Origin of the sequence: Methylobacterium sp. Leaf91 (assembly GCF_001422815.1) — a bacterium.
Classification (GTDB): Bacteria; Pseudomonadota; Alphaproteobacteria; order Rhizobiales; family Beijerinckiaceae; genus Methylobacterium.
In genome coordinates this window covers 54392-109748 of sequence record NZ_LMMP01000006.1, presented here as the reverse complement: position 1 = coordinate 109748, position 55357 = coordinate 54392, and the positions used below count along the sequence as shown (strand labels likewise).

Below are 55357 nucleotides of genomic sequence, written 5' to 3'. Positions count from 1 at the left end.
CCTTGGTCTGCAGCTGATCCGCCGTCTGCTGGTTGATGAGCCCATAGGACACGGCAGCCGCGAGAGCCACGGCGATGACAGCCCCGATGATCGTCTTCGTGAGCTTGCTCTGCATGGACATGCCTCCTGCGGTCGCCCTCACCTGAGGCGTCCTCGACGGAACAACAGTAATGGCTCGCAGGCTGGTTCCACTCCGGTCTTTCGCCCCCTCGAACGGGCGGGCCAGCCACGCCGGAGCGCTCTCAGCCGAAGTGGATGCCGATCGGGAGACCGATACTGACGTTGAGCCGGACGCGGATGGAGAGACGTCGATGGAGGCCCTCTTGGCGGCCCGTGTCGGATCGTCATGGGCGAGGAGCGGTGATCGGGATCTGGAGGAGCCCCTGAGCTTTGGCCCATCATCATGATCCCGAGCGGTCGTATCCTTGACGGGACCTCCGGTCGGGCGCGTCCTCAGCCCTCCGGCCGATCAGGCTGAACTCGGAGATGCTCTCGATGATGCGCCTTCACACCGTGTCGCCGTTTCTCGTTGCCGCCGTCATGCTCGGCATGTCGATCCAGGCTCACGCAGAGGCCCCCGACAAGACGCTGTCCCGGGCGACCGCCAGCGAGGGGGCAACGACGAAGCGGGTGATCTTCTCGTGCCCGAAGGACGTCTTGCTCACGGTCGAGTTCGTCACCTCCGACCCGGCACAGCCTGCGATCGTCCGGCCTCCCGAAGGGCCGGAGATCACTCTGCCGGCGCAGCCTTCGGGCTCAGGGTTTCGCTACGGCGACGACACCCACGAACTGCGCGGCAAGGGCCAGGAAGTCACGTGGACCGACCAGTCCAAGCACCCCATCGTCTGCACGGAGCAGAAGCCACCCGCGGGTGGGACAGAGCCGAACTGAGCTCCGCTCCGGCGGCCGTTCGGCGGCGGGCCAGAGGCCGGACGAGTGCTACCGCCTTTGGCCCGCCCAACGCCTCGATACGGGCAGGGGCAGAGAACGGCGAGCGAACGCCTTCGGATCGAAAGACCGAGCCCGGGCAATACTGTCGCTGATCTCGAGGGACTGTGGGGAATGGCCGGGAGCGAATCTGAAGTCCGCTTCCTCGAACCACTCGGCCATCCTTCCAAGCCGTTGGGAAGGCGCGATGGCGTGCCTTCGCCGACGCCTGGGCTGTCGTCCGTCGCTGAACGGGCTCGATCCCGTCATCCGGCGGCCTTGTCCCCGGCCGCATGCGGGGCAGCGTCGCCCGTGGCGGCGGCGGCAGCGAGACCGAACCGCCCTTATCTGTCGGATCGTGACGGTCCGCGCGGTCGTCCCGCGAGAATCTCCATCCGGCCGGGGCCGGGACGCGGCGCGAACGAAAACGGCCGGGGTTTCCCCCGGCCGCTTAGTGTCGTGATGGCTGATCCGCTTAGCGGAGAAGCTGCAGGATGCCCTGCTGCGCCGTGTTGGCGAGCGAGAGGGCCGAGATGCCGATCGACTGGCGGGTCGACAGGGCCTGGGAGTTGGCGGCTTCCTCGTTGAGGTCCGCGTTCGTCAGGTTGGCCGAGCCGGTGTCGAGGATGTTGATCAGGTTCTTCGAGAAGTCCTGACGGTTCTGCACCACCGAGAGGTTGGAGCCGAAGGTCGAGGACTGGGCGCGAAGCTGGCTGGTGGCAGCGGTCAGGGCCGTCAGAGCCGTATTGATCTCATCGTCGGACTGGAAGCCGCCGGTGGCCGAGGCAAGGCCCAGACCATCGGAATCGAGCTTGGCGCCTTCGATGTTCAGGTTCGAAGAACCCGTCTCGTTGAAGGTGACCTTCAGCGAGTTCTCGGCCTTGTCGGTGCCCGAGCGGTACAGCAGGTTGATGCCGTTGTAGCTCGAGTCCTTCGCCTGCTGGGTGATCTGATCGAGCAGGGTGTTGAACTGCTTGGCGAGCGAGGTGCGGGTCGCGTTGGTGCCGCTGGCAGAGCCCGAGCCTGAGCCGACGACCGGCGTGCCCGTTGCACCGGCGGTGCCGAAGCCGATGTTGGTGCCGGCCGCGTTGCTGAGGGTGATCTTCTCCGAGGTACCGGTTCCCGTCGACGTGAAGGTAAGCCGGTTGTCCACGAAGCTGGCGGTGACTTTTCCGGCGAAACCGGTGTCGGCATTGAGCTGAGCGTTGATCGAGGTCGCGATTTCAGCCTGCGTGGTGGCGTTTGCCGTCGCACCGTCGGCGACGGTGATGGACTTCTTGGCACCCGAGCCGAGCTGGATTTCGAAGCTCGGCGCAACGGCAGTGCCGGATAGATCGATCGTCGTCGCAAGCACTTCGCCGGAAACGACGGCGGCTTTCGCGCTGTTCTTGGCATCAGCGCCTGTTGCCGTCTGGGCCGTCGTTCCGACGCCGAAACCGATGTCGACGGCGCCGGACGTATTGGTGAGGGTCACCGCGGAATCGGCACCCGTGTCGGTCGTGGTGAACACGATACGGCCGTCGGTCGTTTTCGATGCGGTGACGCCCGACGGCACGGCATCGTTGGCGAGCTGGTTGTTGATCGCCGTCACGATGGTGTCGGCGGTCACCTTCGTCAGGTCGCTGGTCAGGCCGCCGAGGGTGGAGGCATTGAGAGTAATCGTCGATGGCGTCGCGACGCTCGCAGCGCTTCCGCCAGAGACCGTGAACACCAGGCTATTGCTACCCGAGAAATTCTGGGTGCCATCGACTGCGGCGGTGGTGCTGCCCTGGTAACCAACACTGGCGGTGAGCGCGGCAGCGGTCGCCGGGGTTCCATTCGAAACGGAGCTCTTGTCGGCCAGCGCCTGGTTGGCGGTGGACTTGGCCGAGTCGACCAGCTTCTGGATCGAGGTGATGCCCTGGTTGGCGGCCTGGATCGTCTGGACGCCGTTCGAGATGCCGTTGAGGAGCGAGCCGAGATCGCCCGAGCGGCCGGACAGGGACTGCGAGGTGAAGAAGCTCGTCGGATCGTCGAGGGCCGAGTTGACCTTCTTGCCGGTCGACAGACGGTTCTGGGTCTGGGTCAGCAGATCGGCGGTGCCCTGCAGCGAGAGCAGGTTCTGGCGGGTCGCAGAGGTGAGGGTGATGCCTGAAGACATGAGGTCTGATCCATTCTGATCTGGAAGCACCCCTTTTTTGGATGCAGCGTCACCAAACCACGAGGACGTTGCGAAGGTCTTAAGGCGGACAGTCAACGAAACATGTGGGAGATCCGCTGCATTCTCCTCATCTTCGCGACCTCCGGGCGATGCCGGATTCCGCGAAGCAACCCCGGCCAAAGCGGTGACGTATTGTTAACCGTCCGGACCGATGATCCCGCCCGAGCCCGAAGGACCGGTCATGCCCCTGAAGATCGAACTCAAGCCGTTCGAGCGGTTGCTGATCGGCGGGGCCGCGATCCGCAACGGGTCCCGGCGGTCGAGTTTCGTCATCGAGACGATGACGAAGTTCCTGCGCGAATCCGACATCATCACGGAGAGCGAGGCCGATACGGCCTGCAAGCGCCTCTACCTGACTCTCACGGTGCTCTATCTCTCCGACGACGTGTCGGAGATCGAGAACCTGTTCGTGGCCCAGGCGAGCGAATTGCTCGAGGCGGTACCGACCACGGCTCCCTATGTCCGGGACATCAACGCCCACGTGGCGGCGCGGGACTTCTACCGGGCGATGAAGCGGGGCAAGGACCTCATCCAGTACGAGGCCTCCCTGGCGGACCGTCTCGCCAAGGCACCCGATTCGGGAAGCGCCGACTGACCTTCCGGATCGGCCGCCGAGCGGGCAGGGGGCCGGCATCGGCCGCCCGGATCCGCGGGCTCTCGTGGAAACGAGCTCCGGGCACGGTCGATCCCCCCGTCTCACGCGGGCTACCGGATTCACACATCTGCCCTCGTTGGCAGACCGCGTCCCTCTCCCCCTTGTGGGGAGAGGTTAGGAGTGGGGGTGGCTCCGCCAGCCTCCGCAGCTTGAGGGTCGCCCGACCACCCCCACCTCCAACTCCTCCCCACAAGCTCGACGGATCTCGGGCAGGCCCGAGATCCGCTGGGGAGGAGGGCTCGTCAGCGCATCCCGCGACAGGCGTGACGATCGTAGCTCACGCGGGCGCGAGGCGGGTGAGGCGGTCGAGGAGGGCGCGGTCGTGGAGGAGGGCCATGCGCTCCTTGGGGCTGAGCCACTCGGCGGCCTCGGCGACGGTCTCGGCCTCCACCACCTTGGCCTGGGCGAGGGCGCGGTCGGTGTCGATCACGCCGCGGGGGCGTTGGGGCATCTCGGGCAGCATCAGGGCATGGGCCTCGGCGAAGCCCGCATCGGCGTGGAGGGCGCGGATCGCATCCGAGTCGTCGAGGCCGGCCTCGGCGTTGCGGGCGGCGAGCGTCCCGGCGGTGACGGCGATGGCGGGCGGGTCGCGCTCCTCCGGGGTCATCAGCAGGCCAAGGCGCTTGAGGGCGAGGCCCCAGGAGAGCTGGCCGCTCGCCCAGGAGATCGGGATCGCCAGGACAAGGCCGAGGATGGTGGGCGACATCCAGAGGAACAGCGAGGTGGCGATGGCGAAGGCGGCGATGCCAGTCACCAGTCCCAGCACCATGTGCCAGCGGTGGCGGCGGACGATGTCGCGCAAGGGTATCGAGCCGTCGTCGCGCCGCTGCGGGTTCCAGCCGGTATCGCGCCCGACCAGGATCTCGAACACCGAGCCGGATTGGATCAGCATGGCGATGGGGGCGATGAGGGCGGAGAGGATCGTCTCGATCAGGCTCGACAGGACGAGGCGGATGGCGCCGCCCGAGGCCCGGCGCACCGGCCCGTCGATGAGGGCGAGGATCAGCCCCAGGAGCTTCGGCGCCAGCAGGATGCCCATGGTGAGCCCGAACAGCTGGAGCGCGCGCACGGGGTCGAAGCGCGGCCAGACCGGGTAGAGCCCGAATTCGGAGGTAAAGTATTCCGGCCGCACATAGGCGGTCTGGAGCACCAGGGCGATACCGACCACGAGCTGGCCGAGCCAGAGCGGTGAGGCGACGTAGCCGGCGATGCCGGTGGCGAAATGCTGGCGCGAAGCCAGCGTCAGGCCCGCCGCCCCGATGACGCGGCTGTGCTGGAGGTTGCCTTGCGCCCAGCGCCGGTCGCGCACCGCGACGTCGATGAGGGAGGGCGGGCTCTCCTCGTAGGAGCCGGGCAGGGCGGGCAGCATGGTCACGCTCCAGCCGGCCCGCCGGATCAGCGCCGCCTCGACGAAATCGTGGCTGAGGATGTGGCCGCCGAAGGGGGGTTTGCCCTTGAGGTCGGGCAGGCCGCAGGCCTCCGCGAAGGCGCGGGTGCGGATGATGGCGTTGTGGCCCCAGTAATTGCCGTCGCGGCCCGACCAGACGGAGAGGCCCGTGGCGATGACCGGGCCGTAGATGCGGGCGGCGAATTGCTGGACGCGGGCGAACAGGGTGTTGCGGTTGATGATGAGCGGCAGCGACTGGATGATGCCGGAATCCGGGTCCGCCTCCATGGCGGCGGCGAGATGGACCACGCAAGGACCGGTCATCAGGCTGTCGGCGTCGAGCACCAGCATGTGGTCGTAGGCCCCGCCCCAGCGCGAGACGAAGTCGCCGATATTGCCGGCCTTGCGGTGGTGGTTCTTCGCCCGGTGCCGGTAATAGAGCCGCGCATCCTCGCCCCAGCGCTCGCGCAGATCGAGGAAGGCGCGCTCCTCGGCGATCCAGGCATCGCCCACCGTCGAGTCCGACAGGACGAAATAGTCGAAGGCCTCGCCGAGGCCGGTGGCGTCGATCTCCGCCCGCATGGCTTCCACGGCCGCGAAGGTGCGGGCGGTGGCCTCGTTGTAGACCGGCATGACGATGGCGGTCTTCGTGGCGAGCCGGGTCGGCGGAAGCGGCGCCTTCGGCCGGCGCAGGAGCGTGGCGAAGCCCAGGATCGCGCTCATGAAGGAGAGGGCGATCCAAGAGAAGTTCAGGGTGAAGAGCACGAGCAGCACATATTGCAGCGCCGTCGTCCCGCCCGAGACGGCCACGACCTCGTACATCTCCAGGGCGCCATAGGCGGTGAGCAGCGCCGCCCCGCCGAAGACGAAGGCGCGGGCGGCCCAGGGCCGCCGTGCGGGCTTGGCCGGACGGTGCCCAGATGCGGGGTCCCAGCGGTCGAGCGCCTGCACCGGCATGGGCAGCGGGGCTTCGGGCGGCATCGCGGGCCGGAAGGAAGCCGGGGCGGTGGGGGGAAGCGCGTGCGTGTTCAGGGTGTCCACCGGTAGAGCCAGGTTTCGGTGACGGAGGCCTCCCCGCGCTTGAGCACGAGGCGCAGTTCGCAGGACTTCCCGCCGCCCGTGTCGAGCTCGAAGGAGACCCGCACCGTCTTACGGTCGGGATAGCGATAGAGGGTCGGGGCCGCCACCGTGCCGGGCGAGGTCAGGAGCGTCGGCTGCAGGTCGGGATCGGCGAACAGGATGTCACCGGTGAAATCCACCAGGAAGAGGCGGCGGTTGCTCCCCGGCGCCTTGCCGCTGCGGGTGCCGGAGACGAGCGCCACGGGCGGCGCCTCCGGCGGCTGCCAGCACCAGTGCTGGCGATAGCTGAACGCATGCTCGGTGCCCGCCGCCAGCGTCGCCTTCGGCCGCCAATAGGCCAGGATGTTCTCGTTGAACTCGGAATCGCTCGGGATCTCGAGGAGCGTCACCGCCCCCGGCCCCCAATTGCCGAACGGCTCGAGCCAAAGCGACGGGCGCCACTCCCAATGCTGCACGTCGTCCTCGAAATCGGCGTAGCTGCGCGCCCGCTGCATCAGGCCGAACCCTTTGGGGTTCTCGTCGACGAAGGACGAGACCTGCAGCGTCTCCGGGTTGCGCGCGGGACGCCAGATCGCCTCATTGGCACCGGTGCGGATCTGCAGGCCGGTGGAGGCATAGGCGCCGGCGCGGGCATCGTCGGCACCGCGCCGGTCGTAGGGGCCGAAGAGGTAGCTCGTAGTCATGCCGCCGAGACCGAGATGGTCGATAGCCGCGCGCGCGAACACCGTGCCCTCGACATCGCAGAGCGAATCGCCGCCGGGCCGCAGGCTCATCCTCAGGGAAGCGGTGGCCGAGGGGGAATCGACGAGGCAATGCAGCACCAGCGGGCCGCCGGGGCCCGGCCGCTCGACCCAGATGGCACGGAGTTCGGGGAACTCCTCGCCGCGTGAATCGGCGGGGCGCAGGGTGAGGGCGCGCGCGGTGACGCCGAAGCCCTGGCCGGTGGCGACGAGGCGGAAGAACGACGCCCCCTGGAAGGTGGCGAAATCGGTGAGTTCGCCGCCATCGAACCGGGCGCGGATGCGCAGGCCCGAATAGCCGGGATCGTCCTTGAACTCGGGCAGGGCGATGCCCTCCGCCTCGAACCGGGCGCGGTCGTAGGCCAGCGGCCGCACCGTGCCGTCCTCCACCAGGGCCAGGGCCACGCGGCCGGTGAAGACCGAGCCGCGATGCAGGGGCTCGAGGGTGAAGCCGAAGGCCTCGTTCGCCCAAATCGCGCTGCCCGGCACGGTCCGGATGGCGTTGTACTGCTCGCGGTTGAGCCCGGTCAGGGCGCCGGGCAGGTCGTCGGTGCGGGGGGCGGCATAGGGGCGTTTGGCAAGCTCGCGGGCGAGGTCGGGCACCGTATGGCCGAGGAACGGCGCGCCCTCGGCGGGGAGGGCGGGGGCATCGTCCGCCCAGGCGGTCGAGGCGGTGCCGGGGAGGGAGAGAGCCAGCGCGGCGGCGCTCGCCTGCAAGAAAAGCTCCCGGCGGCTCCGGTCCTGCGGTCCCGTCACCACGGGATCATCGGAGGAGGGTTCTGTCACGGCGCGGCGAAGTCCCGGAATCGTCGGCGTCATTGGACCTGTAATGTCGGCGCGGGAAGGCGCGGGGTGCGATGCAGTATGTCCCGGCTTTACCACGGCACGGCCCGAACCCAACCTTAAGCCGGAAGGAACCGAAACCGTTCAACGGAACGCGGATTTTCCCGGCAGGCAAGCAGTTCGGCCGGGAACGGCGGCGAGGGGCGGCGAGGGGCGATAAGGGTGCCGGACTGGCCGAATAGCCGCGCTTGTGACAGATTCCAGGGGTCGTTCACCTCTTACGAGGCACCTCATGGCGCTCATCCCATGCCCTGCCTGCTCGCGACAGGTCTCCGCGCAAGCCGTGGCCTGTCCGGGATGCGGCCACCCCGGTGACGCCGCCTCCCCGGCGGGAGGCGGTGTCACGCGCATGCTGGGAACCGTCGCCGGCACCTATATCTCCACCACCACCCTGGCGAGCCTGGTCCTTGGGGTCGTCATGTTCGTATGCGTGGCCGCCGTGCTGATCACCCTGATCCTCAAGAGCTGATGCAAGAGCTGATGACCCAGACGGTTCGGACCGGATCTGCGTCCGCGCCTCCGGCTCACCGGCCACGCAGGCTTGCTACCCGACAAGCCACACAGTAGCGCAGCCGGATAGGACGCGAGCCGGCCCCCGGCTCGACAGCGGCGGAGCGACGATGACGGCGCAGACCCCCCATTCGACCGAGCCCGCCAGGACGGGCGGACGCAGCCTCACGGCCATCGTGCTCGCCGCCGGCAAGGGCACGCGGATGCGGTCCGACCTGCCCAAGGTGCTGCACGCGGTGGCCGGGCGGACCATGCTCGGCCATGTTCTCGCCGCCGCTCGCGAAGCCGGGGCGACCCGCATCGCCGTGGTGGTTGAGCCGGGGCAGGAGGCGGTGGCCGCCGAGATCGCGCGGGCCGCACCCGGAGCCTCGGTCCATCCGCAGGTGGAGCGCCTCGGCACCGCCCATGCGGTTCTGGCCGCCCGCGAGGCCCTGGAGGCGGGCTCCGACGACGTGGTGATCGCGTTCGGCGACACTCCCCTCGTCACGGGGGCCACCCTCACCCGCCTGCGCGCGCCCCTGGCCGATGGGGCGGCGGTGGCGGTGCTGGCTTTCACGGCGGAGAATCCCATCGGCTACGGACGGGTGCTGACGGAGGGCGGGCGCGTACTCGCCATCCGCGAGGAGAAGGATGCGAGCGCGGAGGAACGCGCCGTCACCCTGTGCAATGCCGGACTTATGGCACTGTCCGGCCCCCATGCCCTCGCCCTGCTCACGCGGATCGGCAACGCCAACGCGGCGGGCGAGTACTACCTGCCGGACGCGGTCGCCCTCGCCGTGGACGACGGGCTCGCCGTGGCGGTGGTGCCCGTGGACGAGGCCGAGGCGCAGGGCGTCAACGACCGGGTCCAGCTCAGCGTCGCCGAGGCGACGATCCAGGCGCGGCTGCGCCGCGCGGCCCAGATCAGCGGGGCCACCCTGGTGGCGCCGGAAACGGTTTTCTTCAGCGTCGACACGGTGTTGGGCCGGGACGTTCTCGTGGAACCTCATGTGGTGTTCGGCCCCCACGTGACGGTCGGCGACCGTTGCGTGATTCATGCCTTCTCGCATCTCGAAGGCGCGACCCTGGCAGAGGGCGTCAGCATCGGCCCCTATGCGAGGCTTCGCCCCGGCGCGGTGCTGGAGACCGGCTCGCGTATCGGCAATTTCGTCGAGATGAAGAACGCCCGCCTCGGCGAGGGCGCCAAGGCCAACCACCTGACCTATCTCGGCGATGCCGAGATCGGGCCGGGCGCGAATGTCGGGGCCGGCACCATCACCTGCAATTACGACGGGGTGAACAAGCACCGGACCGAGATCGGGGCCGGCGCCTTCATCGGCTCGAACACCGCCCTGGTGGCGCCCGTGAGCGTCGGGGCCGGCGCCATCGTCGGCGCGGGCTCGGTCATTACGCATTCGGTGCCGGCCGATGCCCTCGCCATCGCCCGTAGCCGCCAACGCATCATCGAGGGTATGGCCAGCGGGATGCGGGCGGCATTGCAGGCGATGAAGGCCGCCAAGCGATCCTCGGGACTCTGAGGACGACTCCGCTCCGTCGCCGGTGCCTGCACGAGGCGCTGAACTGAAGCTGGCTTCATCGCATAATCTGGCTTTTCCATAACCTGGAGGTTATAGTTCCAGATGTCCTGGACCGTGGTGCTGCACGATGCATTCGATCCTGAATACGAAGCGTTGCCTGGGCCGGTCCAAGACACGATTGCAGCCTTATCGCTGCTTCTCATGGAGTACGGACCTGCGCTCGGGCGCCCGCATGTCGACAAGCTTTCGGGGTCCCGGCATGCCAATATGAAGGAATTGCGGTTCCGGGCCGAGGATAGGGAGTATGGCGGGTCGCCTTCGCCTTCGATCCGGAGCGGCAAGCCATCCTCCTGATCGCGGGTGACAAGGCCGGGGTGGCGCAAAAGCGTTTCTACAAGGGACTCATCGCCAGGGCGGACGATCGGTTCGAGGACCACCTGGCAGCGCGGGAGCGATAGAATGGCACGGACGATGGAACAGGTGATCGCCGCAATGCCGCCCGACCGTCATGCGCGAATTCAGGCTCGCGCCGACGAGATGAAGGCCGAGATCGACGGGCTCAAGGCGCTGCGTCTGCTCGCTGACCGCAGTCAGGAAGACATCGCACGGGAGCTGGGCATCACGCAGCCCGCCGTTCTCAAGATGGAGCGTCAGACCGACCTCTACCTCTCGACGCTGCGTCGGTTCGTGGAAGCGGCGGGAGGCAAGCTGGAACTGCGTGTGGAGTTGCCCGGCAAAGGCGTGATTCACCTCACGAGCATGGGCGAGCTCGCGCCCTGACCGTCCATGACGCTGACCGGCATCGCTTTGCAACAAGACATCCGGCGCATGCTGCACCTGCAGAACGCCTCACCAGAGTCATAAACCTCTTTTTTATCATGATTTTGTCTTACATTCTTGATGGTGAGAATGAGGATAGGCCATGCCGCCCAAGCGGCACAGTGACGGGATGGCTGGCGGCGAGGCGTCCCGATCCGATACAAGGCGGTTCTGGAAGGTGTGGGCCACGCCTTGCGTGGCCGCCGCCACGATCCCGGTCCGGGACTACCGGAGGCACGAGCCTTCCGCTCCCCGGCCAAGCCCACTCGTATGAGAAGTAGCGACCATGTGTGGAATCGTTGGCATCGTCGGGCATGAGGCGGTGGCGGGACAGGTGGTCGAAGCCCTGCGCCGCCTCGAATATCGCGGCTACGATTCGGCCGGCGTCGCCACCCTGGCCAATGGCCAGCTGGATCGCCGCCGCGCCGAGGGCAAGCTCTCCAACCTCGAACTCAGGCTGCGCGACGAGCCGCTGCCCGGCGCCATCGGCATCGGCCATACCCGCTGGGCCACCCATGGCCGGCCGAACGAGACCAATGCCCACCCCCATGCCACGGCGCGGCTGGCCGTCGTCCATAACGGCATCATCGAGAATTTCCGCGAGCTGAAGGCCGAGTTGCAGGCCAGCGGCGTGCGCTTCGAGAGCGAGACCGACACGGAGGTCGTGGCCCAGCTCGTCAGCGCCGAGATGGACAAGGGCCTGGGCCCGGTGGAGGCCGTGGCCGCCGCCCTGCCGCGCCTGCGCGGTGCCTTCGCCCTGGCCTTCATCTTCACCGGCCACGACGATCTCCTCATCGGCGCCCGCCACGGTGCGCCCCTGGCCATCGGCTTCGGCGATGGCGAGACCTATCTGGGCTCGGACGCCCTCGCCCTCGCCCCCTTCACCGAGGAGATCACCTATCTGGAGGAGGGCGACTGGGCGGTGCTGACCCGCGAGGGCGCCGCGATCCGCGACATCGACGGCAATCCGGTCTCGCGCCAGCGCCAGCGCATCGTCGCCCAGGCCTACCGGGTCGAGAAAGGCAATCACCGCCACTTCATGGCCAAGGAAATCCACGAGCAGCCCGAGGTGGTGGGCCGCACGCTGGCCCATTACGTCGACCTCGCCAATGGCCGGGTCGCCCTGCCCGAGGCGCTGCCGTTCGATTTCAAGGATCTCTCGCGGCTCTCGATCACCGCCTGCGGCACCGCCTATTATGCCGGGCTGGTGGCGAAATACTGGTTCGAATCCCTGGCGCGGCTACCCGTGGAGATCGACGTCGCCTCCGAGGCGCGCTACCGCGAGCCGCCCCTCGATAAGGCCGGCCTGACCCTCGTCATCTCGCAATCGGGCGAGACCGCCGACACCCTGGCCTCCCTGCGCTACGCCAAGAGCCAAGGCCAGCACACCCTGGCGGTGGTCAACGTGCCGACCTCCACCATTGCCCGCGAGGCTTCGGCCGTGGTGCCGACGCTCGCCGGCCCCGAGATCGGCGTGGCCTCCACCAAGGCCTTCTCCTGCCAGCTCACGGTGCTCCTGTGCCTCGCCATCGCGGCGGGCCGGGCGCGGGGCACCCTAAGCGCCGAGCGCGAGCGCGAACTCGTCGACGCGCTCATCACCGTGCCGGGCCTGATGGCGGACGCGACCAAGCTGGAAGGCGAGATCGAGCTTCTCGCCCGTGAGGTCTCGAAGGCCCGCGACGTGCTCTATCTCGGCCGCGGCACGAGCTACCCGATGGCGATGGAAGGCGCGCTGAAGCTCAAGGAGATCAGCTACATCCACGCCGAGGGCTACGCCGCCGGCGAGCTCAAGCACGGCCCCATCGCCCTCATCGACGAGAGCGTGCCGGTCATCGTCATCGCGCCGCACGACGCGATCTTCGAGAAGACGGTGTCGAACATGCAGGAGGTCGCCGCGCGCGGCGGCCGCATCATCCTCATCGGCGACGCCAAGGGCGCGGCGGCGGCCGGCCTCGACACCATGGCGACGGTGACCATGCCCGACCTCGACCCGGTCGTGTCTCCCATCGTCTACGCGGTGCCGATCCAGCTCATCGCCTACCACACGGCCGTTTTCATGGGCAAAGACGTGGACCAGCCGCGCAACCTCGCCAAATCCGTGACGGTGGAATAGGCCGGAACCGCCACCGGAATCCGTCGATTGTCAGGCGCCCCTCGAAACCGGGTCGCGTGGCGGTCGAAACGGGGGTCGCATGGCGGTCATACGGGGCCGCTTGGCGGTCGCGCGAGACGACGCGGCATGGCCCATTGAATGGCCCGGTTGGGCGGCTCCCTGACGGGCGCACGGCGGCGGAGACCAGGTTTGACGTATCTCACGCTCGCCCTGCAGGGCATCGCCGGTCTGCTGGTGGCCGCGACGGTGCTGCCCCTGATCGAGACCAATCTCGGCTTCGTCCGCAGCCTGGACTTCCCCCGGCTGCAGATCGCGGTGGCGCTGGCGGCCTGCCTCGCCGGCCTCCTTCCGGTCTCCAGGGACACGACCTCCCTCATCCTCGCCCTCGCCATGGCGGCGGCTTTGGTCATGCAGGTCCGCTACATCCTGCCCTTCACGCCGCTCGCCGCCACCCAGGCGAAGGCGGCCACGGCCTGCGAGCCGGGAGCCCGGCTCAGCCTCGTGGTGCTCAACGTATTGCAAACGAACAGGAATTACGGCGCGGCCCTCGATCTCGTCACGCGTCGCTCGCCCGATCTCGTCCTGCTGCTGGAGACCGATTCCGCCTGGCAGGAGGCCATGTCTCCATTGCGCGCGCTCTACCCGAACCGGGTCGAGCAGCCGCAGGACAACACCTACGGCCTGTTGTTCTATTCGCGCCTGCCCCTGCGCGGCCCCGAAATCCGCTTCCTGCTCCAGGACGACGTGCCGTCGCTGCGCACCCAGGTTGTGCTGCCGGACGGCGAGACGGTGAGGCTCCATGGCCTGCATCCGCGCCCCCCGCATCCCGGCCACAGCAGCGCGCCGCGCGACGCCGAACTGGTGATCGTCGCCCGCGAAGTGGCGGAGGCGCCGGGTCCCACCATCGTCGCCGGCGATCTCAACGACGTGGCCTGGTCCCGCACGACCCAATTGTTCCAGAGTATCAGCGGCTTGCTCGATCCGCGCCGGGGCCGCGGCCTGTTCGCGACCTTCCACGCGCAATGGCCTGTGATGCGCTGGCCCCTCGACCATGTCTTCTTCAGCGAGCACTTCCTGCTCGGCCACATGGAACGGCTGCCCGGCGTCGGCTCGGACCATTTCCCGATCACGGTCAGCCTCTGCGCCGCGCCACAGGCCCCCGCCCGGCAGGAGAAGCCCGAGGCCACCGCGGAGGATCACCGCGATGCCCAGGAGGCCATCGAAGCCGTGCGCTGACGAACTGCGAAGTGGTGTCGACACGGTGCCTCTCCGGTATCAGACTGGCCCTCGCACAATGCCCGGCGCGCCCCGTGCTTGCTCGCCTCCGGGCCGGACAACCGACTTGAAAGCCGTTCCGGGCACAGGACGAGACGCCATGGCGCACGATCACGACCATCACCATGACCATCCGGACCACGCGGATGGCAGCAGCCTCACCCCCATCGAGGCGCGGGTGAGGGCGCTGGAATCGCTGCTTCTGGAGAAGGGCTACGTCCAGGCCGACGCCCTCGACGCGCTGGTCGAAATGTACGAGACCCGCATCGGCCCCCATAACGGCGCCCGCGTCGTCGCCCGCGCCTGGACCGATCCGGCCTATCGCGACCGGCTCCTCGCCGACGGGACCCCGGCCATCGCGGAACTCGGCATCGGGGGGCGCGGGGGCGAGCATATGGTGGTGGTCGAGAACACGGCCGACAGCCACAACCTCGTCGTCTGCACCCTGTGTTCCTGCTATCCCTGGCCGGTGCTCGGGCTGCCGCCGGTCTGGTACAAGGCGCCGCCCTACCGCGCCCGCGCCGTCCTCGACCCGCGCGGGGTCCTCGCCGAGTTCGGCCTCACCCTTCCCGAGGCGACCCGCATCACCGTGTGGGATTCCACCGCCGAGACCCGGTTCATGGTCCTGCCCCTGCGGCCCGCCGGCACCGAATCCCTGACCGAGGCCGAGCTCGCCGCCCTGGTCACGCGCGATTGCATGATCGGCACCGGGCTGCCGCTCGCCCCGGAGACGGCCCAATGAACGGAGCGCAGGATCTCGGCGGCGCCCACGGATTCGGCACCGTCATGCCGGAGGCGAACGAGCCGGTTTTTCATGCGGAATGGGAACGGCGCGTCTTCGCCTTGGCTCTGGCGGTGGGCTATACCGGTACCTGGACCCTGGACGGCAGCCGCGCCGCGCGGGAATCGCTGCCCCCGGCGGAGTACCTGTCGTCGAGCTATTACGAGATCTGGCTCGCCGCCCTCGAAGCGCAGGTCGTCGCCCATGGCCTTGCCACGCAAGAGGAAATCGCCGCGGGCGCCAGCGCCGGGCCGGCGAGCCCGGTGAAACGGGTGCTGCGCGCCGAGGAGATCCCGCCCCGCTTCTCCGCGGGATTTCCCAGCGACCGGCCGCCGGATGCGCCGGCTCTATATGCGGTACGCGACCCCGTCTTGACCCGCAACGACCACCCCATTGGCCACACCCGCCTGCCGCGTTACGTCCGGGGCCGGCGTGGCGTCATCGAGCGGGTCCACGGCGCCTTCGTCCTGCCCGATGCCAGCGCGCAGGGCCGGGAGGCCCCGCCGCAATGGCTCTACACGGTGGGGTTCGAGGCCACCGAACTATGGGGGGCGAGCGCCGACCCGGGCGGGCGCGTCACCGTGGCCGCCTTCGAGGGGTATCTCCTGCCGGGAGCGGCGTCATGAGCCCGATTTGCCGGCCCGACGATCCGGGACCGTTCGCAGAACCGTGGGAGGCGCAGGTCTTCGCCCTGGTGGTCGCCCTGCAGGAGCGGGGCCTGTTCACGCAGGAGGAGTGGGCGCACGCCCTCGGACGCAGCATCCGCCCGGAAGGCGGGCCGGAGGCGGCCGCCGATTACGGACGCTGGCTCGCGACTCTGGAAGCCCTGCTCGCCGAACGCGGTGTCACCGATTCCGCGAGCGTCCAGGCCCGCAGCGACGCCTTCCTGCGTGCCGCCGCCGCGACCCCGCACGGCGAACCGATCCGGCTGGCCAACGACCCGCATCCGTCGCCCTGAGGACACCCCACCCCCAAACGGGGCAGGGCGACCGCCATGACATGCCGCCGCCGGCAGGGCAAAGTTCTGAACTTCCTGCGTTTCTGGATCCCGGGCTCCGCTACGCGGCCACGGGGTGCAGGCACAGGATTTCCGCGCCTTCGCGTCACGTCATGGATCTGGCACAACCGGCGCCGGCGAGGCATCCTGCCACTTCCCTCCCCGACGAGAACGGACACGACCATGGCAACGCCGCGCGACCTCAAGGTCCAGATGGCCGGCGAGACCCGCGCCCGCGAACGGGCGCAGGCCCTGGCCTCGGCCAGCGCCACGCGGGCACAGCGCGCCGAACTCGCCCTCAAGGAGGCCCTCGCGGAACGGGATGCTTGGAAGGAGAGGGCGCTGGCGGCAGAGGCGGCGCTCGGCGAAACCAAGCCGTGATCCACGCCTGCGCTCGTCAGGCCAGGGGCGTGGCTTCCCCGCGCTTGAGGTGGCACGCCCGACCCGCTAACCCTTGTCATGCAGGCTGAAGACCAGCCTCCCACGAGACAGGCCGCCCGTGCGCGAAACGCTCACCCCGTTGCCGGAACCAGACCCCGCCGTCGCACGGCCGCCGCCTCGGGTGAGCAAGAAGAGCCGCCTGCGGACCTACTTCCTCACCGGCATCATCGTCGCCGGGCCGTTGGCGATCACCATCTACATCACGTGGTGGTTCATCAGCCTCATCGACGGCTGGGTGAAGCCCCTGGTGCCGGCGAGCTATCTGCCGGACCATTACCTGCCCTTCTCGCTTCCGGGCATCGGCCTCGTCATCGCCTTCGTCGCGGTGACGCTGCTCGGCTTCCTCACCGCCAACCTCGTCGGCCGCAGCGTGGTCGAGTTCGGGGAGGTGCTGCTCGCACGCACCCCGGTGATCTCGGGCCTCTACAAGGGCCTGCGGCAGATCTTCGAGACACTGTTCTCGGCCAACGGCACGTCGTTCCGCACCGTCGGCCTGGTCGAATTCCCGGTGAAGGGAACGTGGTCGGTGGTGTTCGTCTCGGCGCCGGCCGGACCGGACGTCCAGACGGCTTTGGGGGAGGAAAACGACCATGTGGGCGTGTTCCTGCCCTGCGCGCCCAACCCCACCACGGGCTTCTTCTTCTACCTGCCACGGGCCGATATCATCGAAGTGCCCATGAGCATCGACGACGCAGCCAAGCTGGTGATGTCGGCGGGGGTGATCCAGCCGGAAGATCCGCAGGTCAGGCTGCAGGCCATGGCGGCATCGATCCGCGCGGCTCAGAACGGGCAGGCGGCCGGGCCGGAGGCGGTGCTCGAAGCCTCGTCCCGTCGCCAGGAGAAGCTCATCAGCACGGAGTGAAAAGCTCGCCCTCGCAGGGCTGCCGGTCCAAGTCTCCGGGCCGGTACATGACCCGACGCACACCTCCCGAAAAGCGAACCCGCCTTTCGGGAGCCTCGCTGGAACGCGCCTAGTTGTGAACCGTCATCGAGGCCTTCTCGATGGGCAGCATCGGCGGCGAGGCATCGGCGACATGGCTGTTGGCGTGCGGGGCAACGGTGGAACCACCCCAGCCCATGGCGATCTGGGCGGTGACGGCCACCAAAAGCAGGACCATCAGCGCATTCGCGGCGATCTGGAAGGGGCGGGCGGATTGACGAACCGCGAGGAGGACATCGTCCGTCGTCTTCAGCGCGGGCTCCTTGCCATCCGAGATCGGAAGCAGCCACGGTTCGCTCGGAAGGGCGTGGACGCTCCCCATTTCGTGGGCACCCGGTAGGTTTTGGAACAGTCCGGCAGACATATCCATCCTCCTGAATTCGTTGTGGCAGCCCAGTCTGGCGGGCTGTTCGTTCATGTTCAGTTAAGGGGAGAATACGTTCATTTCAAGTTCAGGAAGTCCGTGCGGCACCGCACAACGGCTCGGGAAACGAGATCCGGAAATCAGCTTAGTCTTTGAAAAACAAGCTTTTTCAGGCGCCATGTGGCTGCGGTGCCATGGTTCTCGAAGCTGAACTGCGCAGACGTCATCGGTGGTCGATTCGTCGCTTTTGTGGCGATGCGTTCAGGTTTGGCGTGGGTTCCTGACGGCCGGCGAATCGGCTCAACCGGCTCCGAGCAACCGAATCGCCGCGTCCCTTTCGAACAGGTACAGTAGCACCCGGAGCGCCCTGCCACGCTCGGATCTGAGGCCGGGATCGCGCTCGACGATGAGCCGCGCATCATCGCGGGCGACCTCCAGCAGGCTGGCGTCGCTCTCGAGGCTCGCGAGGCGGAAGGCGGCCGCGCCCGATTGGCGCGTGCCCAGCACCTCGCCCTCGCCGCGCAGGCGCAGATCCTCCTCGGCGATGCGGAAACCGTCCTCGGTCTCGCGCATCATTTCGAGGCGGGCGCGGGAGACCTGTCCCAGCGGCCCGCGATAGAGCAGCAGGCAGGTGGAGGCCTTGGCCCCGCGCCCGACCCGTCCGCGCAGCTGGTGCAGCTGCGCGAGGCCGAACCGCTCGGCATGCTCGATCACCATGATCGTCGCCTCGGGCACGTCGACGCCCACCTCCACCACCGTTGTAGAGACCAGGATCTTCGTCTCGCCGGCGGCGAACCGCTCCATGGCGGCATCCTTGTCCGGCCCCGGCATCTTGCCGTGGATCAGCCCGACGGCGTCGCCGAATTCCTGCCGCAGGTCGGCGAAGCGATCCTCGGCGGCGGCGAGGTCGACATATTCGGATTCCGCCACCAGCGGGCAGATCCAGTAGACCCTGTCCCCGGAGGCAAGCGCCCGGCCGAGCCCCATTACCACCTCGTCGAGCCGGTCGATGGAGACGAGGCGGGTGGCGATGGCCTGGCGGCCGGCGGGCTTCTCGTCGAGGACCGAGACGTCCATGTCGCCGAAACAGGTCAGCGCCAGGGTGCGGGGGATCGGCGTCGCGGTCATCACCAGGATGTCCACCGCCGCCCCCTTGGCGCCGAGCGCGAGGCGCTGATGGACGCCGAACCGATGCTGCTCGTCCACCACGGCGACGCCGAGATCCTTGAAGATCACACTGTCCTGGAACAGGGCGTGGGTGCCGACCACGATATCGATATGGCCGTCGGCGAGGTCGGCCAGGGTGGCGCGGCGCTCCGAGACCTTGTCGCGCCCGGTGAGGAGGCGCAGGCGCAGCGAACCGACGAGCTCCGTCAGGCGCTCGAAATGCTGGCGCGCCAGGATCTCGGTGGGCGCCATCAGAGCCGCCTGCCGGCCGACCTCCACCGCCGAGGCCATGGCCAGCAGCGCCACCGCCGTCTTGCCCGAGCCGACATCGCCCTGGAGCAGGCGCAGCATGCGCCGGTCGGAGGCGAGATCGGCGCGGATATCCTCGACGGCCCGGGCCTGGGCGCCGGTGAGCGCGAAGGGCAGGGCGGCCTCGATCCGGTCCTTGAGATGACCGTCGCCGGCATTGGCGCGGCCGGGCGCCCTGCGGTTGCGGGCCCGCATCAGGGCCAGCGCCAGCTGCGAGGCGAGGAGTTCGTCATAGGCGAGGCGACGGCGCGCCGGGGTGCGGGGCGTGACGCCATCGCTCGCCGGTGCCGGCGGCGCGTTCTCGGGCCGGTGCTCGGCCCTGAGCGCATCGGCGAAACCCGGCAGCCCTTCCCGCGCGAGCCAGGCCGGGTCCTGCCATTCGGGCAGGGTCGGCAGCCGGTCGAGGGCGGAATGCGCCAGTTTCGAGATCGCCCGCGAGGTCAGCCCCTCGGTCGCGCCGTAGACGAGCTCGACGGCGGGGAGGGCAGCGAGCCCCGCCTCGTCCACGATCCGCGACGGATGCACCATCTGCCGGTGCCCGTCCCACAGGTCGATGCGGCCGGAAATGTAGCGATGGGCGCCCAGCGGCAGCATCTTCTCCACGCGGGCCTGCGGCATGCCGAAGAACACCAGGGTGATGTCGCCGGTGCCGTCCTCCACCAGAACCCGGAAGGGACGCCGCCCCGCCCCGGGCTGCGGCGGGCGATAGCCGGTCACGGTGACACCCAACGTCACGGGCTCGCCCGGCGGCGCCTCGGCGATGGAGCCCATCATCGTGCGCGCCACCCCGCCCTGGGGCAGGTGGAACAGAAGATCGACGATCCGCGCTGGCTGTTCGGGCGTGCCGAGGAGCCGCTCGATCAGCGGCGCCAACTTCGGCCCGACGCCGGGGAGGGTCCGGGCCTGGGCGAAGAGCGGATCGAGGATGCTGGGGCGCAGGTTCGTCGGGCGGGGTTCGTCTGTCATGCAAAGCCGGTTGAGCCGCGCGAACGGAGATGGTGATGCCGCCGCGCGGGTCTATATAGACGACAGCAGGGCCCTACGCCGCTAACGCGGCACCGGGCCGCGCACAGTTTCCCCTGTCCCGGGATCACCGGATCCCAGGATCGCAGCATGACAGGCTGACCCCATGTCCGGAACCACCCGCACCAGCGCGGATCTCGATCCCCGCCGCCGCCGCACCCTCTTCCGCGCCTGGCATCGCGGCATGCGCGAGATGGACCTGATCATGGGCCGTTTCGCCGATGCGGAGATTGGCACGCTGAGCGATGAGGAATTGACGACCTTCGAGGCCCTGATCGAGCTGCCCGACCGCGACCTGTTCCGCTGGCTCACCGGCGAGGACGAGACGCCGCAGAATTACGACACGCCGGTATACCGCCGCCTCCAGGCGTTCCATAAGCACGACGCACCGATTCATTAGCGGTCTAGGCGATGCGAGGCTCTCCTCCCCCCTGTGGGGAGGAGTTGGAGGTGGGGGTAGCGCCGCTCGCCTCCGCAGTGGGAGGGTCGCCCAACCACCCCCACCCTCGGTCCCTCCCCACAGGGGGGAGGGAGGCGCGTCGCGTCTCACTTTCCCATGAGTTCGAAAACCCCGACCCGATGGCCAAACCCCAGCCCAAAGCTCCCGCTCTCGCCCCGAAGCCCCAGACGGCGCGGTTCGCCCTGCCGAAATCCGGTGCGCTCGCCCGTGCGCTGGAGGCGCTGAAGCGCGGCGATAGCCCGACGCTCGCCAACGTGCCCGAAGGGTTCGATGCGGTGGTGGTGGCCGATCTCGCCCGCGCCCTGTCGCGGAGTTTCGAGGGACCGGCGGTTCTGGTGCATGTGGCCCGCGATTCCGGGCGCTCGAACGCGTTCCAGACCGGGCTGAAATTCGTCGCCCCCGAGATCGAGGTGATGAGCATCCCGGCCTGGGACTGCCAGCCCTACGACCGGGTCTCTCCGAACGCCGCCATCGCCGCCCAGCGGATGACCGCCCTGTCGCGGCTCTCGCGCTCGCGTTCGTCAGAGGAACAGCCGCGCATCCTCTGCACCACCGTCAACGCTTTGATCCAGAGAGTGCCTCCCCGAGAGAAGATCGCGGTGGAGACCTTCTCGGCGGCGATCGGCAACGTGGTGCCGATGGATACCGTCACCGCCTGGGTCGAGGCCAACGGCTTCCTGCGCACGGGGACGGTGCGCGAGACGGGGGAATACGCCGTGCGCGGCGGCATCCTCGACCTGTCGCCGCCGGGCCTGCCGAACCCGATCCGCCTCGACTTCTTCGGCGATACCCTGGAATCCATCCGCGCCTTCGACCCGGAGACCCAGCGCACGGTGGGCTCGCTCCGCTCCCTCGACCTCGTTCCGATGAGCGAGGTGCAATTGACCACGGAGACGATCCGGCGCTTCCGCCAGGGCTATATCTCCACCTTCGGCGCGGCGACCCGCGACGATCGGCTCTACGAGACCATCAGCGAGGGACGGCGCTATGCCGGCCTCGAGCACTGGATGCCGCTGTTCTACGACCATCTCGACACCCTGTTCGACTACGTGCCGGGCGTGCCGCTGGTCTTCGACGCACAGGCGGAGGAGGCGGTCGCCGAGCGCCTCACCCTGATCCGCGATTATTACGACGCCCGCGCCGAGGCGATGAAGACGCCGTCCACCGGCGTCGCGCCCTACAAGCCGCTCAGGCCGTCCTCCCTCTACCTGACGCAGAACGACTGGAAGGAGCGGGTCGCCGCCGCCTCCGTCGCGCGGCTCTCGCCCTTCGCAATGCCCGAGAGCCCGGACCGCCTCACCATCGATTGCGAGGGCAAGGCGGGCCGCAGCTTCGCGGCCGAGCGGGCGGACGAGACGGCCAGCGTGTTCGACGCCGCCGTCGCCCATGTGAAGGAACTCCAGGGATCGGGTCATCATGTGATCCTCGCATCCTGGTCCGACGGCTCGCGCGACCGGCTGTGCGGGGTGCTCACCGATCACGGCCTAAAGAAGCCGGTCTCCATCAACACCCTCACGGCGGTGAACGCCCTGAAGCGCGGCACCGACATGGCGGTGGCGGTGTGGGGGCTCGATTCCGGGTTCGTTGTCGACAAGCTCGCAGTCATCTCGGAAGGCGACATCCTCGGCGACCGGCTGGTGCGCCAGAAGCGCAAGTCTAAACGGCCACAGGACATCATCCTGGAGGTGCAGGCGCTGCAGCCCGGCGATCTCGTGGTCCATGCCGATCACGGCATCGGCCGGTTCGTCGGCCTCAAGACGGTGACGGCGGCGGGCGCGCCGCACGATTGCCTGGAGATCCAGTATGCCGGCGGACTGCTGCTGCTGCCGGTGGAGAATATCGAGCTTCTGACCCGCTACGGCTCGGAAGATGCGGAGGTTGCCCTCGATCGTCTCGGCGGCGGTGCCTGGCAGGCCCGCAAGGCCAAGATGAAGAAGCGCATCCTGGAGATGGCCGGCCAGCTCATCAAGATCGCGGCCGAGCGCTTCGTGCGCCAGGCGCCCCGCCTCCAGGCTCCGGACGGCCTCTACGGCGAGTTCGCCGCCCGCTTCGCATTCGAGGAGACCGAGGACCAGGCCACCGCCATCGACGCCGTCCTGTCCGATCTCAATGCCGGTCGTCCCATGGACCGCCTCGTCTGCGGCGATGTCGGCTTCGGCAAGACCGAGGTGGCGTTGCGCGCCGCCTTCGCGGGGGCCATGGGCGGCAAGCAGGTGGCGGTGGTGGTGCCCACCACCCTGCTGGCGCGCCAGCATTACCGGACCTTCGCCGAGCGCTTCAAAGGGCTGCCGGTGCAGGTGGCGCAGCTCTCGCGCTTCGTCTCCGCCGCCGAGATGAAGCAGAACCGCGCGGGCCTCGCCGCCGGGACCGTCGACATCGTGGTCGGCACCCATGCGCTGCTCGCCAAGAACGTGGCCTTCAAGGATCTCGGCCTCATCATCGTCGACGAGGAGCAGCATTTCGGCGTGGCCCACAAGGAGCGCCTCAAGGCGCTCCAGGCCGATGTCCACGTGTTGACCCTCTCGGCGACCCCGATCCCGCGCACGCTCCAGCTCGCCATGACCGGGGTCCGCGAACTCTCGATCATCGCGACGCCACCGGTGGACCGCCTCGCGGTGCGCACCTTCGTGATCCCGTTCGATGCGCTGATGATCCGAGAGGCCCTGCTGCGCGAGCGCTATCGCGGCGGCCAGTCCTTCTATGTGGTGCCGCGGATCGAGGATCTGGCGGAGGTGAAGCGCTTCCTCGATACCGAGATGCCCGAGACCAAGGTGGCGGTGGCCCATGGCCAGATGGCGGCGGGCCAGCTCGAGGACGTGATGACCGCGTTCTACGAGGGCAAGTTCGACGTGCTGCTCTCCACCACCATCGTCGAATCCGGCCTCGACATCCCCACCGCCAACACCCTCATCGTGCACCGGGCCGACATGTTCGGCCTCGCCCAGCTCTACCAGCTGCGCGGCCGTGTCGGGCGCGCCAAGGCCCGCGCCTACGCCCTGTTCACGACCCCGGCCAACAAGCAGCTCACCGTGCAGGCGGAGAAGCGTCTCCAAGTGCTCCAGACCCTCGACACCCTGGGCGCGGGCTTCCAGCTCGCCTCCCACGATCTCGACATCCGCGGCGCCGGCAACCTGCTCGGTGACGCCCAGTCAGGCCATATCAAGGAGGTCGGCTACGAACTCTACCAGCAGATGCTGGAGGATGCCGTCACCGCCCTCAAGGCCGGCATCGAGGAGCCGGTGGAGGAGGCGTGGTCACCCACCATCGCGCTGGGAGCACCGGTCACGATCCCGGAGGATTACGTCGAGGATCTCACCGTCCGCCTCGGCCTCTATCGCCGGCTCTCCACCCTGGAGAACGACGCCGAGATGGAGAGCTTCGGGGCCGAGCTGATCGACCGGTTCGGGCCGCTGCCGCCGGAGGTGGAGCAGCTCCTCAAGATCGTCACGATCAAGATCCTGTGCCGCGACACCAACGTGGAGAAGGTCGAGGCCGGGCCGAAGGGCGTCGTCGTCCATTTCCGCGACAAGTCCTTCGCCAATCCGCAGGGGCTGGTGGCCTTCGTCGGCGGTCAGGCCTCCTTCGCCAAGGTGCGCCCGGACATGAGCATCGTGTTCATCCGCGAGCTCGATTCCATCCCCGAGCGCCTGAAGATCACGACCTCGATCCTGCGCGAATTGTCCAAGATCGCCCGCGTCAAGAAGGCGGCGTGAGGGACATCACGCCGGGTCGATCACCCCGGCGCATTCGGCGAAGAACTCATGAAAAAGGCGGGCTCACCGGCCCGCCTCCATCGAAAAACCTTTTCTCAAACAAGCACCTGCGGTGCTGTCCTCATAGGCAGGATTAGAGGTCCGGTTCGTTCAGGACGTAAGGACCGATCCGGCTCTGCAGATCGACCGAGGCGCCGCTGCCACGTCCCGTACGGCCATCGATGACGATGACGGGGATGCCCGCATGCTGCATCTGCTCACGCAGGCGCTCGGAAAGCATGGCATAGGCCGGGTCGAGCCGGCTCGAGGTCTGAAGCAGGATGGCCGCGGGGCGGGCGATGACGGCGAGAACGTCGTCGGCGGCCTCGAGGGATGCGGTAACGCTCGCATAACCCAGCTCGGCAAGCTCGGCGGCGAGGGAGTGATCGATGGCGCGGTGACCATCATCGACGACCAACACTTGTTGCAGCGCACTCATGACTGTCAGGGTTAGCTCATCCATCGCCCCTTGGGAAGGGACCCGTGCGATAACACACGTGAACCCAGTTGGTTCGCCGGCTGCAGGGTGAAAATCCTCTTGCTATCCGGCGAAGAGCCCGCTCGCGACCCGTAGCGCCCTAGCCTCACGCTGCATCGCGCAAGACATCCGGAACTCACTCCAGACGGCTGTTCCGAAATAGGAAATTCGTTTCATAAAACAGCTGAATCACCGTCTTTGGCACGGCCGCCGTGCCACGCGTCGAAAGCGGTGAATTTCGGGCACGACGATGCCGCCGGATGGTCAGCAGCGAAGGATCTCGGTTGCTCGTCCGGCAAATATTTTTGCCGCGAATGGGACGGCCCTCCACAGATCGGCGGCTTTTTCCGGCGGGATGCCGCGTTGCAGGGGGCTGGCTTTGGAGGCACGGCCCCGGAAAGCGAATCGCCCGTCCTCGTCACGGGCGATATCCAGAAGAGCCGGGAACGGTGCCAACGGATGAGCATCTGCGAGGAAGTGGGCGACGTCCCCATCGGCCCGCGAGGCGGTGAGGAGGGCCGCCTCGTCGAAGGCGAGGACATCGATCACCCGTCGCGGACCATGCACGGCGCCCGGTGCCAGCAGCCGTGTGGTCAGGCGGGTCGGCAACCGGTGAGCAAGGGTGACGGATTCGAGGCTGGGAGGGCAACGGCTCGCCGCGAGATTGCGCTCCAGGGCAGCGGGCACGACAAGATGCGTCGGTCCGGGTCGAGCCAGCGCCTCGGCGAGGTGGGCGGCGTCGAACGGCCCACATGTTTCGAGCGCGGCCCCGGCCACGAGGGCGGCGCCGAGGCCGGTGACGAGGCCCCTCAGGTCGGCTGGCGCGAGAAGGGTCAGGATTCGGTCGCGTGGAGCAATCCGGATCGTGGCGAGATGGACCGCGATCGAGGCGATCAGCGCGTCCGCCGGGCGATAGACCGGCTGCGTGGGATCGGCAGCGGCGAAAGTCACGAGCCCGGCGCTCGACGGCGCGAACGGGCTGCCATGTCCATCGAGGACCATGCCGTCGAGACTGATGACCCCGTCGGGCACCTCCGGCCCGAAGGCCGCGAGGTAGCGCAGGCCGAAATAGCGCAGGGCGACACGGCGCAGGCCTTCGGCCGGCAGCATTCCGGCGATACGGGATTGGGTGAGCACGGCCTGAATACCGGCGGCCTGGATGCCGGCCACGAGGGCGTCTTCGTCCCATGTCAGGGGTAGGAGGCAGGGAATGTGGCCCGCGGCCTCGATGGCCAGGTAGGAGAGCACGGTCTCCGACCCCGCGGCGGCGATCAGGCCCACACGGCTCGCCGGGGCCAGCCGCCATTGCCTCATCCCGCTGGCGAGGCGCGCGACGATCTCGGCGGCGGACCCATAGGTCCAGGTGATGGGGCTGCGCCCGGACCACCCGACCTTGTCGTTGGGATCGATGAAGGCGACACGGCTCGGATCGGCATGGGCGGTCGCCGCCAGCAACGTGCAGAGGCCGGGCCTGACCACATCCGAATGCGGGCTCGGCACGACGGGCCTGTCCGCCGGAAGGGCGACGGGAGGAGCGTCGCCAAAGGGTATGATCGCTGGCTGCGCCGACACCTCCGCCTCAACTCCCCGCGTGCATCGACTTTCCGTGCCCTGCGGTGATGAACGGTTAGGGTTAAACTTTGCTTAAAAACGCCCTTGGGAAAGGGCAACCGACAGGTCGTCCGCGATCTGGCGGACAGCGCAGGTGTCATGTCTTCGCCGCATTCCGCAGGGAAGCAGGCGGCCCGGTCGTTCGAGCGGGTTCGAGGCGTTGAACGCCCCGTTCGGCACCCTGGCGGGCCCATATTGGCCATCCAGGGTTCAGGAGCGGGTGATTTGCGCGCGCCGAGGGCTTGACCGCGCGAACCAGGGCGGCGAGGGCTCGGCCGAACGCCGTCCGCGGGTTTCGATCCGCATCATCGAGTTCAGGAAACGTCCTGCTGGGTTCAAGCGCCGCAGCATGTCTTCGTCATTCGCGATATCCAAGGGGTCAGAGCTGATGTTCTTTGCCAACCGTCCCGCGCGCCCGATGCGCGCCGCCGCGATTCTCGCCCTGGCCGGCATGATGGGCAATGCGGGCTTGGCGGCACCGGCCTTCGCCCAGGCTCCGAAGGGCAAGGCCCCCGCTCCGACCGCACCGGCCCCGGCAGCGCCGGCCACCCAGACCCCGGCCGCCCAGCAGCCGGCCGGCCCGCAGATCGTCAACGTGAAGTCCGAGCCGTCCCAGGCCGATTGGACCAAGGTCTGCGGCAAGGACCAGAACACCAGCACCGACGTCTGCTACACCACCCGCGACTTCGTCTCCGACCAGGGCCAGCCGGTCCTCGCCGTGGCGGTCTACGACATGAAGAACGCCCAGCAGAGCGTGCGCGTGGTGCGCTACCTGCTGCCGCTCGGCCTGCTCCTCGGCCCCGGCATCCGCTTCACCGTCGATGGCCAGCAGGCGACGCCGGGTAAGTTCGCCGTGTGCTTCCCCAACGGCTGCTTCGCCGAGGCCGGCAATGTCGGTAACGACCTCGTGAACGCGCTCAAGAAGGGCACCACCCTCAATATCAGCGTCCAGAACCAGGCCCAGCGCGAGGTGACCTTCGCCGTGCCGCTGACCGGCTTCGGCAAGGCCTTCGACGGCCCGGCCGTCGATCCGAAGGTGCTGGAAGAGCAGCAGAAGAAGCTCCAGGCCGAGCTCGAGAAGCGCAGCGAAGACATGCGCAAGAATCTCGAGAAGCAGAATGCCGCCGGCGCTGCCGCCGTGGGTACCGCTCCGAAGCCCTGAGACCAGGCCTCGAACCCACTTCATGACAATAGGAAAAGGCCGGGCGGCGAGCCCGGCCTTTTTCATGCGCACCGTCGATGAGGGGGCTCCGCGATGTGGGGTCCCGTCCGGGACTCAGTTCGTGTGAGCGCCCCGAAGGCGGTAGGCGCCGTCCGAATCCCGCTCGAACACCTCCGGAATCCCGGCATGACGCAGGGCCTCGCCGGACGTGTCGGGAATGAGGTTCTGTTCGGAGACATAGGCCACGTACTCGCTCTCCGCGTTCTCGGCGAGAAGGTGGTAGAACGGCTGGTCCTTGCGCGGCCGTACTTCTTCGGGAATCGCCAGCCACCATTCCTCGGTGTTGTCGAAGATCGGGTCCACGTCGAAGACGACGCCGCGAAACGGGTAGATCCGGTGGCGCACCACGGCGCCGAGGCCGAACTTGGCGGTGCGCGTCTGGATTCCGGTGGGAGAGAAATCGGTCATGACGCCAAAATAGGATGCGTCGGACAGGTTGTCATCGTCGGCGTTGCCACGCCGCATCGCAAGGAGCCGTCTCGGTCTGCAGATCTCGGACGGCATCCGGCCGATCGCTTCGGGATCCGTGGCTGCGGGAAGCGGAGGCGAAGCCGGAGCGGCGGTGAGGGGGGGTCGAACGAACGAGGCTGTGCCTGAGCCGCCCCCTCACCTTCGGCTGCCGCCTCGCTTCATGCCCCGACGGGGGGGGCATGAAGCCCTCTCCCCGCGTGCGGGGAGAGGGAAGGCCATCTCAGTTCGGGCCAGAGGTCACTTCAGGCCGTAGGTCTTGGCGAGCTCCGGGTCCTTCTCGGCCACCAGCCGGGCCAGATCGACGATCACCTTGGCCTGTTTCCAGGTGGCGTCGTCTTGCATCTTGCCGTCGAGCATCACCGCGCCGGTCCCGTCCGGCATCGCCTCGACGATCCGCACCGCGAAGGCGACTTCCGCCGGATCGGGGGCGAAGACGCGCTTGGCGATGGCGACCTGGTTCGGATGCAGGGTCCAGGCGCCGGCGCAGCCCATGAGGAAGGCGTTGCGGAACTGAGCCTCGCAGGCATCCCCGTCCGAGAAGTCGCCGAACGGGCCGTAGAAGGCCTTGAGGCCGTTGGCCATGCAGGCATCGACCATCTTCGCGATGGTGTAGTGCCAGAGGTCCTGCTGGGCCGACGCGCGGGCGGCGCCGTCGCTCGTCGGGTCGGCGATGACCCGGTAATCCGGGTGGCCGCCGCCGACGCGGGTGGTCTTCATGCCGCGTGAGGCCGCGAGATCGGCGGGGCCGAGGCTCATGCCGTGCATGCGCGGGGAGGCGGAGGCGATGGCGTCGACATTGGCGACGCCTTCGGCGGTCTCCAGGATGGCGTGGACGAGGATCGGCTTCGAGACGCCGTGCTTCGCCTCGAGCTGGGCCAAGAGTTGGTCGATATAGTGGATGTCCCACGGTCCCTCGACCTTGGGCACCATCACCACGTCGAGCTTGTCCCCGACCTGGGACACGATCTCGAACAGGTCGTCGAGAATCCAGGGGCTGTTGAGGGCGTTGATGCGGGTCCACAATCCGGTGCCGGAGGCGGCGAAATCGGTGGCCTGCGCCATGGCGACGAAGCCCTTGCGGGCCGCCTCCTTCTGATCGACCGGCACGGCGTCCTCGAGATTGCCGAGCACCACGTCCACGGTGGCGGCGAGTTCCGGCACCCGGGAACGGACCTTGTCGTTGTGCGGCGGCACGAAATGGATCATCCGCTCGAGCTTCACCGGCAGGTCACGGAACGGGGCCGGCGCGCCTGTGGCGAGCGGCTGAAAGAAGCGGCGCGGTAGTTTCATCGGGACTCGGGCTCCGGCTATGGATAGTCGTTGGACCAGGTCGACGACCTGCATATCGTATTCAGGTCGTCGACCTAGGGTGTTGGCACCGCATCATCTTTACCGAAAACCAGATCTGACTTTCCGGATGATGCTCTAGCCTCGAAGCGGTTAGTCAAGGTTACCCCCCGCGTAAAGGCGGGTTTTGGGAGAAGACCGCTTTCCCAACGACGTGCGCTGGCGCATGTTCGACGCAAGGGGAGGGTCCACGGACCGGAACCGGCCGGTCGACGCCGGGTTCTCGCAGCAGAGGCGGGCGTTTCGAGACTTACCAAGGACACTCTCTCATGTCCGGATCATCCAGCCGACACGGTCTCTTCTACGCGGCCAGCATGGTGGCCATGCTCGGCATCGCCGGACCGGTCGAGGCCGCTCCGGCCCATGCGGGCGCACCGGCGAGATCCGCTCCTCTCAAAGAATCCTCGAAGTCATCGCCAGCGAGATCATCCGAACGGGTCGCGTTCACGGCCGGTGATGCGGCCGATGCCAGGCCCGACGGCCTGAAGGGCCTTCTCCGGATACCAGCCGACGACACCAAGGCCTTCCAGCATCTCATCGACGGCGCGAGTGCCGCGTCCGATCCGTGGCTGGTCCTGTCCGGCGGCGGCGAGAACGGAGCCTTCGCCGCCGGTCTCCTCAACGGCTGGTCGAAGGCCGGCAACCGGCCCGCTTTCGGAATCATCACCGGGGTCAGTACGGGGGCGATGATCGCGCCCTTCGCCTTCCTCGGATCCAGCGCCGATGCGACACTGGCGCACGCCTATACGGAGATCTCGGCCGCCGACGTATTCGAATTCGGCGGTACCAACGAAGCCCTCACCGATACCTGGCCGCTCAAGCGCCGGATCGAACGGATGGTGACGGGCAAGCTCCTCACCGACATCGCTGCCGAGCACGCCAAGGGACGTCGCCTGTTGGTGGCGACCACGGCGGTGGACAGCGAGCGCCCCGTCCTGTGGGACATGGGCGCCATCGCCTCCGAGGGCGGCCCGAAGGCGCTCGACCTGTTCCGCTCGATCATCCTCGCCTCCTCGGCGGTGCCGGGCGTATTCCCGCCGGTGATGATCGACGTGGTCGGTACGGACGGGAAGCGCTTCCAGGAGATGCATGCGGATGGCGGCACCACTGCGCCGTTCTACCTGGCGCCGGAAGCCGCGATCCTCGGCAAGGCCAAGGTGAGGCTTCCCACGAGCACGGTCTATCTCGTCGTCAACAACACGGTAACGCCGGACTTCCAGATGGCCACACGCACGACCCTGAGCGTGCTCGGCCGCGCAATGTCGGCCGCGATCAAGGCGCAGACCCGTGCGGCGCTCGCCCTGACGGAGAGCTTCGCCGAGCGTAACGGCCTCGATCTCGACGTGGCCCAGATCGACAACCGGTTCACGCGCACCACCTCGGCGCCGTTCGACCAGGATTACATGAAGGCCCTGTTCGCCCATGGCGAGCGCCTCGGGCGGGACGGCACCGCTTTCAGCCGCGGAACGCCCGCCGCCTCGATCCCCACCGGATCGACCGGCGACCGTTTCGGTGCGGCGGACGCGCCGACGAGCCTCGCCCGACGCTGACCGTCACCGCATCAGAGCGGGGGCGCCGAGGCGCGGCAGCACACCCTCGCGCATGACGACGCGGCGCAGCGGCCCGATCGTGGTCATGGCCAGCAGGCCGAGCCCGCGCAGGGCATCGACGGGGATCAGAGAGCTGAGCAGGCTGCGGTTGAGCGTATCCACCGCAGCCGTGCGCAGGCGGGCATCCAGTGCCCGCGAACAGGCGAACCCGGACAAAGCCTCGCGCGAGCCCGGATCGCGGCCGTCCGAGGTCGCAGCCAGGACGCTGTCGCGCAGCGCCGCGGCATCGCGCAAGCCGAGATTGAGCCCCTGCGCTCCGATAGGCGGAAAGGCATGGGCCGCCTCGCCGATGAGCGCGATGCGAGGCCCGACCGGGGAGGCGACGGAGAGGCCCCGCATGGGAACGAGCCCGCGCGGCCCGTCGATGCGCATGGCACCGAGCATGGCCTGGGCCTGGTTCTCGATGGCGCGCGCGAGGTCGGCATCCTCCAGTTCGGAGAGGCGACGCACCGGTCCCGCGCCGGTGACCCAGACGAGGCTGGAACGATGCCCGCCGGGGAGGGGGACCAGGGTGAACGGCCCCTGCCGGGTATGGAATTCGGTGGAGACGTCCCGGTGCGGGCGCTCATGGGCGAGCAAGGTGGTGATGGCGGCCTGCGGATAGGACCAGTCCTTGGTGGCGATGCCGGCCTGCTCCCGCATGCGCGAGCGGGCTCCGTCCGCACCGACGACGAGGCGCGCCGCGACTGCCGCCCCTTCCCCAACGAGGATCCGCGCCTCGTCGGCATCCCGTTCCAGCCCCACCGCGTCGCTCTCGAACAGAGTCAGGCCGGGAGCCGACCGGGCCTGCGCTCGCAACGATTCCACGAGGCGGGCGCTCTCCACGTTCCAGCCGAAGGCGTCGAGGCCGATTTCGGTGGAGACGAACCGGGCCGGCGGCGGACGGAACAGGCTGCCGGTATCGTCGACGATGTGGAGTTCGGCCAGGGGTGCCGCATGCGGCGCCACCTCCGCCCAGGCCCCCAGCGCGCGGAGGAAACGCACCGATCCGTCGAGGAGGGCGACCGTGCGTCCGTCGGCGACGGGGGCGTGGCGGCCGACGAGGGCCGTGGCGATGCCCTCTCGGGCCAGGGCCAGGGCGAGACCGAGCCCGGCCGCGCCTGCGCCGACGACGGCCACGTCGAAACGGGGAGAGGACGGCTTCATGTCATCGCTCCTCGGCGAGGGGCACCCTCACCAGACCAGTCGAAGCGGCACCGACCGGACCGCTGCCGTTTCAAATAGGTGCCGTCCGTCTCGGGTCACCTCGCTGTGGCATTGCCACGCTGCGGCTTCTAGCATCAGCTGTGCGTCTCGACAGGGGCAGAGTGCCCGGAGGTTGCCCCATCATGAGAGCGTCGTCATGAGCCTCGCCATCGCGCTGCTGGCGCTCGGCTTCCTGATGCTCGTCGCCTATCGCGGCTTCAGCGTCATCCTGTTCGCCCCGGTGGCCGCACTGCTTGCCGTGCTCCTCACCGACCCGTCCGCCGTGCTGCCGGTCTTCTCCGGCCTGTTCATGGAGAAGATGGTCGGCTTCGTGAAGCTTTACCTGCCGGTCTTCCTCCTCGGCGCGGTGTTCGGCAAGGTCATCGAACTGTCGGGTTTTTCGCGCTCCATCGTCACGGCAGTGATCGATCTCGTCGGCCCGCGCCGGGCGGTGCTCTCCATCGTGCTGGTCTGCAATCTGCTCACCTATGGCGGCGTCTCGCTCTTCGTCGTGGTGTTCGCGGTCTATCCGTTCGCGGCGGAAGCCTTCCGGCTGAGCGAGATCCCGAAGCGCCTCATCCCCGGCACCATCGCGCTCGGCGCCTTCTCCTACACGATGGACGCGCTGCCCGGCACGCCGCAGATCCAGAACATCATTCCCACCACCTTCTTCGGCACCAACACCTGGGCGGCCCCCTGGCTCGGGCTGATCGGCGCCGCCTTCATCCTCGTCGCGGGTGTCGCCTATCTCGACCGGCGCATCGCCTCGGCCAAGGCCAGGGGAGAGGGCTACGGCAGCGGCCACAGCAACGAGCCGACGCCCGTCTCCGACGAAGCCCTGGCGCATCCCCTGGTGGCGCTTCTGCCGCTCGTCGTGGTCGGTTTCTCGAACCTCGCCTTCACCGCGCTCATCCCGCGCCTCTACGGGGCGAAGACCGAGACCATGCTTGCGGGGCTCGACAAGCCGATCGTCACGACCCTGTCCTCCGTCACGGCGATCTGGGCGGTGGAACTGGCGCTGCTGGCCGGCATCCTCACGGTCTTCGTCTTCGCCTGGAAGCCGGTCTCGAAAAGCTTCGCCGAGGGCAGCCGCGCGGCGGTGGCGGGCTCGCTGCTCGCCGCCATGAACACCGCCTCCGAATACGGGTTCGGCGCGGTCATCGCGGCCCTGCCGGGCTTCATCGTCATCCGCGAGGCACTCTCCGCGATCCCCAATCCGCTGGTGAACGAGGCGGTGACGGTGACGGCGCTCGCCGGCATCACCGGCTCGGCCTCCGGAGGGCTCAGCATCGCGCTCGCCGCCATGTCTTCCACCTTTATCGCGGCGGCCCAGGCCACCGGCATCCCCATGGAGGTGCTGCACCGGGTCGCCGCCATGGCGAGCGGCGGCATGGACACGCTGCCCCATAACGGCGCGGTCATCACCCTGCTCGCGGTGACGGGGCTGACCCACCGGCAGGCCTATGCCGACATCTTCGCGATCACGCTGCTGAAGACGAGCGCGGTCTTCCTGGTCATCGGGGTCTATTACCTGACCGGGCTGGTCTGAGGCGGGCCGGAGGGCGATCATCCCGGCGGGCAGAGTTTCGAGCCGCGCCTGGACTTTCCCCGCGAAGGCGCGGTCAATACCGAATCTGTCGCCGTCAGAGGAGCCCCCGATGGATCGCCGCTCTTTCCTGAGGCTGTCCGTCGCCGCGTCAGTCGTCCCGCTTCTGCACGGCCCAGCTCTGGCCGCACCGGTCCCGCGGGCGCGCAACGTGGTCCTCGTCCACGGCTTGTTCGCCGACGGGTCGTGCTGGTCGGAGGTGATCGGGCGGCTGCAGGCGGCGGGGCTCGATGTCACCTCAGTGCAGAACCCGCTGACCACCCTCGACGAGGCGGTGGCCTCGGTGCGGCGGGTGCTGGCGCGGCAGGACGGGCCGACCGTGCTCGTCGGGCATTCCTTCGCCGGAATGATCATCACGGAAGCCGGCATCGCCCCCAACGTGTCGGCCCTCGTCTACGTGGCGGCACGCGCCCCCGATGCGGGAGAGGATTACGCCGCCCTGGCCAGGACGTTTCCGACACCGCCCGCCACGGCCGGCATCGTCTTCGACGACGAGTACGGACGTCTCGGCGAAGCGGCCTTCCTGCGGGATTTCGCCAGCGACCTTCCCGAGGCGAAGGCGAAGGTGCTCTACGCGGTGCAGCAGCCCTTCGCCAAAGCGCTGCTGGCGGGCAGGACCACCCAGGCGGCCTGGCGATCGAAGCCGAGCTTCTACGCGGTCTCGACGGAGGACCGGACGATCGACCCCGCTCTCCAACGCTTCATGGCGAAGAGGATGGGCGCGACCACGATCGAGGTGACGGCGAGCCACCTGTCCCTGATCTCCCAGCCCGACACGATCGCGAGGCTGATCCTGGACGCCGCCGGCCGACCCTGACCATCGTCCGGGGGCAGGGCGGATCGAGACCCGCGCCCTGCCGTTTGCCGACCGCCGGGACCTGTCCTATCGTCCGATGCGGCGATGCCGGATCATCGCCGGGACAGGAGAGGTCACATGGCATTCTTCATCGGGATCGCAGGTCCCTGGCTGGTTCTCGCCGTCCTCGACCTCCTGGCGATCCGCCGCGACTTGGAACTGTCGCGGATCCCGTGAAAGACTTCAGCCTTCCGGCTCCTCGACGATCTTCAAGGTGAGTTGCGTGAACGGCCTGATTTCCCAGGCGATCCCGGCCTTGAACATCATCACCACCCGGCAGCGGTACATGACCTCGAAGGCGGGAAGGCCCGGCTCCGGCTGGAACACGAGCCCCGCGACGACGGCGGGATCGTAATCGGCGGGCCTGATCCAGACGATCTCTTCCATGGAACGCTGCCACCCTCCGTCGCGGTTGCCGGGGAACGCCGCCGCCCGGCCTCTCTCACACGAGGCGGGCGATGTTTCGCAATGGCCATGCCGCCCGCGCCTCCGGCCGGGCACCTCAATCGGCAGCGCCGGACTTGCCCCTTAATACCGGCAGCTTATGTCGCGTCCATCGGACAGACGAGGAGTGACGACAATGCCCAAGGCGATCCGGGTCTACGAGTATGGCGAGCCCGAAGTGATGCGTTACGAGGAGGTGGCGGTCGGCGAGCCCGGCCCCGGCCAGATCCGCGTCCGCCAGACGGCCATCGGCGTCAACTTCATCGACATCTACTTCCGCTCGGGCGCCTACAAGGCGGCTCAGCTCCCCTTCACCCCCGGCAAGGAGGGCGCGGGCGTCGTCACCGCCATCGGCGAGGGCGTCACCGGGTTCCGGGTGGGTGAGCGCGTGGCCTACGGCTCGGCCGAGGGCACCTATGCGGAGGAGGTGGTGATCAATGCCAGCGCCGCCGTGCATCTCGCCGACGGGGTCGATGACGACACCGCCGCGGCCATGATGCTGAAGGGCCTCACCGCCGAGTATCTCCTGCACCGCACCTGCCCGGTGAAGCCCGGCGACACGATCCTGTTCCACGCCGCCGCCGGCGGCGTCGGCCTCATCGCCTGCCAATGGGCCAAGCATATCGGCGCCACCGTCATCGGCACGGTGGGCTCGGCCGGGAAGGCGGAACTGGCGCGGGCCAATGGCTGCGATCACGTCATCCTCTACCGCGACGAGGATTTCGCCGCGCGGGTCAGGGAGATCACCGACGGCAAGGGCGTTCGCGTCGTCTATGACGGCGTCGGCAAGGACACGTTCCCGGCCTCCCTCGACTGCATCGCCCCGCTGGGGATGTTCGTGAGCTTCGGCTCCGCCTCGGGCCCGGTGGAGAACTTCAACCTGGCGGTGCTGGGCCAGAAGGGCTCGCTCTTCGCGACGCGTCCCTCCCTGTTCGCCCATGCGGGGACGCGGGCCACCCTCGATTCCATGGCCGAGAACCTGTTCGGCGTGGTGGCGAGCGGCGCGGTGAAGATCCCCGTCCATGCGCGGGCGAAACTCGCCGACGCGGTGCAGGTGCACAAGGATCTGGCCGGACGCCAGACCACGGGCGCCACGATCATGACCCCGTGATCCAAGAAACTCCGGATCCAAGAAACTCCGGATCCAAGAAACTCCGGATCCAAGCATCCCCTGATTCAGGCGTCTCGTGATCCGAGTATCCCGTGATTCAAGGATACCGCGATCCCGGGATCACCCGACGACAGGACGAAGCGAATGATGACCCCAGGTGAGCGCGACCTTCTCCTGGTGGTCGACGTCCAGAACGACTTCCTGCCCGGCGGAGCCCTCGCGGTGCCGGACGGCCATGCGGTGATCGCGCCGATCAACCGCCTCGCCGCCCTGTTCCCGCATGTGGTCCTGACTCAGGACTGGCATCCGGCCGGGCATGTCTCCTTCGCGTCCAGCCATGCCGGGCGACATCCGTTCGAGACCATGGATCTGCCCTACGGCCCACAGATCCTGTGGCCGGACCATTGCATCCAGGGCTCGCCCGGCGCGCGGCTCTCCGACGAGTTGCATGCCGACCAGGCCGAGCTGGTGATCCGCAAGGGCTACCATGCGCATACGGACAGCTACTCGGCCTTCCTCGAAGCCGATGGCGTCACGCCCACGGGGCTCACGGGATACCTGCGCGAACGCGGCGTCACCCGCCTGTTCCTCTGTGGCCTCGCCACGGATTTCTGCGTCGCCTGGAGCGCCCTCCACGGACGGCGCGCGGGGTTCGGCATCGTCGTGGTGGAGGATGCCGTGAGGGCGATCGACCAGAGCGGCTCGCTCGCCCGCGCCTGGGACGAGATGGACCGCGCCGGGATCACCCGGATCGACAGCGCGTCCATCGATTCCTGATGCGGCACGATACCCGGTAACTTGGCCGGTGGGTGCCGCGTTGACGGGTCATCGCAGCTGTGATGGAGCGCTCATGTCCAACAAGCACATGAAGACCGACGTCCCGACCGATGCGGACCTCAAGGGCAATCCCGGAATCGGCACCTCGAAGGGGATGACGATGTCCGGGGGCGACCCCCGTGATCTCGAAGGCGAGTCGACCTTCGAAGGCGATGTCGACAACGAGACGACGCCGGAAGGCGGCATCGATCCGAACCACCGCCCGCGCAAGAATTCCTGACGAGCAAGAATTCCTGACGGGTCAGGAACACCCCGGCTAACGAAGAAAGCCCCGCCGGTCGCGGCCGGTGGGGCTCATTGGTGGGCGGTGTCAGACCGCGCTGCCGTAGAGGTCGTAGGCGTCGGCCCGCTCGATCTTCACGGTGACGATGTCGCCGACCCGCAGCGGCCGGCGCGAGGTGACATGGACGTTGCCGTCGATCTCGGGCGCGTCGTATTTCGAGCGGCCCTTGGCGATGCCGCCCTCGACGGCATCGATGATGACCGGCAGGCGCTTGCCCACGCGCGCCTTCTGCAGACGGGCCGAGACACCCTGCTGCGCCTCCATGAAGCGGCGCTTGCGCTCGGCCTTGAGTTCCGGCGGGACGAGATCGCCGAGCCCGTTGGCTACCGCGCCGCCCACGGGCTCGTATTCGAAACAGCCGACGCGCTCGAGCTTGGCTTCCCGGATCCAGGTCAGCAATTCCTCGAACTCGGCCTCGGTCTCGCCGGGGAAGCCGACGATGAAGGTCGAGCGGATGGCGAGGTCCGGGCAGATCTCGCGCCAGCGCCGAATGCGCTCGAGCTGTTTCTCCTGGTTGCCCGGCCGGCGCATGCGCTTGAGCACGGACGGGCTGGCGTGCTGGAGCGGCATGTCGAGATAGGGCAGGATCTTGCCCTCGGCCATCAGCGGGATGACGTCGTCCACGTGCGGGTAGGGATAGACGTAGTGCATCCGCACCCAGGCGCCGAGTTCGCCGAGTTCGGCGGAGAGATCGTAGAACTTCGCCCGCACCTCGCGATCGCGCCAGGGGCTCGTGGCGTATCGAATATCGATGCCATAGGCGGAGGTGTCCTGCGAGACCACCAGCAATTCCTTGACGCCGGCCTTCACCAGCTTCTCGGCCTCGCGCAGCACGTCGCCGGCCGGCCGGCTGACGAGGTCGCCGCGCAAGGACGGGATGATGCAGAAGGTGCAGCGGTTGTTGCAGCCCTCGGAGATCTTCAGATAGGCGTAATGACGCGGGGTGAGCTTCACCCCCTGCGGCGGCACCAGATCGAGGAACGGGTCATGGGCCGGGGGCACCGCCTCGTGCACGGCGGCGACCACCGATTCGTAGGCCTGGGGCCCGGTCACCGCGAGGAGGTTCGGATATTTCTCGCGAATTTCCTCGGGCTGCGCGCCCATGCAACCGGTGACGATGACGCGGCCGTTCTCGGCCATGGCCTCGCCGATGGCCGAGAGCGATTCGGCCTTGGCCGAATCGAGGAAGCCGCAGGTGTTGACGATGACGACGTCAGCCCCGTCATGTCGGCGTGCGAGCTCATAGCCTTCCGCCCGCAGATGCGTGAGGATGCGCTCGGAATCCACCAGCGCCTTGGGGCAGCCGAGGGAGACGAACGAGATCTTGGGCGCGGCTTTCGCCGGGGTCGGAACGGTGACGGGTACGGTCATGGTCGCTCGTCGGTCGCGGCCGAGGAAAACTCGACCGGCCGTGATTCTCGGGGCGGAGGGTGCCGGGTTGCAGCCTTCCTATACGCTCATCCTCGCGCGGTTGCGAGGGCGGCGGTTCCGGGCACCATGCCGCCAGCCTCCACGGCCCATGCAGCCCGCGCGGCTTCCGTCGGACCGCGACCCGTGTCACCTGTGGCGCGTCATCAGGAAACCATGCCGCAGGAGGGGCCCGTGTCCCAGCCCGCGTCAAGCTCTTAAGTCCGACAGCATCATGTGGACCCGCGAGATCCCCTTCATCGATCCCGTCGCGGCGGCCGAGGCGTTCTCGTCCCTGCCGGGACTGGCCTTCCTCGACAGCGCCATGCGCCACGAGACCCTGGGGCGCGTCTCGATCGTGGCCGCCGATCCGTTCGGGCGGTTCCGCTACGCGAACGGCCGCGCGACGCTCGACGGACGCCCGCTCGAGGGGTCCGGCCTGGAGGCCCTGCGCGCCTGCCTCGCGCCCTACCGGATGGCGGGCGACGAGGGATTCGGCTTTCCCGGCGGGGCCATCGGCTATTTCGCTTACGATCTCGGCGCCTGCCTGGAGCGGGTGACGCCGCCGGCCCGCCGCGCCGGCCTCACCGACGACATCGCCTTCAATCTCTACGACACGATCCTCTCCATCGACCATGACAGCCGCACCTGCCGGCTCGTCGCCAACGGCTTTCCGGAGCTGACGGATTCCGCCCGCGCCGACCGGGCGCGGGCGCGGCTCGACCGTTTCGCGGAGTTGCTCGCGGGCGGCGGCGGCGCCCGGACGAGAGCAGAGGCCGCGCCCCTCGCCTGGCGCTCCAACTTCACCAGGGCTTCCTACGAGGCGGCGGTGGAGACGGTCCGCGACTACATCCGGGCCGGCGACATCTACCAGGCCAACATCGCCCAGCGCTTCGAGGCGGCGCTGCCGACGGGATACGATCCCTTCGCGCTCTATCACCGCCTGCGTGAGACCAACCCGGCGACCTTCGGCGCTTATCTGTCCTTCGACGCTCTCACCATCGCGTCGAGCAGTCCCGAGCGCTTCATGAAGCTGCAGGGCAGGGCGGTGGAGACCCGGCCGATCAAGGGCACCGTGCGCCGGGTGGAGGATCCCGCCGAGGACCGGGCTCTGGGCGAGGCGCTCCAGGCCAACGTCAAGGAGCGGGCCGAGAACATCATGATCGTCGATCTCCTGCGCAACGACCTTTCGCGGATCTGCGAGCCGCACAGCGTCAAGGTGCCGGTCCTGTGCGGGCTCGAATCCTACGCCTCGGTCCACCACCTCGTCTCCGTGGTGACCGGGACCCTGCGCCAGCGGCTCGACGCCATCGACCTGATCGCCGCCACCTTCCCCGGCGGCTCGATCACCGGGGCCCCGAAACTGCGCGCCATGGACATCATTACCGAGATCGAGGGTGATGCCCGCGAGCTCTATTGCGGGGCCATCGGCGCCATCGGGTTCGACGGGTCGCTCGACACCTCCATCGCCATCCGCACCGTGTTCATGGACGAGGCCCGCGCCGTGCTCCAGGCCGGGGGAGGGGTGACGCTCCTCTCCGACCCGGCCGCGGAGTACGAGGAGACCCTGACCAAGGCGGCGCGAGTCTTCGCCGCCTTCGAGCCCGACCGGAACGAGGGCGAGGCGTCATGATCCTCGTCGTCGACAATTACGATTCCTTCGTCTTCAACGTGGTGCGCTACGTGGAGGAGCTCGGCCAGGAGGTGAAGGTGCTGCGCAACGACGCCGTCGACGTCGCCGGCATCCGCGCACTCGCCCCCGAGGCGCTGATCCTCTCCCCCGGCCCCTGCACCCCCAACGAGGCCGGCGTGACCCTACCCGCCATCGAGGCCCTGTCCGGCGAGATCCCGATCCTCGGCGTCTGCCTCGGCCACCAGGCCATCGGCGCGGCCTTCGGCGGTCGGGTCGAGCGGGCGGCGCGGCCGCTCCACGGCCAGGCGACGGCGATCCGGCATGACGGGTCCGGCCTGTTCGCGGGCCTGCCCGACCCGATGCAGGTGGGCCGCTACCATTCCCTCATCGTCACGCCGCAGCCGGGCATGGACGAATCCCTCGTCGTCGATGCCGTATCGGGGGAGGGCGAGGTGATGGCCCTGTCGCACCGGCGCCACCCGACGATGGGCGTGCAGTTCCACCCGGAATCGGTGCTGACCGAGAACGGCCACGCGGTGTTCGGCAACTTCCTCGATCTGGCGCGCCGGTGGCGGGAGAGCCGCGATGCTGTGGTTTGACGGTGTCCTCCACGAGGGCAGCCGCCATGTTTTCGACCTCGCCGACCGGGGCCTGACCCTCGGGGACGGCCTCTTCGACACGGCCCTCTGCCTCGGCGGCCGCCTCGCCTTCCATGAGGCGCATCTCGCCCGGCTCGCCACCTCGGCCGAGGATTTGGGATTCTTCATCGACCGGGAAGCGGTGGGGGAGGCGATGCGCCGCGTCGCCGCTGCCATCGGCGACGGCGCGCTCCGCACCACGATCACCCGCGGCTCCGGCCCGCGCGGTCTCGCCCCGCCGGAGCCGGCCCGGCCGGTCTGGTGGATCGCCGCCACGCCGCGCCGGGCGGGGTTGGGTTTCGCGCCGGTCTCGCTGCATCCGAGCACGATCCGCCGCAACGAGACCTCGCCGGCCGCGAGGATCAAGACGCTGGGCTATCTCGACGCCATCCTCGCCGCCCGGGAGGCGAGGGCGCTGGGCTTCGACGAGGCCCTGTTCCTCAACACCAAAGGCCACTTCGCCTGCGCCGGGACCGGCAACCTGTTCGCAATCCTGGACAGGCGCCTCGTCACCCCGCCGCTGTCGGACGGCGTACTGCCCGGCATCGTCCGGGCGCAGGTTCTCGGCTTGGCGGAATCCCTCGGCATCGAGACCACGGAACGCTCCCTCGCCCTCGAGGAGGTCCTGGCCGCTGAGGCGGTGCTCATGACCAATTCCCTGCGGGGCCTCTCCCCCGTCACGGCGATCGGGACGACGGCGTTCCCCGGCGGGCACGAGACCGTCGCCGCGTTGAGCCACGCGCTCCGCCGCCTCATCGCCGAGGAATGCGGCGTCGCGCCGGAGGTGGCGTGAGGCCGGAGATCACCACGCCGGAGGCCCCAACGCACAGCCGCCTGCTCTCGCGGCTCGGCCTCGCCGCGCTCTATGGCGGCATCGGCCTCCTCCACCTCGCGGCCGCCGACAGGTTCCTGCCGATCATGCCCGATTGGGTGCCCTGGCCGAGGCAGGTCGTCATCCTGACGGGTCTCTACGAACTCGCCTGCGTGGCGGGCCTGTTCGTCGCGCGCACCCGCCGCGCCGCCGGCTACGCCCTGGCCGCCTACGCGATCTGCGTGTTTCCGGCCAATATCAAGCACGCGGTCGAGGGGATCTCCGTTCCCGGCCTGCCCGATAGCTGGTGGTATCACGGGCCCCGCCTCGCCCTCCAACCGGTTCTGGTCTGGTGGGCGCTCCACGCCACGCGGATCGTCGATTGGCCGTTCGGGCGGCGGTAGAGCGCGGGCGGGCGAACGGACCGAAGCCAGCCGGCGATCAGGCTTCCGAACGCTTCACCCGCTGCCAAGCGGCCTCCATAGCGGGAAGATTGGCCTCTTCCAGGCTTGCCCCATCCTCCGCGATCAAAGCCGCCATGGCGTGGAAGCGCCGCTCGAACTTGATATTCCCTCTTTTCAAGGAATATTCCGGGTCTATTCCGGAATGCCGGGCGAGATTCACCACCGCGAAGAGCAGGTCGCCGATCTCCTCGGCGAGGTGATCCGGGTCGTTCCGCCCGAGCGCGTCGGCAACCTCGTCCACCTCCTCGCGGATCTTGGCGACGACCGAGGCCGCGTCCGGCCAGTCGAATCCGTGCCGCGCCGCGTTGCGGCTGATCTTCTCGGCCCGGGTGAGGGCGGGCAGGGCCTTGGCGACGGAACCGAGGAGGTCGCCCCCGGCGTGTTCGGACCGCCCCGTCTTCTCCGACCGTTCCGCCGCTTTCGCCGCGTTCCAGTTGGCGTCGAGCTGCGCCAGGTTCAGGCGCTCGGGACCATCCGCCAGCAGCGACCCATCCGCCTCGAACACATGCGGATGCCGCCGGATCAGCTTGGCGCAGATCGTCCGGACCACGTCGTCGAAGGCGAAGCTCCCGGCCTCCTCGGCGACCCGCGCCTGGAACACGACCTGGAGCAGGAGGTCGCCGAGTTCCCCCTGGAGATCGGCGAGATCGCCACGTTCGATGGCGTCCACCACCTCGTAGGCCTCCTCCAGCGTGTAAGGCGCGAGGCTGTCGAAGGTCTGGACCTGGTCCCAGGCGCAGCCCCGTTCGGGATCGCGCAGGGCCGCCATCAATCGCAGCAGGGTCTCGATCGGGGCTTCGGATGTCACGGGCTCACCATGCTGGAGACGATCGGGGAGGGGGAAGGGCGCAGGTCCGGGCTCGGCCACGGTTAGGCCAACCGGTGGCGTCCCCTCAAGCCGGTGTCGCAGGGGGGCACGATCCATCCTCGTCTGTGCCGAACCTGTGGACCGGGAGAGGAGGAATTCTGGAAATTCCAAGATATCGATCAAAAAACCGTGCCGTCCGGTAAAGCGAACGACCCACCGACCCCCTTAGGAAAGATATCAGTAACCTCTTTTTAGAGAGTCAGTTCAGCAAGTTATATGGGACGGCGAATTCGCGTGTTCTCCCCGTAGGTTGAGACCCTTTCGCGTATCGAACTCTGCGCGAGGGCGTATCGAACTCTGCGTGGTGCCGTATCGGATTCTGCGCTGTCGCGGCCCCGGTCCGTATGCGATTCTGCGCCGATCCGTATGGAATTCTGCGGGGAGAACGGGGTTTGCCGGTGAAGTATGGGGATAGAACGGAATTCCGGCCCGTATCGAACTCTGCGTAGACCTCGCAAGGGCTGAGGGGCGGTCTCTTCCGGCGGCGGGATCGCCGCACGGGTGCGGCCCATCCCCCGGCTGCGGGGTTCCGTGGCCGAGCCCTTGGCCGAGCCCTTGGGCCGACTCCGTGGATTGTCGGGATAAGATCCGGCCCCGGCGACTCCTGGCCTCGGAATCGTGCGATGGCGGGAGTTCAGTGACCAGAGCCGCCGGTATCGATGACAGCCATGGGGATCGAGGAGAAGCTCGCCCAGATCCGTGATCCCGACCTCCTGGAGGAGGTCGAGGCCGGCCGCGGCAGCTTCCTGTTCGGAAGCATCGTCGAGCATATCCTCCATCGGCAGCGTGCCCGCGACGCCGAGGCGGCGAGCCTGCGCGAGGCCGCCGACATGCGCGGCGCCATGCCCCGCGACCGGCGCCGGCGCGACATGGTGCGCGAGGTCATCGAGAACGAACCGACCCTGCCGGAGAACCTGCAGCACATCCACAGCGTGCTGGCCCTGTGCGGCCTGCCCTATCGCGATCCGGGCGATGCCCGCGAGTTCTTCCGGGAATACGGCCGCAATTCCCTCAGCCTGCTGGCCGGCCGCCTCAAGAACCCGGTCAATGGCGAGATGGAGTTCCAGGGCCTGCCCTACGGCCCCAAGGCCCGCCTCGTCCTGCTGCATCTCTGCACCGAGGCGGTGCGCCAGCGCAGCCCCACCATCACGGTGGCGGACAGCCTGTCGGGCTTCATGAAGGAGATGGGATTTTCCGTCACCGGCGGCGAGCGCGGCACGATCCGGCAGTTCAAGGAACAGCTCAACCGGCTCGCCGCCTGTACCCTGCAGATCGGCCTCTGGGACGGCAGCGACAAGGCCAGCACCCTCAACGTGCCGCCCTTCCGCCAGCTCGACCTCTGGCTCTCGCACGGATCGGGGGAGGGGCAGGTCTGGTCGAAGACCGTGCAGTTCCACCAGGATTTCTACGACAACCTGATCCAGCACGCCCTGCCGGTGGATATCCGCGCGGCCCGCGCCTTCGCCGGCTCGGCCCGCAAGCTCGATCTCCTGTTCTGGCTCGGCTACCGCCTGCGCGTCCTGCAGCGCCCACTGCGGCTGACCTGGGCCAACCTGCACAGCCAGTTCGGCGCCGACAATGCCAGCATCCGCAGCTTCCGGCAGGCCTTCAAGGCCGATCTCGCCCATATGCAGGAGGTCTTCCCGAAACTGCCCGTCTCCCTCGACGAGGCAGGCATGATGCTCCAGCCCGCCCATCCGAGCGCCCTGCTGGTTCCGCCCAGGCTCGGCGGGGCGAAGGCGGGCGCATCCAAGGCCGGTGCGGCACGGCGCGCCCTCGCGGGCTGAGGCATCTTCCAAATATTCGAGAGGAATATTCCATCCCGGCACGCCTTCTGCTAGATATTCCATAATTGGAATATTCCAGAGGTGCCACCATGTTCCTGACGGAAGCCGAGGCCGAGGCACGCCTCTCCGACCTCTATCGTGAGCGGGCCCGGATCGAGCGGGCCATCGCCGACCTCACGCTCTTCCTCGATATCGGCCGCCGGATATCCGGGCCCGCCGGAGGGGCGGGAGATGGGCGGCGCGATCCGGCCCCGGTCGCCCCGCCGCCGGATTCGGCAGGCGAGGAGGCTGCGGGCGAATCTGGCGGCGACAGGTCGCAGGCCCGGCGCGAAGGCCGTCTCCTCATGGAGGCCGCCTCCGAGATCCTCGAGGAGGCGGGCCGGCCTCTCCACGCCTCCGAGATCCTGGAGGGCCTGACCCTGCGCGGCCTGTCGGTCCCCGGCATCGACCCGGTGGCGGCCCTCAACACCCGGCTGTGGAAGCGCTCGGGGCCCGACGGTCCGTTCCAGCGCCTCGGCGACGCGGTCTATGCCCTCGCCGCCGGGCCCGATGACGCATGAGGCTCAGAACCCCCCGTTCCGGGTGATCCCCGCGATGATCGTTTCGCGGGCGGCGCGCGAAGCGGCGAATCGCGCGCGGGCAGCCGCGACCACCTCCGGCGAGGCCGTGCCGGGATGGCCCGCCGAGAAGGGCGGGGCCGGCGCGTATTCGAGGGCCAGCTGGATCGTCTCGGCCTCAATCCGGCCCGCGAGCTCAGCCACCGCCGCGAGGGCGAAATCGAGGCCGGCGGTGACGCCGCCCCCGGTGATGATCCGTCCGTCGCGCACGATCCGCTCGTCGACCGGGATCGCCCCGAAGGCCGCCAAGAGGTCGAGGGCGCCCCAATGGGTGGTCGCGCGCTTTCCCCTCAGCAGGCCCGCCGCCCCGAGGATGAGAGCGCCGGTGCAGACCGAGGTGACCAGGATCGGCCGCTCGGCTTGGGCGCGCACGAAATCGAGCACCGGCGCGTGCGTCATCAGGGCGTTCACGCCGATCCCGCCCGGAATGCAGAGGAGGTCGAGGGGCGGGCAGGCGGTAAGATCCGTCGTGGGCGTCAGCGGCAACCCGGTGGCGCTGACCACGGTGGCGCGGTCGAGCCCGACGAGGTGGACGCGCGCGCCCGGCAGCGAGGCGAAGACCTCGTAGGGCGCGGTGAGGTCGAGCTGCTGCACGCCCTCGAAGGTCAGGAGGCCGATCTCGAAGCGGATCTCGGTCTGGGGCATGGCAAGGGTCTCCGGGAGGGGGCGGCAACGGAAAGGCCGCGGCTGGACAGGACCGACGATACCGGCGCACGCTGCCGGCCGACATGACCAAAAACCCTCCTATCCTGCCAAACCACCCGCTTCTGGAGCCGCCCCTCGCCGGGGCGATCATCACCGTGGCGATCCTGGCCTATCCGGGGGTGCAGCTCCTCGATGTAGCCGTCCGCTCCAGGTCTTTGCCACCGCCAACGACCTTTTCGTCGACGCCGGACGGCCATCCCCTTATCGGGGCAGCGTCGTCGCCGAGCGTGCCGGCTCCGTCGTCACCTCCTCGGGTCTCGCACTGACCGCCGAGGGTCTGGTTCCGGATTCCGGCTCCATCGACACGCTGATCGTCGCCGGCGGGCGAGGGGTTCATGCCCATCTCGACAATCCCGGCCTGGTCTCCTGGCTGTCCGGCCGGGCCGCCCGGTCGCGTCGCGTCGCCTCGGTCTGCACCGGGGCCTTCCTCCTCGGTGCGGCCGGCCTCCTCGACGGCCGCCGCGTGGTCACCCACTGGACCCGCTGCGATGCCCTGCGGGCCCTCTATCCGGCGGCGAGGGTCGAGGCCGACCCGATCTTCATCCGCGACGGCGCGCTCTGGACCTCGGCCGGGGTCACCGCGGGCATCGATCTCGCCCTGGCCCTGGTGGAGGCCGATCTCGGGCGGGAGACGTCCCTGGCCGTGGCGCGTCACCTCGTCGTGTTCCTCAAGCGGCCCGGCGGGCAGGCCCAGTTCAGCGCGGCCCTTTCGCTTCAGGGCGGCGACGACCGGTTCGGCCGCCTCCATGCCTGGATCGGCGAGAACCTCGCCGCCGATCTGACGATCCCCGCTTTGGCCGACCGGGCCGGGATGAGCCCGCGCAGTTTCGCCCGGCATTACCGCGCCGCGACGGGCCGCAGCCCGGCCGAGGCGATCGAGGGCATCCGTTTCGAGGCCGCTCGCCGGCTGCTGGAGGAGACCGACCTGCCGCTGAAGCGCATCGCCGAACGCTGTGGCTTTCGTGCCGAGGAAACCCTGCGCCGGGTCTTCCTGCGCCGGATCGCGACGACGCCCGGCGATTACCGCCGTCGTTTCGCTGCTTTTGCGTGATCCTGGCAGCGCTCCTCCGATGCGGGCGAATTTGACTTTCCCGGCCGCATCATCGACACCGCCGCCCGTCGCGGCATCGACCGATCGTCAAGGGCTGCCCGTCGGCCCGGAGCCGCCCCATGTCCGCCCCACTGCGTCCCGTCTCATGAGAACCGCCGATGCCGGACATGCCGTCCCGCCCGGCGATGGAGCGGGCTTCCTCGACAGGCTGATCGAGGCGGCCTCGGCGAGCCATGCCCGCGCCTGCGCCCTGCTCCTGGCTCTCTGCCTCGTCTGTTTCCTGCCGGGCTTCGTCTCGCTCCAGCCGATGGACCGCGACGAGCCGCGCTTCGCCCAGGCCTCGAAGCAGATGATCGAGACCGGCGACATCGTCGACATCCGTTTCCAGGGCGAGGCGCGCCACAAGAAGCCGGTGGGGATCTACTGGGTGCAAGCCACGGTGGTGAAGGGGGCCGAGGCCCTGGGGGTCGACCGGGCCCGCACCACCATCGCGCTCTACCGCGTGCCCTCGCTGATCGGCGCGCTGCTGGCGAGCCTGTTCACCTATTGGGCGGCCCTCGCCTTCCTGCCGCGCCGGGGCGCGCTCGTCGCCGCCGCCCTGTTCTCGGCCTGCATCATGATCTCGGCGGAGGCGCGCCTCGCCAAGACGGACGCCCTCCTCACCGCCTGCTCGGTCGCCGCGATGGGCGCGCTGGCGCGGGTCTGGCTCGGCCGGATCACGCCCGGACGGACGCGGGGCCGGCCCGATCTCACGACCGTGCTGGTGTTCTGGCTGGCCATGGCGATCGGCATCCTGATCAAGGGGCCGATGGTGCCGCTCTTCGTCGGGCTCGCCGCACTTGCGCTGTCGGTGAAGGAGCGGTCCGGCCGCTGGCTCATGGACCTGCGTCCCGGCCTCGGCCTCGGGCTGACCCTGGCCATCGTCGCCCCCTGGTTCGTCGCCATCGCCTGGAAGAGCGGCGGCGCGTTCTTCGGCGAGGCGGTGGGTCGCGACATGCTCGGCAAGGTGGGGGGAGCCGCCGAGAAGCACGGCGCGCCGCCCGGCACCTATCTGGCGGTGTTCTTCGCCACCTTCTGGCCGGGAGCCGCTTTCGCGGCGCTGAGCGCGCCCTTCGCCTTCGCCAACCGGCGCGACGATGCGATCGCGTTCCTCCTCGCCTGGATCGTGCCCGCCTGGATCCTGTTCGAGGCGGTGCCGACCAAGCTGCCGCATTACGTCCTGCCGCTGATGCCGGCCGTGGCGATCCTCACCCTCCTGGCCGTGGGGCGCGGCGCCCTCGATCCGGGCCGGCGGGGAGCCAGGGCCGTGGCCGCCCTGGTGGTGCTGATTCCGGTCGGCCTGACCCTCGGCCTCGTCGGGGTGGCCTGGACCTTCGACCACGTGATCCCCGTCGCCGGGCTGCCGCTGCTGCTGGCCTCCTGCGCCGCCGCGATCCTCGCTGTCGTGCTGTTCGCCCGCCGCCTGCCCGAACGGGCGCTGGCCTGCGCCATCCTGGCCTCGGCCCTGCTCTCGCCGGCGGTATTCGGCCTGACCCAGCCGGTGCTCGCGGCGCTTAAGGTCTCGCCGCGCCTTGCCGCCCTCCGCGACGGGCTGCCCTGCGCCGCCCCGAAGGTCGGCAGCCTCGGCTACCGCGAGCCGAGCCTCGTCTTCCTCATCGGGACGGACCTCGCCATGCTGAATACCGGGGCCGATGCGGCGGAGTTCTTGGCAGGGGGCGGCTGCCGCCTCGTCTTCGTCACCGAGCCGTTCCTGGACGAGTTCCGGCGGGCGGAGACACGCGCTAAGGATACCCCCGTCAAGGCTGCCCCGGTCGGCCGGGTCTCCGGCTTCAACATCAACAGCGGCCGGCGGATCGACCTCTCGGCCTATGCGGTGACCCCGTGACCCAAACCGACACAGCCCCCTCCACCCGCCTGTCCATCGTCGTCCCGGTGAAGAACGAGGCCGGCAATGTCGAGAGCCTCGTCACCGAGATCGAGCGCGCCTGCTCGGCCCTCGCCCCGTTCGAGGTGATCTACGTGGATGACGGCTCCACCGACTCCACCGGGGCGGTACTCGGCGATCTGCGCCGTACCCGGCCCTGGCTGCGCGTGGTCCGCCATGCCCGCAGCGGCGGGCAATCAGCCGCGATCCGCAGCGGCGTCGCCGTGGCGCGCGGCGCCCTCATCGCCACCCTCGATGGCGACGGCCAGAACGATCCGGCCTTCATCCCCGCCCTGGTGGCGGCCCTGGAGGAGGGCGGCCGGAGCACGGGCCTGGCCCAGGGCCAGCGCGTCGGCCGCAAGGACGGGCGCCTGAAGACCCTCCAATCGCGCATCGCCAACGGCGTGCGCGGCCGCATCCTCAAGGACGACACCCGCGATACCGGCTGCGGCATGAAAGTGTTCCGGCGCGAGGTCTACCGGGCGCTGCCCTATTTCGATGCGCTGCACCGCTTCATGCCGGCCCTCGTCGCCCGCGAGGGCTACCGCGTGGTCCATGCCGACGTGGTCGACCGGCCGCGCTTCACCGGGCGCTCCAATTACGGCCTGTTCGACCGGCTCTGGGTCGGGCTCCTCGATCTCGCGGGGGTGTGGTGGCTGATCCGCCGCAAGCGGCCCTCGCCCGAGGCGGTGGAGATCTAGACCTTTGTCGTGCCAAGCTCTTTTTTCGCCGAACCGGCATCCACTTCGGCGCAGGGCGCTCTCGTGACCGGTGGGGAGGCCTGAACCCATGCTGATGCAGCTTTCGGAAGACCTGAGCGGCTACGCCTACGACATCTTCGTCACCAAGTTCGACGGCTGGCTCGTCTTCGGCATCCTGGCCCAGGTCGTGTTCGGTGCCCGCTTCATCCTGCAATGGCTGGCGAGCGAGAAGGCTGGCCGCAGCGTCATGCCGCTCTCGTTCTGGTTCCTCTCCATCGCGGGCGGGCTGATGACCCTGGTCTACGGGCTGGTGCGGCGCGAGCCGGTCATCATCTTCGGACAGGCCCTCTCGACCGGTATCTATCTCCGCAACGTCGCGCTGATCCTGAAGGAAAAGCGCCGGAAGTCCGGGGCGGATCCCGTTCCGTGACGTTCTCGGCATGACTCCCCCGACGATTCCGCTGCCGGATTTCTTCGACGATCTCGACGCCAGCCTGGCGCATCTCTGGCAGCTTCTGGAGGACGGGCCGAGGCTGCGCCGCAACGCCTTCCACATGCCGGCCCTCGCCACGGTGGATTCCGACGGCTGCCCGCAGGTCCGCACCATCGTCCTGCGCGAGGCCGACCGGCGGACCGGGATCCTGCGCTTCCATTGCGACCGCCGGTCCCGCAAGGCCGCCGAGATCGCCGCCTCCGGCCGGGCCGCGCTGCACGGCTACGATTCGGCGAGCAAGGTTCAGATCCGGGTCTCGGGCCCGGCCACGCTCCATACCGACGATGCCCTGGCGGATGCCGCCTGGGACGGATCGATGGCGATGAGCCGGGTCTGCTATGGCGTGGCGCCGGGGCCCGGCACCGAACTCGCCTCGGGCGAGGGCTATTCCCTACCGGAGACCGACGCGGCCATCGCCGCCGGCCGGCCGAATTTCTGCGCGGTTCAGGTGAGTGCCACCCGGCTCGAATTCCTGTTCCTCGACCGGCGGGGACACCGGCGCGCCGCCTGGAAGCGGGAAGGCGACGGCTGGGCGGGGACCTGGCTGGCGCCGTGAAAACCCTCCTCCCCCTTGTGGGGAGGAGTTGGAGGTGGGGGTGGCTGGGTGACCCTGTTGCGGAGTCCGGCGGAACCACCCCCACCCTCGATCCCTCCCCACAAGGAGGAGGGAGGGGCTCATCCCATCGCGGCGCGTAACCGCGAAAACCCGGCATCGAGATCGGCCTGCAAATCCGAAATCTCCTCGAGGCCGATATGGAAGCGCAAGCCCGGTCCGCCCGGTTCCCAGCGCGTGGCGGTGCGGTAGGTCCGGCAATCGAACGGGATGACGAGGCTCTCGAAGCCGCCCCAGGAAAAGCCCATCCCGAACAATTCGAGCCCGTCGAGCATCGCCGCCACGGCGTTCGCCGGAGCCGGTTTGAGGACCACTCCGAACAGGCCGGACGACCCGGAGAAGTCCCGCTTCCAGATGGCGTGGCCGGGATCCTCCGGCAGGGCCGGGTGGAGCACCCGCAGCACTTCCGGCCGCGCCTGCAGCCAGCGCGCCATGGCGAGGCCCTGGCGCTCGTGCTCGCGCAGGCGCAGGTTCATGGTGCGCAGGCCGCGCAGCGCCAGGAACGCATCCTCCGGCCCGGCGCACATGGCGAAATGCTCGAAGGTGCGGTGGAGCGCCGGCCAGTATCGCTCGTTGGCCGAGGTGAGGCCGAGGAGCAGGTCCGAGCCGCCGCTGAGATATTTGGTTCCCGCCTCCACGGCGATGTCGACGCCCCGCTCATGCGGCGGGAAGAACAGCGGCGTCGCCCAGGTATTGTCCATGATGACGGCGGCGCCATGCGCATGGGCCACTTCCGCGATGGCCGGCACGTCCTGCATCTCGAAGCTCTGCGAGCCCGGCGCCTCCACCAAAACCGCCTTGGTGTTCGTTTGCATCAAAGCGCCGATGCCGGCGCCGACGAGGGGATCGTAATAGGTCACCTCCACGCCGAAGCGCTTCAGCACGCCGTCGCAGAAGATGCGGGTGGGGCGGTAGGCGCTGTCGGTGACGAGGAGATGGTCGCCCGCGCTCACCACGCTCATCAGGGCGACCGTGAGGGCGGCCAGGCCGGAAGGCGTCAGCACCGTGCCCGCCGCCCCGGCGAGCTCGCTCCAGGCCTGGGTGAGCGAATCCATCGTCGGCGAGCCGCTGGTGCCGTAATCATAGCGCCCGCGCCGGTGCTGCAGGTCGTCATAGGTCGGGAACAGCACCGTCGAGCCGCGATAGATCGGCGTGTTGACGAAGCCATGCTGCGCGGACGGATCGCGCCCCGCATGGACGAGGCGTGTGGCCGGGCCGAAGCGGGCGGGATCGCGGGGAGGGGTGTTCGACATGGAAACCCGTATGCGGGGAGGGCGGTTGCGCCGCAACCTGAGCCTCGCGGGAGACGACGCGTCAACCTCGCGCTGCCTAAGCCCACCGTCATTCCGGGTCGCCGAAGGCGAGCCCGGAATCCAGAGTCGCGACGGATGTTGGAATCAACGCTGACGCGGCCGCATGATCGCGATCCATCCTCGCAACGGATGTGCGTCTGGATCCCGGGCTCCGCTGCGCGGCCCCGGGATGACGTTGCGGATGTCATGCCCTACCCCGTCATTCCGGGTCGCCCGAGGCGAGCCCGGAATCCACGGCCGAGATGGATGGCAGAATCAGCGCTGACTCAGCCGCACGTTCGATCCATCGTGGAACCGTCCATTCGCCTCGATGCGGCTCATGTCCTTTGCTGTCTACATGCTCGCCAGCGGTCGTCACGGCACGCTGTATATCGGCGTCACGAACAATCTCGTGCGCCGCGTGCACGAGCACAAGACGAAGCGGCAACCCGGTTTCACCGCGCGCTACAATGCTGATCGCCTCGTCTGGTACGAGAGCTACGATCAGGTCGTGGAGGCGATCCAGCGCGAGAAATCGCTCAAGACCTGGCGGCGTGATTGGAAGATCCGGTTGATCGAGGAGGTCAACCCGGATTGGTCCGATCTGACGGCGAGCTTAGCTCTCTGACGTAACGTGCGGCCAGCAGTACGGATGTCACGACTCACTCCGTCATTCCGGGTCGCCGAAGGCGAGCCCGGAATCCAGAGTCGCGACGGATGTTGGAATCAGCGCTGACGCGGCCGCATGATCGCGATCCATCCTCGCAATGTATGTGCGTCTGGATCCCGGGCTCCGCTATGCGGCCCCGGGATGACGATGGTGAGGGCGGCGGCTTGACCGCGGCGGCCGATCCTCTGCAATGCGCGGATGCGACTGGTCTCGATCCCGCTCCTCGCCATCCTCACCGCGTCTCCTTCCCTCGCCCAAGGCACCCTCGCCCAGGTGAAGGCGCGGGGGCATCTCGTCTGCGGCGTCAGCGGCGGGGTCGCGGGGTTCAGCATTCCGGACAGCCAGGGCCAGTGGCGCGGGCTCGACGTGGATTTCTGCCGGGCGCTGGCGGCGGCGATCTTCGACGATCCGGCCAAGGTGCGGTTCATCCCGCAATCCTCGGCCGCGCGCTTCACCGCCCTGCAATCGGGCGAGATCGACGTCCTGTCGCGCAACACCACCTGGACCCTGTCGCGCGACACCGCCGCCATGAACTTCCCGGTCATCACCTTCTATGACGGGCAGGGGTTCCTGGTGCGAAAGTCCCTCGCCATCACGTCGGTGAAACAGCTCGACCGGGCGACGATCTGCCTGCAGCAGGGCACCACCACCGAGCTCAACCTCGCCGATTGGTTCCGCACGCGGGGGCTGACCTACAAGGTCGTCACCTTCGCCAATAGCGAGCAGACGCTGGGCGCCTACGAATCCGGCCGCTGCGACGCCTATTCCACCGACAAATCCTCCCTCTACGGCGAGCGCCTGAAGACGGCGCATCCGGACGAGCACGTCATCCTCGACGAGGCGATCTCGAAGGAGCCGTTCGCCCCCGGCGTGCGTCAGGGCGACGATCAGTGGCGCGATCTCGTCGCCTGGACCCATTACGCCATGATCGACGCCGAGGAGGCGGGGATCGGTCAGGCCAATGTCGAGGAGATGCGCCGATCGGCGCTCAGCCCCGACGCGAAGCGCATTCTCGGCCTCGAGGGCAAATACGGCGAGGGCCTCGGTCTCACCACCGATTGGGCCTACCGGATCGTCCGCCATGTGGGCAATTACGGCGATTCCTTCGAGCGCAATGTCGGCGCGCAGACACCGCTGAAGATCCCGCGCGGCCTGAATGGCCTCTGGAACCAGGGCGGCCTGCAATACGGGCCTCCGATCCGGTGAGGGGCGTGTGGGAGCAAGACCCTCCCCCCTTTGCGGGGGAGGGTGCCCGCGGAGCGGGCGGGAGAGGGGCCGGCACAGGTCTTTCCGGAGAGGGCGCTCCCCTCACCCGACCTTCGCTGACGCGAAGGCCACCCTCTCCCGCAGGGGGGAGAGGGGTTGCGCGTGGAGGATGCCGTCATGGCTGAATCCCGAAAGACCTCCCTGCGTGCCCTCGCGCTCCAGATCCTCCTGGCGCTCGCCGTCGCCGGCCTCGTCTATCTCGCTGCCGGCAATGCCGCGCAGAAGCTCGCGAAACAGGGCATCGTCGCCGGGTTCGGCTTCCTGTCGCGCAATGCCGGATTCGACATCAGCCAGCGGCTGATCCCCTACGCGGCGGCGACCTCGACCTATCTCGATGCGTTCTTCGTCGGGCTCTGCAACACACTGCTCGCCGCGGCGCTGGGCATCGTGCTCGCCACGCTGATCGGCTTCGTGGTGGGCATCGCCCGGCTGTCGCCGAACCTCCTCGCGCGCGGGCTGGCCTCCGCCTATGTCGAGGCAATCCGCAACGTGCCGCTGCTGCTGCAACTCCTCGTCTGGTACGTGGCCGTGCGGGTGGCCCTGCCCTCGGCCGAGGCTCCTGCGAGCCTGGGAGGCGCCTTCGTCTCGCAGCGTGGTCTCGTTCTGCCGAGCCCCGAATTCTCAGGCGCCGCCTGGCTGGTGCCGATCGCTTTCCTCGCCGGCATTGCCGCCCTGTCGCTCCTGCGACGGCGGGCGCGCCGCGCAGCCGAGACCGGCCTGCCTCCGGTCCGGGCCTGGCTGCCGGGGCTCGCCCTCACGATCCTCCTGCCGGGTCTCGCCTGGATCGGGCTGGCGCTGGCCGGCCATCCGGTCGCGGTCGATTGGCCGGCGCGCGGCCCCTACGATGTCGAGGGCGGGTTACCGATCCTGCCGGAATTCGCCGCCCTGGTCCTCGGGCTCTCCACCTATACCGCCGCCTTCATCGCCGAGATCGTGCGGGCCGGCCTCTCCAGCGTGGCGCGGGGGCAGGGGGAGGCGGCCTCCGCCCTGGGATTGAACCGGGGCCAGAGCTTGCGTCTCGTGGTGGTCCCGCAGGCGATGCGGGCGATCGTGCCG

Annotated in this window: 51 protein-coding genes and 1 pseudogene (2 of these 52 cut by a window edge); 36 read left to right on the top strand and 16 right to left on the bottom strand. The window is 68.7% G+C overall.

The window, feature by feature from the left end:
• A protein-coding gene (locus ASF32_RS07605; protein WP_056425941.1) for a hypothetical protein crosses the window boundary here: on the bottom strand, window positions 1–115 show its 5' end (the start). It extends 128 nt beyond the left edge of the window; 115 of the gene's 243 nt are visible here — the first part of the coding sequence; its start codon is at window positions 113–115; the stop codon falls past the left edge of the window.
• 380 nt (window positions 116–495) lie between these two features.
• On the opposite strand from ASF32_RS07605, the gene ASF32_RS07600 reads away from it, so the two are divergent.
• Window positions 496–891 carry an MliC family protein gene (locus ASF32_RS07600; protein ID WP_244483604.1) on the top strand — a complete coding sequence of 132 codons (396 nt, stop codon included), beginning with the start codon at window positions 496–498 and terminating at the stop codon, window positions 889–891.
• A gap of 511 nt (window positions 892–1402) precedes the next feature.
• Here ASF32_RS07600 and ASF32_RS07595 read toward each other — a convergent pair.
• Window positions 1403–3067: a flagellin gene (locus ASF32_RS07595; RefSeq protein ID WP_056425813.1), complete on the bottom strand. Its 1665-nt coding sequence runs from the start codon at window positions 3065–3067 to the stop codon at window positions 1403–1405.
• Between the two features lie 241 nt (window positions 3068–3308).
• On the opposite strand from ASF32_RS07595, the gene ASF32_RS07590 reads away from it, so the two are divergent.
• Entirely contained in the window at window positions 3309–3722 is a 414-nt protein-coding gene (locus ASF32_RS07590; RefSeq protein WP_056425938.1) for a flagellar biosynthesis repressor FlbT, read from the top strand.
• Between the two features lie 337 nt (window positions 3723–4059).
• On the opposite strand, the gene mdoH is transcribed toward ASF32_RS07590, so the two are convergent.
• Entirely contained in the window at window positions 4060–6210 is a 2151-nt protein-coding gene (gene mdoH / locus ASF32_RS07585) for a glucans biosynthesis glucosyltransferase MdoH (protein ID WP_056425810.1), read from the bottom strand.
• Entirely contained in the window at window positions 6198–7706 is a 1509-nt protein-coding gene (locus ASF32_RS07580; protein WP_244483603.1) for a glucan biosynthesis protein D, read from the bottom strand. Before ASF32_RS07580 ends, mdoH begins: the two co-directional genes overlap by 13 nt.
• 358 nt (window positions 7707–8064) lie before the next feature.
• Here ASF32_RS07580 and ASF32_RS07575 point away from each other — a divergent pair, with 358 nt between their 5' ends.
• From ASF32_RS07575 to ASF32_RS07525, 11 genes are all read left to right on the top strand, one after another.
• Entirely contained in the window at window positions 8065–8301 is a 237-nt protein-coding gene (locus ASF32_RS07575; RefSeq protein ID WP_056425806.1) for a hypothetical protein, read from the top strand.
• Between the two features lie 151 nt (window positions 8302–8452).
• The gene (glmU, locus tag ASF32_RS07570) at window positions 8453–9859 is read left to right on the top strand and encodes a bifunctional UDP-N-acetylglucosamine diphosphorylase/glucosamine-1-phosphate N-acetyltransferase GlmU (protein ID WP_056425804.1); all 1407 of its coding nucleotides are present in this window, start codon (window positions 8453–8455) and stop codon (window positions 9857–9859) included.
• A 102-nt stretch (window positions 9860–9961) separates the two neighbouring features.
• Entirely contained in the window at window positions 9962–10213 is a 252-nt protein-coding gene (locus ASF32_RS07565; protein ID WP_348271420.1) for a type II toxin-antitoxin system RelE/ParE family toxin, read from the top strand.
• Between the two features lie 117 nt (window positions 10214–10330).
• A complete protein-coding gene (locus ASF32_RS07560) occupies window positions 10331–10639 on the top strand; it encodes an XRE family transcriptional regulator (RefSeq protein ID WP_082490385.1) in 309 nt (102 codons plus the stop codon).
• Between the two features lie 325 nt (window positions 10640–10964).
• Window positions 10965–12791 (top strand): glutamine--fructose-6-phosphate transaminase (isomerizing), encoded by a 1827-nt coding sequence (gene glmS / locus ASF32_RS07555; protein WP_056425799.1) that lies wholly within the window; start codon window positions 10965–10967, stop codon window positions 12789–12791.
• Between the two features lie 189 nt (window positions 12792–12980).
• The gene (locus ASF32_RS07550) at window positions 12981–14027 is read left to right on the top strand and encodes an endonuclease/exonuclease/phosphatase family protein (protein WP_082490380.1); all 1047 of its coding nucleotides are present in this window, start codon (window positions 12981–12983) and stop codon (window positions 14025–14027) included.
• Between the two features lie 139 nt (window positions 14028–14166).
• Entirely contained in the window at window positions 14167–14808 is a 642-nt protein-coding gene (gene nthA / locus ASF32_RS07545) for a nitrile hydratase subunit alpha (protein WP_056425793.1), read from the top strand.
• Window positions 14805–15473 carry a nitrile hydratase subunit beta gene (nthB, locus tag ASF32_RS07540; protein ID WP_056425789.1) on the top strand — a complete coding sequence of 223 codons (669 nt, stop codon included), beginning with the start codon at window positions 14805–14807 and terminating at the stop codon, window positions 15471–15473. Before nthA ends, nthB begins: the two co-directional genes overlap by 4 nt.
• Window positions 15470–15805: a nitrile hydratase accessory protein gene (locus ASF32_RS07535; protein ID WP_056425786.1), complete on the top strand. Its 336-nt coding sequence runs from the start codon at window positions 15470–15472 to the stop codon at window positions 15803–15805. Before nthB ends, ASF32_RS07535 begins: the two co-directional genes overlap by 4 nt.
• 222 nt (window positions 15806–16027) lie before the next feature.
• Complete coding sequence (locus ASF32_RS07530) at window positions 16028–16225, top strand: hypothetical protein (RefSeq protein WP_056425783.1); 198 nt, start codon at window positions 16028–16030, stop codon at window positions 16223–16225.
• 118 nt (window positions 16226–16343) lie between these two features.
• A complete protein-coding gene (locus ASF32_RS07525; protein WP_156467721.1) occupies window positions 16344–17147 on the top strand; it encodes a DUF502 domain-containing protein in 804 nt (267 codons plus the stop codon).
• A 109-nt stretch (window positions 17148–17256) separates the two neighbouring features.
• Here ASF32_RS07525 and ASF32_RS07520 read toward each other — a convergent pair whose 3' ends face one another.
• Window positions 17257–17589: a hypothetical protein gene (locus ASF32_RS07520; protein ID WP_056425778.1), complete on the bottom strand. Its 333-nt coding sequence runs from the start codon at window positions 17587–17589 to the stop codon at window positions 17257–17259.
• Window positions 17590–17889: 300 nt separating this feature from the next.
• Window positions 17890–20031, bottom strand: a complete 2142-nt coding sequence (recG, locus tag ASF32_RS07515; RefSeq protein ID WP_056425776.1) for an ATP-dependent DNA helicase RecG — start codon at window positions 20029–20031, stop codon at window positions 17890–17892.
• Window positions 20032–20194: 163 nt separating this feature from the next.
• Here recG and ASF32_RS07510 point away from each other — a divergent pair, with 163 nt between their 5' ends.
• The gene (locus tag ASF32_RS07510) at window positions 20195–20488 is read left to right on the top strand and encodes a succinate dehydrogenase assembly factor 2 (RefSeq protein ID WP_056425773.1); all 294 of its coding nucleotides are present in this window, start codon (window positions 20195–20197) and stop codon (window positions 20486–20488) included.
• 179 nt (window positions 20489–20667) lie between these two features.
• Complete coding sequence (gene mfd / locus ASF32_RS07505) at window positions 20668–24261, top strand: transcription-repair coupling factor (protein ID WP_056425770.1); 3594 nt, start codon at window positions 20668–20670, stop codon at window positions 24259–24261.
• A gap of 133 nt (window positions 24262–24394) precedes the next feature.
• Here the strand turns inward: mfd and ASF32_RS07500 are convergent, their stop codons facing one another.
• Together ASF32_RS07500 and ASF32_RS07495 are read right to left on the bottom strand one after the other, a co-directional pair.
• On the bottom strand, window positions 24395–24739 hold the full coding sequence (locus ASF32_RS07500; protein ID WP_056425767.1) for a hypothetical protein: 345 nt from the start codon (window positions 24737–24739) through the stop codon (window positions 24395–24397).
• Window positions 24740–25042: 303 nt separating this feature from the next.
• Window positions 25043–26350, bottom strand: coding sequence for an AMP-binding protein (locus tag ASF32_RS07495; protein ID WP_082490379.1), 1308 nt, complete (start codon window positions 26348–26350; stop codon window positions 25043–25045).
• 427 nt (window positions 26351–26777) lie between these two features.
• Between ASF32_RS07495 and ASF32_RS07490 the strand changes: the two genes are divergently transcribed.
• A complete protein-coding gene (locus ASF32_RS07490; protein WP_056425765.1) occupies window positions 26778–27551 on the top strand; it encodes an invasion associated locus B family protein in 774 nt (257 codons plus the stop codon).
• Between the two features lie 114 nt (window positions 27552–27665).
• Here ASF32_RS07490 and hspQ read toward each other — a convergent pair whose 3' ends face one another.
• Window positions 27666–28019, bottom strand: coding sequence for a heat shock protein HspQ (gene hspQ / locus ASF32_RS07485; RefSeq protein ID WP_056425932.1), 354 nt, complete (start codon window positions 28017–28019; stop codon window positions 27666–27668).
• Between the two features lie 300 nt (window positions 28020–28319).
• Complete coding sequence (locus ASF32_RS07480; protein ID WP_056425762.1) at window positions 28320–29372, bottom strand: CoA ester lyase; 1053 nt, start codon at window positions 29370–29372, stop codon at window positions 28320–28322.
• 326 nt (window positions 29373–29698) lie between these two features.
• Between ASF32_RS07480 and ASF32_RS07475 the strand changes: the two genes are divergently transcribed.
• Window positions 29699–30979, top strand: a complete 1281-nt coding sequence (locus ASF32_RS07475) for a patatin-like phospholipase family protein (RefSeq protein WP_056425758.1) — start codon at window positions 29699–29701, stop codon at window positions 30977–30979.
• A gap of 3 nt (window positions 30980–30982) precedes the next feature.
• Here the strand turns inward: ASF32_RS07475 and ASF32_RS07470 are convergent, their stop codons facing one another.
• Window positions 30983–32185, bottom strand: a complete 1203-nt coding sequence (locus ASF32_RS07470; protein WP_056425755.1) for an FAD-dependent monooxygenase — start codon at window positions 32183–32185, stop codon at window positions 30983–30985.
• A gap of 196 nt (window positions 32186–32381) precedes the next feature.
• On the opposite strand from ASF32_RS07470, the gene ASF32_RS07465 reads away from it, so the two are divergent.
• Both ASF32_RS07465 and ASF32_RS07460 read left to right on the top strand, forming a co-directional pair.
• Window positions 32382–33773, top strand: coding sequence for a GntP family permease (locus ASF32_RS07465; RefSeq protein WP_056425752.1), 1392 nt, complete (start codon window positions 32382–32384; stop codon window positions 33771–33773).
• A 109-nt stretch (window positions 33774–33882) separates the two neighbouring features.
• Entirely contained in the window at window positions 33883–34647 is a 765-nt protein-coding gene (locus ASF32_RS07460; protein ID WP_056425750.1) for an alpha/beta hydrolase, read from the top strand.
• 222 nt (window positions 34648–34869) lie between these two features.
• Here the strand turns inward: ASF32_RS07460 and ASF32_RS07455 are convergent, their stop codons facing one another.
• Window positions 34870–35073: a hypothetical protein gene (locus tag ASF32_RS07455; protein WP_056425746.1), complete on the bottom strand. Its 204-nt coding sequence runs from the start codon at window positions 35071–35073 to the stop codon at window positions 34870–34872.
• Window positions 35074–35266: 193 nt separating this feature from the next.
• Between ASF32_RS07455 and ASF32_RS07450 the strand changes: the two genes are divergently transcribed.
• From ASF32_RS07450 to ASF32_RS07440, 3 genes are all read left to right on the top strand, one after another.
• Complete coding sequence (locus tag ASF32_RS07450) at window positions 35267–36241, top strand: quinone oxidoreductase (RefSeq protein ID WP_056425743.1); 975 nt, start codon at window positions 35267–35269, stop codon at window positions 36239–36241.
• Between the two features lie 144 nt (window positions 36242–36385).
• Window positions 36386–37018: a bifunctional nicotinamidase/pyrazinamidase gene (pncA, locus tag ASF32_RS07445; protein ID WP_156467720.1), complete on the top strand. Its 633-nt coding sequence runs from the start codon at window positions 36386–36388 to the stop codon at window positions 37016–37018.
• Window positions 37019–37091: 73 nt separating this feature from the next.
• Window positions 37092–37298, top strand: a complete 207-nt coding sequence (locus ASF32_RS07440) for a hypothetical protein (RefSeq protein ID WP_056425741.1) — start codon at window positions 37092–37094, stop codon at window positions 37296–37298.
• A gap of 90 nt (window positions 37299–37388) precedes the next feature.
• On the opposite strand, the gene rimO is transcribed toward ASF32_RS07440, so the two are convergent.
• Window positions 37389–38732, bottom strand: a complete 1344-nt coding sequence (rimO, locus tag ASF32_RS07435) for a 30S ribosomal protein S12 methylthiotransferase RimO (protein ID WP_056425738.1) — start codon at window positions 38730–38732, stop codon at window positions 37389–37391.
• Between the two features lie 271 nt (window positions 38733–39003).
• On the opposite strand from rimO, the gene pabB reads away from it, so the two are divergent.
• Genes pabB through ASF32_RS07415 form a run of 4 tightly spaced genes read left to right on the top strand, consistent with a single transcriptional unit; the run spans window position 39004 to window position 42254 of the window.
• Window positions 39004–40401 carry an aminodeoxychorismate synthase component I gene (pabB, locus tag ASF32_RS07430; protein ID WP_056425735.1) on the top strand — a complete coding sequence of 466 codons (1398 nt, stop codon included), beginning with the start codon at window positions 39004–39006 and terminating at the stop codon, window positions 40399–40401.
• On the top strand, window positions 40398–41000 hold the full coding sequence (locus ASF32_RS07425) for an aminodeoxychorismate/anthranilate synthase component II (RefSeq protein WP_056425731.1): 603 nt from the start codon (window positions 40398–40400) through the stop codon (window positions 40998–41000). The genes pabB and ASF32_RS07425 overlap by 4 nt, the downstream gene beginning before the upstream one ends.
• Window positions 40987–41832 carry an aminotransferase class IV gene (locus ASF32_RS07420; RefSeq protein WP_056425728.1) on the top strand — a complete coding sequence of 282 codons (846 nt, stop codon included), beginning with the start codon at window positions 40987–40989 and terminating at the stop codon, window positions 41830–41832. The genes ASF32_RS07425 and ASF32_RS07420 overlap by 14 nt, the downstream gene beginning before the upstream one ends.
• Complete coding sequence (locus ASF32_RS07415; RefSeq protein ID WP_244478068.1) at window positions 41805–42254, top strand: DoxX family protein; 450 nt, start codon at window positions 41805–41807, stop codon at window positions 42252–42254. The genes ASF32_RS07420 and ASF32_RS07415 overlap by 28 nt, the downstream gene beginning before the upstream one ends.
• 37 nt (window positions 42255–42291) lie before the next feature.
• On the opposite strand, the gene mazG is transcribed toward ASF32_RS07415, so the two are convergent.
• Window positions 42292–43122, bottom strand: a complete 831-nt coding sequence (gene mazG / locus ASF32_RS07410; protein ID WP_082470338.1) for a nucleoside triphosphate pyrophosphohydrolase — start codon at window positions 43120–43122, stop codon at window positions 42292–42294.
• A gap of 728 nt (window positions 43123–43850) precedes the next feature.
• Between mazG and ASF32_RS07405 the strand changes: the two genes are divergently transcribed.
• A complete protein-coding gene (locus tag ASF32_RS07405) occupies window positions 43851–44969 on the top strand; it encodes a replication protein RepA (RefSeq protein WP_056425726.1) in 1119 nt (372 codons plus the stop codon).
• An 89-nt stretch (window positions 44970–45058) separates the two neighbouring features.
• A complete protein-coding gene (locus ASF32_RS07400) occupies window positions 45059–45529 on the top strand; it encodes a winged helix-turn-helix domain-containing protein (RefSeq protein WP_056425723.1) in 471 nt (156 codons plus the stop codon).
• A 3-nt stretch (window positions 45530–45532) separates the two neighbouring features.
• On the opposite strand, the gene ASF32_RS07395 is transcribed toward ASF32_RS07400, so the two are convergent.
• The gene (locus ASF32_RS07395) at window positions 45533–46231 is read right to left on the bottom strand and encodes a DJ-1/PfpI family protein (RefSeq protein ID WP_056425720.1); all 699 of its coding nucleotides are present in this window, start codon (window positions 46229–46231) and stop codon (window positions 45533–45535) included.
• An 83-nt stretch (window positions 46232–46314) separates the two neighbouring features.
• On the opposite strand from ASF32_RS07395, the pseudogene ASF32_RS07390 reads away from it, so the two are divergent.
• The 5 genes and pseudogenes from ASF32_RS07390 (at window position 46315) to ASF32_RS07370 (ending at window position 51016) form a co-directional block, all read left to right on the top strand.
• Window positions 46315–47342 (top strand): annotated as a pseudogene (locus ASF32_RS07390) (GlxA family transcriptional regulator).
• A 145-nt stretch (window positions 47343–47487) separates the two neighbouring features.
• Window positions 47488–49227, top strand: coding sequence for a glycosyltransferase family 39 protein (locus ASF32_RS07385; RefSeq protein WP_056425717.1), 1740 nt, complete (start codon window positions 47488–47490; stop codon window positions 49225–49227).
• Window positions 49224–49967: a glycosyltransferase family 2 protein gene (locus tag ASF32_RS07380; protein ID WP_056425714.1), complete on the top strand. Its 744-nt coding sequence runs from the start codon at window positions 49224–49226 to the stop codon at window positions 49965–49967. Before ASF32_RS07385 ends, ASF32_RS07380 begins: the two co-directional genes overlap by 4 nt.
• 88 nt (window positions 49968–50055) lie before the next feature.
• A complete protein-coding gene (locus tag ASF32_RS07375; RefSeq protein ID WP_056425711.1) occupies window positions 50056–50397 on the top strand; it encodes a lipid-A-disaccharide synthase N-terminal domain-containing protein in 342 nt (113 codons plus the stop codon).
• Window positions 50398–50407: 10 nt separating this feature from the next.
• On the top strand, window positions 50408–51016 hold the full coding sequence (locus ASF32_RS07370) for a pyridoxamine 5'-phosphate oxidase family protein (protein ID WP_056425708.1): 609 nt from the start codon (window positions 50408–50410) through the stop codon (window positions 51014–51016).
• 119 nt (window positions 51017–51135) lie between these two features.
• On the opposite strand, the gene metC is transcribed toward ASF32_RS07370, so the two are convergent.
• The gene (metC, locus tag ASF32_RS07365) at window positions 51136–52326 is read right to left on the bottom strand and encodes a cystathionine beta-lyase (RefSeq protein WP_056425704.1); all 1191 of its coding nucleotides are present in this window, start codon (window positions 52324–52326) and stop codon (window positions 51136–51138) included.
• A 379-nt stretch (window positions 52327–52705) separates the two neighbouring features.
• On the opposite strand from metC, the gene ASF32_RS07360 reads away from it, so the two are divergent.
• From ASF32_RS07360 to ASF32_RS07350, 3 genes are all read left to right on the top strand, one after another.
• A complete protein-coding gene (locus ASF32_RS07360; RefSeq protein WP_056425919.1) occupies window positions 52706–52993 on the top strand; it encodes a GIY-YIG nuclease family protein in 288 nt (95 codons plus the stop codon).
• Window positions 52994–53233: 240 nt separating this feature from the next.
• Window positions 53234–54241 carry an amino acid ABC transporter substrate-binding protein gene (locus ASF32_RS07355; protein ID WP_056425700.1) on the top strand — a complete coding sequence of 336 codons (1008 nt, stop codon included), beginning with the start codon at window positions 53234–53236 and terminating at the stop codon, window positions 54239–54241.
• 177 nt (window positions 54242–54418) lie between these two features.
• A protein-coding gene (locus ASF32_RS07350; protein WP_056425918.1) for an ABC transporter permease subunit crosses the window boundary here: on the top strand, window positions 54419–55357 show its 5' portion. It continues 222 nt past the right edge of the window; the window shows 939 of its 1161 coding nt (coding positions 1–939); its start codon is at window positions 54419–54421; the stop codon falls past the right edge of the window.

Coding starts and splice junctions, on each gene's coding strand:
- ASF32_RS07575 (WP_056425806.1), top strand. CDS start 8,065: ATGGCGCTCATCCCATGCCCTGCCTGCTCGCGACAGGTCTCCGCGCAA.
- nthB (WP_056425789.1), top strand. CDS start 14,805: ATGAACGGAGCGCAGGATCTCGGCGGCGCCCACGGATTCGGCACCGTC.
- ASF32_RS07465 (WP_056425752.1), top strand. CDS start 32,382: ATGAGCCTCGCCATCGCGCTGCTGGCGCTCGGCTTCCTGATGCTCGTC.
- ASF32_RS07595 (WP_056425813.1), bottom strand. CDS start 3,067: ATGTCTTCAGGCATCACCCTCACCTCTGCGACCCGCCAGAACCTGCTC.
- ASF32_RS07480 (WP_056425762.1), bottom strand. CDS start 29,372: ATGAAACTACCGCGCCGCTTCTTTCAGCCGCTCGCCACAGGCGCGCCG.
- glmS (WP_056425799.1), top strand. CDS start 10,965: ATGTGTGGAATCGTTGGCATCGTCGGGCATGAGGCGGTGGCGGGACAG.
- ASF32_RS07415 (WP_244478068.1), top strand. CDS start 41,805: ATGCGGCGTCGCGCCGGAGGTGGCGTGAGGCCGGAGATCACCACGCCG.
- ASF32_RS07420 (WP_056425728.1), top strand. CDS start 40,987: ATGCTGTGGTTTGACGGTGTCCTCCACGAGGGCAGCCGCCATGTTTTC.
- ASF32_RS07530 (WP_056425783.1), top strand. CDS start 16,028: ATGGCAACGCCGCGCGACCTCAAGGTCCAGATGGCCGGCGAGACCCGC.
- ASF32_RS07535 (WP_056425786.1), top strand. CDS start 15,470: ATGAGCCCGATTTGCCGGCCCGACGATCCGGGACCGTTCGCAGAACCG.
- ASF32_RS07500 (WP_056425767.1), bottom strand. CDS start 24,739: ATGAGTGCGCTGCAACAAGTGTTGGTCGTCGATGATGGTCACCGCGCC.
- hspQ (WP_056425932.1), bottom strand. CDS start 28,019: ATGACCGATTTCTCTCCCACCGGAATCCAGACGCGCACCGCCAAGTTC.
- ASF32_RS07375 (WP_056425711.1), top strand. CDS start 50,056: ATGCTGATGCAGCTTTCGGAAGACCTGAGCGGCTACGCCTACGACATC.
- ASF32_RS07360 (WP_056425919.1), top strand. CDS start 52,706: ATGTCCTTTGCTGTCTACATGCTCGCCAGCGGTCGTCACGGCACGCTG.
- metC (WP_056425704.1), bottom strand. CDS start 52,326: ATGTCGAACACCCCTCCCCGCGATCCCGCCCGCTTCGGCCCGGCCACA.
- ASF32_RS07440 (WP_056425741.1), top strand. CDS start 37,092: ATGTCCAACAAGCACATGAAGACCGACGTCCCGACCGATGCGGACCTC.
- rimO (WP_056425738.1), bottom strand. CDS start 38,732: ATGACCGTACCCGTCACCGTTCCGACCCCGGCGAAAGCCGCGCCCAAG.
- ASF32_RS07520 (WP_056425778.1), bottom strand. CDS start 17,589: ATGTCTGCCGGACTGTTCCAAAACCTACCGGGTGCCCACGAAATGGGG.
- ASF32_RS07355 (WP_056425700.1), top strand. CDS start 53,234: ATGCGACTGGTCTCGATCCCGCTCCTCGCCATCCTCACCGCGTCTCCT.
- recG (WP_056425776.1), bottom strand. CDS start 20,031: ATGACAGACGAACCCCGCCCGACGAACCTGCGCCCCAGCATCCTCGAT.
- ASF32_RS07510 (WP_056425773.1), top strand. CDS start 20,195: ATGTCCGGAACCACCCGCACCAGCGCGGATCTCGATCCCCGCCGCCGC.
- mfd (WP_056425770.1), top strand. CDS start 20,668: ATGGCCAAACCCCAGCCCAAAGCTCCCGCTCTCGCCCCGAAGCCCCAG.
- ASF32_RS07470 (WP_056425755.1), bottom strand. CDS start 32,185: ATGAAGCCGTCCTCTCCCCGTTTCGACGTGGCCGTCGTCGGCGCAGGC.
- ASF32_RS07370 (WP_056425708.1), top strand. CDS start 50,408: ATGACTCCCCCGACGATTCCGCTGCCGGATTTCTTCGACGATCTCGAC.
- ASF32_RS07405 (WP_056425726.1), top strand. CDS start 43,851: ATGGGGATCGAGGAGAAGCTCGCCCAGATCCGTGATCCCGACCTCCTG.
- ASF32_RS07590 (WP_056425938.1), top strand. CDS start 3,309: ATGCCCCTGAAGATCGAACTCAAGCCGTTCGAGCGGTTGCTGATCGGC.
- glmU (WP_056425804.1), top strand. CDS start 8,453: ATGACGGCGCAGACCCCCCATTCGACCGAGCCCGCCAGGACGGGCGGA.
- ASF32_RS07425 (WP_056425731.1), top strand. CDS start 40,398: ATGATCCTCGTCGTCGACAATTACGATTCCTTCGTCTTCAACGTGGTG.
- nthA (WP_056425793.1), top strand. CDS start 14,167: ATGGCGCACGATCACGACCATCACCATGACCATCCGGACCACGCGGAT.
- ASF32_RS07400 (WP_056425723.1), top strand. CDS start 45,059: ATGTTCCTGACGGAAGCCGAGGCCGAGGCACGCCTCTCCGACCTCTAT.
- ASF32_RS07460 (WP_056425750.1), top strand. CDS start 33,883: ATGGATCGCCGCTCTTTCCTGAGGCTGTCCGTCGCCGCGTCAGTCGTC.
- ASF32_RS07395 (WP_056425720.1), bottom strand. CDS start 46,231: ATGCCCCAGACCGAGATCCGCTTCGAGATCGGCCTCCTGACCTTCGAG.
- pabB (WP_056425735.1), top strand. CDS start 39,004: ATGTGGACCCGCGAGATCCCCTTCATCGATCCCGTCGCGGCGGCCGAG.
- ASF32_RS07600 (WP_244483604.1), top strand. CDS start 496: ATGATGCGCCTTCACACCGTGTCGCCGTTTCTCGTTGCCGCCGTCATG.
- ASF32_RS07565 (WP_348271420.1), top strand. CDS start 9,962: ATGTCCTGGACCGTGGTGCTGCACGATGCATTCGATCCTGAATACGAA.
- ASF32_RS07475 (WP_056425758.1), top strand. CDS start 29,699: ATGTCCGGATCATCCAGCCGACACGGTCTCTTCTACGCGGCCAGCATG.
- ASF32_RS07560 (WP_082490385.1), top strand. CDS start 10,331: ATGGAACAGGTGATCGCCGCAATGCCGCCCGACCGTCATGCGCGAATT.
- ASF32_RS07450 (WP_056425743.1), top strand. CDS start 35,267: ATGCCCAAGGCGATCCGGGTCTACGAGTATGGCGAGCCCGAAGTGATG.
- pncA (WP_156467720.1), top strand. CDS start 36,386: ATGATGACCCCAGGTGAGCGCGACCTTCTCCTGGTGGTCGACGTCCAG.
- ASF32_RS07385 (WP_056425717.1), top strand. CDS start 47,488: ATGAGAACCGCCGATGCCGGACATGCCGTCCCGCCCGGCGATGGAGCG.
- ASF32_RS07455 (WP_056425746.1), bottom strand. CDS start 35,073: ATGGAAGAGATCGTCTGGATCAGGCCCGCCGATTACGATCCCGCCGTC.
- ASF32_RS07490 (WP_056425765.1), top strand. CDS start 26,778: ATGTTCTTTGCCAACCGTCCCGCGCGCCCGATGCGCGCCGCCGCGATT.